We start from the raw sequence: 54,839 nt of genomic DNA on the forward strand, positions 1-54,839 counted from the left end.
GCAGCTGCTCGGCGATCTGGACGGCAAGCGGCGGGAGGACCGCAACTGCATGTGGCTCGCCTTCACCGACCCGCAGTGGCGGGAGTCGGTGGTCGACCTGCCGAGTACGCACCGGCTCATGGCGGCGAGGTTCCGGGCGGCGATGGCCGAGCACTTGGCGGAGCCCGCGTGGACGACGCTGCTGGCCCGGCTGGAGGGGGCGTCGGCGGAGTTCCGGGAGGTGTGGGCCCGCCATGAGGTGGTGGGCGGACAGCTCGCGAAGTCGAAGTACATCCGCAACGCCCACGTGGGCCTGCTGCACCTGGAGCACACCAACCTGTGGCTCGGACCGCGGACCGGGCCGAGGCTCGTGACGTACGTACCACTGGACCAGCAGACGCGGGAGCGCCTGGAGGAGCTGCAACGGCTGGCGGATCGCCGCGTCCGTCCGGATGCGCCGATGGCGGCGGCCGCCGTCTGACGCCGCGCGGCGCGCCGGGGCGCGGCCAGGCCGTCTCTTTCGGATCTTGCCGGTTGAGCCCGCGCCGTCCGGTGCCGTGCATTGCAAGGCGGAGGGGCTCCCGATTACTGGACGTCCTCGGGTGCCTCGACAACGCGGCAAGGTGCGGTGCCGGGCGGCGCGGGTCAGGCAAGATCCGGAAGAGACGGCCTACGCGCGGCGGGCCAGCAGGTGGGCGTCGAGGAAGCCCCGCTCGGAGGCCGGGTCGTGGAGCAGCCGGGCGAACACCGTGAGCCCGGCCCCGGCCAGCAACGTGGCGAACCGGTCCGCCGGCCAGCTGTAGGCGGGCGTCACCTTGTGGTCGAAGCGGACCGGCTCCGGTCCGTCGGTCGCGAAGAACGAGACCAGGAGCAGGCCCCCGCGAGTCAGGACGCGCGCCTGTTCGGCGAGCAGTGCCGGCAGTTCCCCGGGCGGCGTGTGGATCGTCGAGTAGTGGGCGAGCACGCCGCCGAGCGCACGGTCCTCGACCGGCAGGGCCTCCATCCGCGCCTCGTCGAACCGCAGCCCCGGATGGGCCCGCCGGGCGTGGTCGATCATGCCCGGGGAGAGGTCGAGGCCGAAGGCGTCCAGCCCGAGCTCGTTCAGCATGGCCGTCAGGTGCCCGGGGCCGCAGCCGGCGTCGGCGGTCCGCAGGTTCCCCGTGCCGCGCACCAGCTCGGCGAAGGTGGCGACCATGGCCCGCGCGAACGGCCGCGTCTCCAGCCGGTCGGCGAACATCGACGCGTAGAGCTCGACGACCCCGTCGTACGCCGCCCCGGTCCCGTCCTGGTGTTCCGTCACGGGGAAGAACCTAGGCGAAGAACCTAGGCGAAGAAACTAGGCGAAGGGGCCTTCGGCCGTGAAGCGGCGCAGGTGGCGGGCGAAGGTCTCGGCCTCGCCCGGGGGCCAGGAGGACAGGCTCGCCGTGATGTGGTCCGCCAGGCGCGCGCGCAGCTCCGCGACGACGAGCCGCCCCTCCTCGGTCAGGACGAGGAGGTGTGCGCGCCGGTCGGCGGGGTCCGGTTCGCGGCGGACGAGGCCCGCGGCCTCGAGCCGGGAGGCCCGGCGGGTCACGCCCGAGCGGTCGATCCCCACGTCGTGGGCCAGGTCCGCCGCGTTGCGGGGGCCGGTCCGGGCCAGGGCGCTGAGCACGGGGTAGGTCACGTCGTCGACGGCCTCGCCCATGCCCTCCGTGAGCCGCTGGTGCAGGTGCGCGCGGGTCGTGCGCCTGAGCAGGATGCCCAGCGCTTCCGCGATCTCGTATCCGGTCTCGTTGTCCACGACAGAAGAATAGCGTGCGCCGCGCACGCATTCCTGCTACGGTGAGCGAAGAGCGTGCGCCGCGCACGCATCTCGATCCGTTCCGCATCGAAAGGCAGTCCCATGACCCGCACCGGAATCACCGCCGCCCTCACCGACCTGCTCCTCAACCGCGACCTCACCGTCGAGGAAGCCGCCGACCTCCACTTCGCCCCGGAGTACCGCCAGCGCACGGACGGCGAGTGGGCGGACCGGGCCGGCTTCATCGAGCACATCACCCACCTGCGCACCGTCGTCGACCACGGCGTCGTCGAGGTCCACGAGGAGCTGTACGACGGCCTCAAGTACGCCGACCGGCACACCGTCCACGTCACGAAGACGGACGGCTCGACCGTGCGCACCGAGGTCTACCTGTTCGGCGAGTTCGCGCCCGACGGCCGCTTCAGCCGCATCGAGGAGACCACCCTGATGCTCGAGGGGTCCGAGTCCGACCGCGACCTCGGCAGCGCACGCTAGGAAGTGCCCCGGCCCCGGATCAGGGGCGGAAGCGCAGGGGGTGATCGGAGGGGACCTCCACCACGGCGATCCGGACGCCGTCGGGGTCGGCGATCCACATCTCGATGAGGCCCCAGGGTTCGCGCCGGGGAGGTCGCAGCACCTCGGCGCCCCGGTCGCGCAGTTCCTCGTACGCGGCCGTCACGTCCGCGACCTGGAGCCACAGCCCCAGGCCCGGCGCGGGCGGTTCCTCGGCACGACCGGACAGTTCGAGGAAGCCGCCGCCGAGGAAGTACACCGTGCCGCGGTCGGGGCCCGTGCCGAACTCGCGGTGGACGGCGAGCCCGAGGGTGTCGCCGTAGAAGGCGCGCGAGCGTTCGGGGTCCGTGGGGCGCAGCAGGACCCTGCTACCCAGTACGTGCACCATCGCGCCCGCCTTCCCTCACCCACGGTCCCGCCGCGGCCACCGCAGCGGCTTCCAGCGCCGGTGCCGCGAGCGGGTGTGCCGGTCGAGTTCCTCCAGCAGGCGCTGGGAGCGCTTGTCGACGCCCAGCTCGTCCAGGACCCGGTCGATCTCGGTGAGCAGCGCGCCGCTCAGCTGCCAGTGTGCCGGGTCCTCGCGGGCGGAGGCCAGCAGCAGGACCGCGAGTCGGTCGCGGTGGGCCCGGGCGACGGCCAGTTCGCCGGTCAGCCGGGCCTCCGCCTCCTCCGCGTTGGCGCTGACCTGCGCGGTGATCAGCTGGGCGAAGCTTTCCACCGCGATGGCCGTGTGGCGCAGTACCTGCCGCAGCGCGGTCGCGGTCCCGGGGTCGAAGAGCGGACCGTCGGGGCGGGCCCGGGCCAGGTCGGTCAGCGTCCGGCAGGCCACGCGGAGTACGACCGCGCAGATCTCCAGGGTGTCCAGGCCGGTACGCAGCACCAGCCTGAAGAGCAGCCCCTCCTTGACCCGCGGATTGAGCCGGAGGCTGTCCTCGGCCTGCCGGAGGGCGGCGTCGACCTGGGCGATGTCGTTGTCGAGGCGGCGTGCCTCGTGCAGCCGGGCCGCGGCCTGCTCGACCCTGGCCGGTCCGGCGGGTTCCTCGCCGAGGTGGTCGAGCAGCCGGCTCATGCGCCCGGCGAGGTCGGTGATCGCGGCGCCGGCCGTACCGACCCACAGGGGCGGTGCCAGGAGCAGGTTGACCAGCAGCCCGACCACCGCGCCGATGACCGTCTCCAGGACCCGGTCCCAGGCGGTGTCCGTGACCTGGGTGACGCCGAGGACGAGCATGGCGCTGATCGCGACCTCGGGCACGAACTCGTCCACGCGTACCAGGTGACCCACGACCAGCGAGGCGAGGATCAGCAGCCCGAGGCTCCACCAGGTCAGACCCACCAGCGCGCTGAAGCCGATCGCGATCAGCACCCCGACGACCACCGAGTTCACCCGGCGGATACTGGTGGTGAGGGTGGAGTACAAGGTGACCTGGACGACGAGCAGGGCGGTCAGCGGCGCGGTCAGTGGCAACGGCTCACTGCTCAGGCGGAGCGCGACGACATAGCTGATCACGGCGGCGGCGGTGGAACGCAGGGCCTGGACGGCGACCGGTTCACGGCGGCGTCGTGCGACACGGGTGGCGAAGCTGCTGATCGTTTCCGGCATGCGGGGCGCCTTCCCGCTGCTGGGCCGGATGACGCATGGCGTGGCCGCCCGGTCCCGGTCGGCCGAGGATGGTCCGTAGCGGGAGGACGACCCGGCCGTTCGCGGGCAGGCCGTGGGCGTCCGGGGCGGTCCCGGTCGATGGGATCCACGAGCGCGAGGGAGAGAACAGCCATGGAGGGTACGCAGGACAGGCGCGAGAAGTCGGGCGAGGGCCGCGCGGAACAGGCGCAGGAGCATCCCGGTCCGGACCCGGTGCACCCCGAGGCCAGCAAGCGGGTCGAGGGCAAGAGCCCGGAGGAACTGAGGCGGCGGCAGGAGCGCAAGTCGACCCGTACGGGCGACGACGACGCGGAGTAGTGGAGTAACGGCGCCGGTCCGGGCGGACCGGCCACGGGGCGGGGAGCGGCGGCGAGGTCCTACGGGCCCTCGTCGTAGGTCCCTGCCTCGATCTCCAGGGCGAGCTCCTGGAGGACCCCGATCGAGGAGATGTCCGTCCGCCCGCTGTCGTGCACCATCGCGAGGCTGGTGAACGCCAGGCTGAAGCCCGACACCATGGTGTGCAGGGCCGGCCCGAGCGCCTCCGCCACCAGGGCGGCCACCTCCTGCGGAGACGCGTCGGCCGGCACCCTGATCGACGGCAGCATCTCGTTCAGGAGCAGAGTGGCCACACCGGCGGTCGGCGGCGACCCGGCGCCCTCCTCCCCGGCCTCGCCGCCCCCGTCGCTCACCCCGGCTTCGGCGGCCCGGCGGATGTCCTGGGCGTCGGTGAGGATGGCGATCACTCGCTTGAGTACCTCTGCGCGTTCCATCTGCGGAGCGTAGCCCCGAGCCGCGGACCGGCGCCGGAGTTCACCCCACCGGGGTCTGCCCCGGCTCCGCCTCACGGGGGTTCAGACGGATCGGGGGCGGACGCATGACCGCGGCCGAGCCGGGCATGCGCGCCGTGACCACACGGATCGATGGAGGGAGCTGTCACTCATGCCCGAGAACGCCTGGGCCTACCACGGCACCGTTGACCGCATCACGGACGTGGACCTGTCCGGCTACAAGGTGGAGGCGGCCGACGGAAGCATCGGAAGGGTCGACGAGCACTCCGACGAGGCAGGATCGGCCTATCTGGTCGTGGACACCGGCCCGTGGATCTTCGGCAAGGAGGTCCTCCTCCCCGCGGGCACCGTCACCGGTATCGATGTGGAGGAGAAGCGGATCCGCGTCGGGCTGACCAGGGAACAGGTCAAGGACGCCCCGGAGTTCATCCGGGACCAGCACCTGGAGAGCACCGACTACCGGCAGTTGCTGGGCGGCTACTACGGCATGATTCCGCCGCGCTGGCTGTGATCCACGGCCGGAGGGTGTGCGGCGCCACCCGGACCGGGGCTCGGCACATACTGGACATATGACCAGGGCGACGACCGTCCGGAGGATCAGGCGGCAAGCAGGCGAGGCGGTCTTCCTGCGCGTCGCCGGGCCGGACGGGCCCCGGAACAGGGCGCGGATCCACACGACCCCCGGGCCCCGGTGGTTCGCACCGGAACGGCCGGTGCGGCGGGTCCACGGGGACGCGTCGATGTTCGTCGGCGGGCTGGCCGCCCTGCTGCTCCAGTCCCTGCACCCCCTCGCGATGGCCGCCGTGGCGGCCCACTCGGGGTACCGGGGCGACCCGTGGGGGCGGCTGCACCGCACGAGCACCTTCCTGGCCGTCACCACCTTCGGTACGAGCTCCGACGCCGAGGCGGCGGTGGCCCGCGTACGCGAGGTGCACGCGCGCGTCCGGGGGCGGACGGCCGACGGCGTCCCGTACCGGGCCGACGATCCTGAGCTGCTGACCTGGGTGCACATCGCCGAGGTGGACTGCTTCCTGCGGGCCCACCAGCTTTACGGCAGGGAGCCGTTGGACACCGCGGGCCGTGACGCGTACCTGGCCGACACGGCGCGCGTGGCCCGCGCGCTGGGGGCGGACCGGCCACCGGAGAACGCGCACGAACTGGCTCTGCGGATGGCACGGTACCGACCCGGCCTGCGGCCGACGGCGGCCTCCCGGGACACCGCCCGGTTCCTTCTGACGGATCCCCCGCTGCCGGGGGCGGCCCGGCTGCCGTACGCGCTGCTGGCGGCGGCGGCCGTGGACCTGCTGCCGCCCTGGGCCAAGTCGGCCGTGTCCGCCGAGGTGCCCGCGGCCGCACGGATCCCGCCCCTCGTCGCTCGCGCGGGCGGCCGGGCCGTCACCCGCGCGATCCGCTGGGCGCTGCCACCGGCTCCCCCGTCACCCCCGTCCGGGTGACCTCCGCGCGGACGATCGCCCGGGCCGCCCTCAGCCCGTACAGATTGTTCGTCGTTTACCGAAATCATGGGGCATCCTGGACGTATGAACGAGACGCATCCCGGACCGACGGCCACGGGCGGAGCGGCCCCTGCGGCCCTGCTGGCCACCTTCGCCGCAGCCCTGGCCGACGAGACGCGGGCCGCGATCTGCATGACGCTGCTGGAGGGGCGCGCCTGGACCGCGGGCGAGCTGGCCCGGATCACCGCGGTGGCGCCCTCCACCATCAGCGGCCATCTGGCCCGGCTGCTGGAAGCGGGCATCTGCGTGACCGAGCGGCAGGGCCGCCACAGTTACGTGCGCATCGCCGACGGCGCGACCGCCCGGCTGATCGACGAACTCGCCTCGCACGCCGTTCCGGACCGGGACGCGGCGCACGCCGTGCCCGTGGTCGCCGCGCCGGACCCCCTGGCTCGCGCCCGGACCTGCTACGACCACTTCGCCGGACGGCTCGGCATGGCGGTGACCGACGCGATGGAGCGGCGCGGGCTGCTGCGCACGCAGGACGCCTTCGAACTGACGGAGGCCGGCCGGGCCTGGTGCGCCGACGCGGGCATCAGCCTGGCCGGCGAGGGGCGCAGGCCGCTGGCGAGTTCCTGTCTCGACTGGACCGAACGGCGCCGCCACCTGGGTGGCCTCACCGGGGCGCGGCTGCGCGCGCGGGCGTTCGAGGAGGAGTGGGTGGTCCGCCCGGCGGGCGGCGGGCGGGCGCTGGAGGTGACCGATGCCGGGGAGCGGGCCTTCGGGGATCTGCTGGGGCTCGCACCGGAGGCGTGGAGCTGAGCCGCAGCTCCACACACGAAGGGACATTAATTCGGTCGACACCGAAATGTTTCGGTCATAGGGTGGGCGCATGACGTTCCGCTCGCGTTCGATCCCGCCCGGCGTCCTCACGGTCGGCGCCGTCACCTTCACGGTGTTCGCCTGGGCCTCCGCCTTCGTCTCCATCCGCAGTGCCGGGGCCGCGTACTCGCCCGGCGCCCTGGCTCTCGGCCGGCTGCTGGCCGCCTCGCTGGTACTCGTGGTGCTGCTCCTGATCAGCCGCCAGGGTCTGCCGCCGCGCGAGGCCTGGCGCGGGATCCTGGTGTCCGGCGTGGTGTGGTTCTGCGGCTACACGATCGTCCTGAACTGGGGTGAGCGGCTGGTCGACGCGGGCACGGCGTCGCTGCTCGTGAACACCGGGCCCATCCTCATGGCGCTCCTCGCGGCCCGCCTCCTCGGCGAGGCGCTGCCCCCGCGGCTCCTGGTGGGCATGGCCGTCTCCTTCGCCGGAGCGGTGGTCGTGGGCCTGTCCATGTCGTCCGGGAACGGCGGCTCCACCTCGGTGCTCGGGGTCGTGCTCTGCCTGCTCGCGGCGGTGGCCTACGCCTCCGGAGTCATCGCCCAGAAGCCCGCGCTCTCCTACGGCACTCCCCTTCAGGTGACCACCTTCGCCTGCCTGACGGGCACGCTGGCCTGCCTGCCCTTCACGGGCCGGCTCGTCGCGGAGCTGCCCGAGGCGCCGGTGTCCGCGACCCTGAACATGCTCTACCTGGGTGTGGTGCCGACCGCCCTCGCCTTCACCACGTGGACCTACGCCCTGGCCCGCATGCCCGCCGGCAAGCTGGGGGCGACCACGTACGCCGTACCGGCCATCGTCGTGCTGCTGAGCTGGGCCCTCCTGGGTGAGGTGCCTGCCTGGCTGACCCTCCTCGGCGGCGTGCTCTGTCTGGCCGGTGTGGCCGTCTCCCGGTACGTGCCCCGCGCCTCGCGGACTCCCGTCGAGGACAGCCCGCTCGGTGCGGGCCGGACCTGACCCGTCCCTGCCCCCTCCGCCTTCCTCTCCTTCGAATCCCCCGAACTCCTTGAAAGGCACCCTTCATGAGGATCCTCACGGTCGGCGCCGGCGCCGTCGGCGGCTTCTTCGGCGCCCGGCTCGCCACAGCGGGCCAGGACGTCTCCTTCCTGGTCCGGCCGGGCCGCGCGAAGGCCCTGGAAGCTCGCGGCCTGCGCGTGTCGGGTCAGGGGGAGCAACTGCACCTCACGCCAGACCTGGTGACGGCCGACGCCGTGGGCGGACCGTACGATCTGGTCCTGCTCTCGGTGAAGGCGACCGCCCTGCACACGGCGCTGGCCGACATCGAACCCGCCGTCGGCCCGGACACCGCCGTCGTGCCCCTGCTCAACGGGGTCGCCCACCTCGACACGCTCGTCGCGCGCCTGGGAGCCGGAGCGGTCCTGGGCGGCGTCGCGAAGGTCGTCACCACCTTGAACGACGACGGTGACATCCTCCGCATGGCTCCGCCCGCGGTCATCCTGACCGGCGAGCTCGACGCACGCCCGTCGGCCCGGGTGGACGCGATCCGCGGCGTGCTGGCCGAAGCCGGCATCGACTCACCGGCGACCGGGGACATCGTCGAGGCCATGTGGCACAAGTGGGTCTTCATCTCCACGCTCGTCGCCCTGACCTGCCTGATGCGCGGCACGGTCGGAGAGGTGAACGCCGTTCCGGGCGGGGCGGACCTGGCCGCGGCACTGGTCTCCGAAACCGCCGCGGTGGCCAGGGCCGCGGGCCACCCGATGACCGAGGCGGAGCTCGCCTTCACCACGTCGACCGTCACGAGCCCCGGCTCCCCGCTCACCCCGTCCCTGTACCGCGACCTCGTCGCCGGGGCGCCGACGGAGGCCGACCACGTCCTGACGGACCTCACCCTCCGCGCCCGCGCGCTGGGCGTGGCCACTCCCCTGCTGGACCTCGCCGCCCTCCAGCTGAGCGTCCACGAGCACCGGCTCGCCGCGGGGCGCCCCTGAACCCCGCGGACCCGCCGTACGCGCTCACCCGGATGCCCCGCCCATTGGGCATCCGGGCCGCCGGGCCTTTGACTGGGAGGTCCGGAGGTCCGGAACACCCGTGGAGGCTGGAGGCATGGTGGCGGCGGTCGCGTGGATGCGTGGTGCGGCAGGTGCGGTGGTGCTGTCGGTGGTGGCGCTCGGCGCCGCGGGCTGTTCGGACGGTGACGGCAACCCGTCCGGCGCCGTGTCGAGCGCCGCGTCGGCGGTGAAGTCAGCCGGTGAGGCGGTCTCGTCGGCCGCCGCCGAGGCCTCGAAGGCCGCCGAATCGGCGGCCGCCGTCGCGAAGGAGAAGCTCGCCGGGGTGAAGGACGGGGTCGATGCCAAGGACGAGGTGACCCTGGGCGCGGTGACCACCGACGGCGACGGCTACACGACGGTCCCCGTGACGGCACGGAACACAGACGACACGACGAAGTCCTTCGCGGTGCAGGTCGAGTTCAAGGACGAGAGCGGCAATCTCGTCGACACCGTGGTCGTGACGGTCAAGGACGTCGCGGGGAAGGGCACCGGGCAGGGAACGGCCCGCAGTACGCACAAACTGTCGGGCACGGTCAAGGCCGAGACCGGTTCGGCCCTGCGCTACTGAGCCGGAGCCGGACCCGGCCGCACACTTGCAGGATCAGCAGTTGTCGCCCACCGCGTCGATCTTCGAGCCGAAGCGACCGCTGTAGTTGCTCGCGTAGTCGCCGCTGCGGACCGGCCGGCACTCCTTGCCGGTCGCCCAGTCGATGAAGGCGCCGCTCCTGTTGGCCCTGAACGACCCGACATGGTTGACGAACCTGCTGGGGAGGTCCACGTAGCCGCCGCGCCAGACGTAGAGATCCCCGGTCCCGTCCTGGTACCGCCACAGACAGATCGCGTTGGCGGGGCACGTGGGCAGGGCCTGAGCGGGTGGAATGGAAGTGAGCGAGACCAGCGCCGCCGCGCCGGCGACCAACAGGGTGCGTAAGTGACGTGTCCTCATGCGGTCCTCCTGCTCGTACGATTCGTCCCCCATCGTCCTCCCCCGGGCCCCGGCACGCGCGGCAACGACGTGATTCGCCGAGCCTCTTCACCACATCTCCCCGATCGGTGGGGTGATACCGGCGACCACGGGGCTCAGCCGGCTCCGTGCCCCCGGATGGCCCATCGCCGTTACCTCGGTCGGCGCCCCGGGGAGGTATACCTCCCTCGGGGGTGACCCGACGCCTGTGAAGGGAGTGGGTTGGGTTGGAACGGACCACCTGCTGTGTGGTGGGAGGAGGGCCCGCCGGGATGGTGCTGGCCCTGTTGCTGGCCCGGGCCGGGGTGGAGGTGACCGTGCTGGAGAAGCACGGCGACTTCCTGCGCGACTTCCGCGGCGACACCGTGCACCCGTCCACCCTGTCGCTGCTGGACGACATCGGCCTGGCGGAACGCTTCGCCCGGCTGCCGCAGCGACGGGTCAGCACGGTGCAACTGCCCATCGCGCCCGACCGGTCCCTCGTCACGGTCGGGGACATAGGGGCGCTGCGCGGGAAGTACAACTACATCGCGATGGTGCCGCAGTGGGACCTGCTCGACCTGCTCGCCGACGAAGCCGGCCGGGAGCCCTCCTTCCACCTGCGCATGAACACCGAGGCGACGTCCTTCCTGATCGAGGGCGGCAGGGTCACGGGCGTGCGGTACCGCACCTCCGACGGCGGCACGGGTGAGCTCAGGGCCTCGCTGACGGTGGCCTGCGACGGACGCGGCTCGCTGGCCAGAGCCCTGCCCGAACTGGGGCTGGAGGACTTCCCGTGCCCCCTGGACGCCTGGTGGTTCCGGGTGCCGCGCCGCGAGGAGGACCCCAGCGGGCTCGTCGGCGGCCTCGGCGACAGGCTGTTCGTCGCCCTCATCGACCGCGGCGACTACTGGCAGTGTGCGGCACTCATCCCCAAGGGGTCCGACGCCGTGCGCCGCGCCGAGGGACTGGAGTCGTTCATGGCGCAGTTCGCGGAGGCCGTCCCCTGGCTGGCCGACCGGGCCGGCGCCGTCACCTCCTGGGACGAGGTCAAGCTGCTCGACGTACGGCTCGACCGGCTGCGCCGCTGGCACCGCCCCGGGCTGCTGTGCATCGGCGACGCCGCCCATGCCATGTCGCCGGTGTTCGGCATCGGCATCAACCTCGCCGTGCAGGACGCGGTGGCCGCTGCCCGTCACCTGGTGGGCCCGTTGCGCGAGGGCACCGTAGGACTGCGGGACGTACGCCGCGTACAGTTCCGGCGCCTGCCCACCACCGTGGCGACCCAGGGGCTCCAACGCCTCGCGCACGCCAAGGTCGTCGGGCCGCTGCTGGCCGGCCGTGCCGCGTTCGGGAATCCCGGGCGGACGAAGCGGCTGACCGAGCTCCTCACCGGCTCGCGCCGGCTGAACCGGCTGCCGGCCTACTTCCTCGCCTACGGGGCCCTGCGCGAACGGCCACCGCGGGAGTCACTGCGCTGACCGCAGCCCACCGGAGGCCGAGAAACGACGGATCGGGATGGTCAGGTGGACAACCTCACACTCCACAGCGAGGACGACATGCTCCGGGAGGCCTCATGAGCGAGCAGCAGCCGACCCTTCTGCCCTACGCCGACCCCGCCTTCGTCGCGGATCCGTTCCCCCTGTACCGGCAGCTGCGCGAGGACGGTCCCGTGCGCCGCGTCGTCGTCGCGGGCGGCCTGGACGCCTGGCTCGTCACCCGTTACGAGGACGCCCTCGCGGCCCTGTCCGACTCCCGGCTCAGCAGCGACGTACGCGATGCCTCGGACAGCCGGATCCTGCGGCAACTGCCCGAAACGGAACGCGATTCGATGCTGAGCAACATGCTCCGCAGCGACCCGCCCGACCACACCCGGCTGCGCCGCCTGGTGTCCAAGGCGTTCACGGCCCGCCGTGTGGCGCAGATGCGGCCACGGATCCAGGCCGTGACCGATGGTCTGCTGGACGCGGTCGTCCCGGCCGGGCACGCCGATCTGGTGGCGGACTTCGCGCTGCCGCTCCCGGTCACGGTGATCAGCGAACTGCTCGGGGTCCCGGTGGACGAGCGCCGCGACTTCCAGCACTGGACCGACCGGATGCTCAGGCGTGGCGAGGAGCCGCCCGACCCCGCCGTCGTGAACGAGGCGTGGCAGCACATGCGCGCCTACCTGACCGGGCTCGTCCACGCCAAGCGGTCGCACCCCGGCGACGACCTGCTCAGTGACCTCGTCGCCGCCCGCGACGCGCAGCAGCGGCTGAGCGAGGACGAGTTGATCGCCATGCTGTTCCTGCTGCTGGTCGCGGGCTACATCACCACGGTCAACCTGATCGGCACGGGCATCGCCACGCTGCTGGCCCACCCGGACCAGCTCGAGCTGCTGCGCTGCGACCCCGAGCTCCTGCCGGGCGCGATCGAGGAGTTCCTGCGCTACGACGGCCCGGTCAGCCCCGGCATCGCGCGGTTCGCCCGCGAGGACGTCGAGATCGCCGGGGTGGCCGTCCCGCGCGGTGCGACCGTACTGATCGGCTCGGCCGTCGCCGACCGCGACCCGGAGCGGTTCCCCGACCCCGACCGCCTCGACATCACCCGCCAGGACAACGCCCACCTCGCGTTCGGACACGGCATCCACTACTGCCTGGGGGCACCGCTGGCCCGGCTGGAGGGCCAGATCGCCATCGGCACGGCCCTGCGCCGACTCCCCGGGCTCGCCCTCGCCGCGGACCCGGACGGAATCCGGCGGCGCCCCGGTGGACTGCGCGGCCCCGAGAGCCTGCCGGTGACCTTCACCCCGGGCGGCTGAGGCCGGCGGCCGGCGCCGCCGCCCGGTGTCCCCCCGGGCCGTCCCCTTCGGATCCTGCCGGTTCAGCCGCCCTCCTCGGAGAAGTGCTGGTAGTCCGGAGGGCTCCAGCGGCCGCCCCAGTACCAGCCGACCTCCCGGAAGGCCCGGGTCACGACCCCGTCCGGGGTGATCATGCCGGGGCGGACTCGGCCGCGGTCGAGATGGGCGCTCCCGTTCGGGGGATGGCTGGTGCCGCCGACGTCGACGTACGGGTTCTCGACCGGGTTGATGTCGATGGCGTCGCCCCAGGAGTGCCGGGACAGCCGCCCCGGGTCCCCGGTGACCTGGCGGCAGTTGAAGGCGGAGGTGTTGTCGTCGGCCATCGCTGCGGCGTCGCTGCCTCCGTACTCGGCCATCACCCGCATGCGGCGGATCGGGAAGCGCTCGGCGAAGGCCTTCCCGAAGGCCTTCAGGACGGGGGCGACCACGTCCTCGTGGACCACCAGTTCGCCGCTGTGCACCCTGCCGTCGAAGCCCCAGTGGTTCATCCGGACGAGCCGCAGCCGCTCCGGCGGCACGGGGCAGCCGGGGTGGTGGGTGGCGGCCAGCTTCTCCGGGGGGACGGCCATGACGTGCGCGGACAGCGTCTTCACCCCGGGTTCGCGGGCCATCTGCATACGCGGCTCGAAGCGTGCCCCTGTGCATGACAACGCCGACGCGCACAGGGTGCCGGTCAGGGCGACGCAGGCGAGGCGATGGCTCACCGTTCCACCGTAGGTTCGCCCGGCCCTCCGGGCATGCCGGACGCGACGGCTCCGGGTTCCGCGGGCGGGCGGGGACGGGCCCGGGCGGCGAGTACGGCGACGTCGTCCTCCGCGTGCCGGGCGTCGAGGCCCGCCACGACGGCGTCCACCACGGCGTTCACCCCCGCTCCCACCGGGGGACGCACTCCCACCAGCCGGGCCAGCGAGACGTCGATGTCCTCGCCCCGCCGCTCCACCAGCCCGTCGGTGAACATCAGCAGGGTCTCCTGCGGGGTGATGGCGCGCGTGACCGCCTCGTAGCCGCCGATACCGGTGCCCAGGGGCGGGCCGACCGGGACGTCGACCAGTGCGGCCGAGCCGTCGGCACCGAAGACCGCGGGCGGCAGGTGGCCGGCGCCCGCGAACATCGCGACGCCGCGCGCGGGATCGACGCGTACGAGCAGGCAGGTCGCGGGCCGGCGGGCCGCGTCGTCGGCGGCCAGGGCGTCGAGCTGGCGCAGGACGCGGTGCGGGGCGAGGTCCGTCGACGCCACGTCGCGCAGGGTGGAGCGGTAGGCGTTCATGTCCACGGCCGCGTCGAGCCCGTGGCCCATCACGTCCCCGACCACGAGCAGGGTGCGCCCGTAGTGGAGGCGGATCGTCTCGAACCAGTCGCCTCCCACCAGTGTCCGGGGGCCGGCCGGCAGGTAGCGGCTGGCCACCTCCAGGTTGGGGTGCGGGCGGCCCGGCTCGGACACCAGCGCCCGCTGGAGGTTCGAGACGGTGTCCTCGGTGGCGGCCAGCTGCCGCGCGTGCCCCAGGTGCACCGCCGCCAGCCGGGCAGCGAAGTGGACCGTCGCCGCCTCGTGGTCGCCGAATCCGGCCCGGGCGCGGACGGCGGTCACTGTTCCGTGGGTCTGTTCCCCGTCCGGCAGCGGGACGGAGAGGACGTGGACCGGAACGCCGTCGGTGACGGTCGCCCACTCGGAGAGCCGGTGACCGCCGTCCGACGCCCGGACCGAGGGCGCCGCGCCGGTGTCCGCCGTCAGCAGCGCGACGGTTCCCGCCGTCGCCACGCGGCGGGAACCGCCGTCCTCCGCCAGGAGATCGACGGCGACCGCGTCGCACACGTTCCGGGACAGGAATCCGGCCAGTTCCTGGCAGGTGGTCACCGCGTCGAGGGTCGTACCGATCTGCCCGACGGCGGCCTCGGCCGCCCGGACACGGGCCCACAACCCCTCGGGCCCACCCGCGGACCCGGTGGGCCTCCCGCCACGCTCCGGCAACGGACCTCCTCGCCATGGACCGCCGATACGGCCATTCCAGCAGGAGTACCGGCCGCAGGCACGCACGGCGCGCCCCGCGGTCCGTGCGGTCCGGGGCCGCGCGTGGCGCGCCGGGTCCGTCGAACACGTTCCCGAGGTGGCCAACTCCCTTGCCCCGGTCGGCCGATGGTCATCCGGCACGGGTGCCCATCGGGTGTGCCCGAGGGCGTATCGTGCCCGCATGCCCGCCGATCTGATCCGTATCGTCTCCCGCGATTCTCCGATGGCCCTCGCCCAGGTGGCGCGCGTCCGCGCCGAGCTCGCCGCACTCCACCCGGGGATCAGGACCACGGTCCTGCCGGTGAAGACCACCGGCGACAAGTGGATGGGAGACCTCTCGCAGGTCGAGGGCAAGGGCGCGTTCACCAAGGAGGTCGACGCCGCGATCCTCGCCGGTGCCGCCGACCTCGCCGTGCACTGCGTCAAGGACGTCCCGGCCGACCGTCCGCTGCCCGCCGGAACCGTCTTCGCGGCGTTCCTGGAACGCGACGACATCCGCGACGCGCTGATCCACCCGGAGGGCCTCACCCTCGACCGGCTCCCGCCGGGTACCCGGGTCGGTACCTCCTCCGTACGCCGGGTCGCCCAGCTCGCCGCCGCGTACCCGCACGTGGAGTGCGTGCCGATGCGCGGGAACGCCAACAGGCGCCTGGAGAAGCTCGCCGCCGGTGAGGCGGACGCGCTCCTGCTGGCCGTCGCCGGCCTCCACCGCATCGGCCGCGCGGACGTCATCACGGAGATCATCGCGGTGGACACCCTGATGCCGCCGATCGGCGCCGGCGTCCTCGCGCTCCAGTGCCGGGAGGACGACACCGAACTCATCGACACCGTCAGCGCCCTCGGTCACCCGGACACACACCGCGAGACGGTCGCCGAGCGGATGCTCCTCCATGTCCTCCAGGGCCATTGCAACAGCCCGATCGCGGGGTACGCGCGGGCGGAACGCGGAGGGGATCTCTCACTCCGCGCCTGCGTGTTCTCACCGGACGGCAAGGAAGTCCTGAACGCGCACGAGTGGGCCGGCCGCCTCGACCCGGCCACCCTCGGCACGTCCGTCGCCGTCGCCCTCCTCCGGCAGGGCGCCCGGGAGCTGATCGACAGCATTCCGCACTGACCCCACACCCGTGCGGGTCGGTGCGTGCGGACGCACCGACCCGCCTCGGTACCCCGCACTGCCCAGACCCCCGTCCGGGGCAGTGCGTTCACCGGGACCGGCCGTCCTAGGCTGCCGGTACCGACGCGGCCAGGGCGGCCAGGGCGAAATCGTCTCGGGTCAACTCCACGGATACTCCTCGCAGAACGGATCACTGACAGGTCCTCGCGGGCCGAAAACCCCTGCGGACAGCGGTTCTTCGGTGCGCTGTACCAGGCCGACGGACCCGCCGTCCGCACCCCGCGAGAACGATCACCACGCTATGGGGGGCGAGCCGCCGGGCCCAGGGCAGCTCACGCCAGCCAGGGGACCGTCCGCGCCACGGGGGGACGCCACACGCCGAGTTGAGGACGTCCGGCGCCGCACCGGGCGGACGATCCGGCGATTCCCGCTCGTCTATGCTCAGCCCCTGTGATCACGCGAGCCCACCACGGAACCACCTCCTCCGCCATCACGCGGCTGAGTGTCACCGCGGCGCGCCTGTTCGGCATACCCGCTCACGGGTACGCGCACCTGCTGGGCCTGGCGCCCGAACACCTCAACGACGACCTGTGCCGGACACCTGCGACCACGGGCATCCGCATCGCCGAACTGACGACCGTCCGCGTCCCCTGGCCCGAGCTGTCCCTGCTGCTGGCCGAGCAGTCGGGCCTCGGCACCCTCGGCGTCTGGGACTACCTGATCACCTCGGCGCCCACGCCGCTCGAAGGCATCCGGGACGCCGCCGCCTACCTGGCGATCGTCGCCGACCCCGGCACCGACGCCTTGCGGATCACCGAGGACGGCGAGCAGGTCGTCCTCAGCCACGTCAACGACGCGGATCCGGACTACGAGCCCGCCTGCGCCATCCGCGCCTACGCGCTCGGCCTGTACCAACGGCGCCTCAGCGCCGCCGCCCAGCGCTCCCTCGTCCCCCTCCGCGTCACCCTGGCCGCCCGGACACCCCGCCGGCACGACGCCCTGATCGAGCTCTACGGCACCCGCAGCATCGAGTTCGAGGCCCCGAGCAGCTCGCTGACCTTCCTCGCCGCCGACCTGACCGGATCGACTCCGCACGCGCAGCCCGGACTGTCGACCGTGCTGCGAAGACACGCCGACCAGACCCTCGCGACCGCGATCCCGCTGCACAACTGGCTGGACCTCTTCCGTACCGCGCTGGCCTCCGTCCACGACGAGGCCGTTCCGACGCTGCCCGCGGTGGCCCGGCGCATGGCCGTCAGTCCGCGGACCCTCCAGCGCCGACTCGACGAACACGACACCACGTGGAGCAACGAGGTGGAGGCCGCACGCCGCGACCACATCACCCGGCTGCTCCACGGCACCGACCTCAGCATCGACGCGATCGCCGCCCGCAGCGGCTACGCCGACGCGCGCGCCCTGCGCCGGGCGGTACAGCGCTGGTACGGTGCCACACCAGGCGCCCTGCGCCGAACCGGCCGCCCGACCCCGGCCGACCCGTCCGCAGGCCCCGCGCCGCAAAGCCGTGGCCCGGTGGCGCGGTCCGTGACGCCACTCGGGACCGCGACACGCTGATCTGGGGCACCCCGATGCAGAGGAGAACCCCGTGGGCGAGGTGGTCCTGTACGGCTCGGTGTCGGTGGACGGCTTCATCGCGGACGAGAACGACCGGCCCGGACCGCTGTTCGACTGGTTGTCCGGCGGTGACGTCCCGTTGGACGAGAGCGGCGAGGTGAAGGTGTCGCAGACCTCCTACGACTACACCCGGCCGTACTGGGACCGGATCGGGGCGACGATCGTCGGCCGCCACGTCTTCGACATGACGGACGGCTGGGACGGGAAGCCTCCCGGCGGTATCGACCACGTGGTCGTCGTGACGCACCGGCCGGCGCCCGCGGGCTGGGACCCCGAGGCGCCGTTTCACTTCGTCGACGGCGTCGGGGCGGCCGTGGCCAGGGCACAGGAGCTCGCGGGTGACCGCATCGTCGAGGTCGCCGCGGGCGACGTCGGTGGCCAGGTGCTCGCCGCGGGCCTGATCGACGAGGTGCGCATGGACGTCGTACCCGTCGTGTTCGGGTCCGGCAAGCGCTACTTCGGGTCGGCCCGCGCGCAGCACCTGTTGGAGGATCCCGAGGTGGCGATCCAGAGCAACCGGGTGCTCCACCTGCGCTATCGGGTGCGCCGTTGACCGGTCCGCCGGAGGGTGCCGCCGTGTCGTCCGGACGGCGCGCTGCCCGCTCGCCTGCGGGGCGGAGCCGTCGGCCGGCCCTACCGTGGGCGGCATGGCCCCTGACGAGACGCCCCCGGCCGGGTCCCCCGGCGCAGCCGCCTCCGGCGCGGACGACGAGCAGGCCTTCGATCGCGATCCGCGCTTCGCCGCCGCGCGGCTGAAGGAGCGGCTGTACGCGACCATCACCATGATCTCGGTGGTGATCGGGCTCGCGGCCTCCGATCACATCAGCGCCACCGGAGCCGCCGCGACCGTGCTGACCACCGCGCTGGGCCTCTGGCTGGCGGCGCTGGTCGCGGACCAGCAGGCCCACCGTGTCGTCCACGGCCGTCTGGCGACCGGCCACGAGCTGCGCCGCATGCTGTCCGTCAGCAGCCCGCTGCTGCTGTCCGCCGTGGGACCGCTGGTCCTGATCGGTGCGGCGGCGCTCGGGCTGATGGCGGTGGACACCGCGCTGCTGATCTCGGCCGGGGTGAGCGTCGCCGGGCTGTTCACCTGGGGGTGGTACGGCGGCATCCGCATGGGTGACGGCACGGGTCTGGCCCTGCTGGCCGGTGCCCTGGACGCCGCCATCGGCACCGCGGTCGCCCTGGTCAAGGCCGCCGCCGGCCACTGATCGCCGCGACCGGCCCGCCCGGCCGTCCCCGCGCCGTCGCGGGGACGCGAGAATCCCGGACCCGCCGTAGCGTGGAAGCATCAGAGGCACTCCGCGGTGAGGGGCGATGCGCCATGACCTGGGCTTCGTGGACGACGACAGGAGTCTTCGCCGGACGTGGCGGAGTACGCACCGAGGAGGCGGGAGTCCTCACGGGCGACCTGACCGTGCACACCACCTGGTCGAGCCCGGAGGCCCATGTGGCGGTGCAGTACAGCGGCGGGTCGGACTGGTTCACCGTGACCGGCAGTCCGGTGCACTGCGAATCCGAGGAGTTCAGCCGCCTCCTGCACCAGACCGTGGTGGATGCCGTACGCGCCGAGGGGGCCGCCACGGTCCCCCAGGACCTGCCCGAGGACGCCCGCCGGGTCCCGGGCGCGCCGGCCTCCTGATCACTTCGCCTCGGCGAGCCGGACCGCGTCGGCACCGGCCGGGAAGCGCAGCCTGCCGGTCGTGTCGTGGGCTGCCCGCCACACGGTCTCGGCGACGTCGCTCTCCCTCGTGTACAGGTCCTGGCCCATGAACTCCTCCATTGCCTGCTTCGCGAAGGCCGCGTAGGGCGCCGGAACCAGTTCGTCCGGCGCGACGCCGTTCGTCGCCCGGTGCCCGAAGTTCGTGGTCAGGCAGGCGCCCGGCTCGACGGTCCTGGCCCGTACGCCGAAGGGCGCGAGTTCGAGTGCGAGGGATGCGGTGAACCCCTCGACGGCCATCTTGCTCGCCTTGTAGACGGCCGAGAGCGGCATGTGGCCCAGCACCACGCTGGAGGTCACGTTGACCACCACACCGGAGCCGCGCTCGCGGAACTGGGGCAGTACCGCCTGCGTCATCGCCATCACGCCGAACGTGTTGGTCTCGAATACCTCCCGTACCCGGGACATCGGCGTGCCTTCGAACACTCCGATCGAGGGCACGCCCGCGTTGTTGACCAGGACGTCGACGGGCCCCGCCGCTTCGAGCGCGGCGCTGATGCTCCCGGCCTCGGTGACGTCGAGCCCGACGACGCGCAGCCGGTCCGATTCGGGCAGGACGCCCGTACGGGGCGTCCGCATGGTGGCGATGACGTTCCACCCCTGCTCGTGGAAGTAGCGGGCGGTCTCCCGGCCGTAGCCGGAGGAGGTACCGGTGATGAGAACGGTCTTCATGGTGTGCCCCTCGCGATGTGGTGGGATGTGCGGACGAGCAAGCATTTTCCTGCTCCCCGGAAGAACTCCTGATCCCATTGAATCGCTCTGACCTGCACAGACAGTAGAACTATCCTCCCCGCTCCTTGCACGATCCTCTCTGATCGCCCGGTCGCTCAGGGCAGGGCGGCGCCTGCGGGGACCGAGGTGCGTACGGTGTTCCGCAGGCGGGCCGCGTCCCGGCTCGGGGGTGCGCCGAACTGGCGGCGGTACTCGCGGCTGAACTGCGACGGGTTGTCGTAGCCGACGCGGTGGCCGACCCCGGTGACGTCACCCGGGTGCGTGGCGAGCAGCAGCCGGGCCTCCTGGAGCCTGATCTGCTTCTGGAACTGGATCGGGCTCATCGCGGTCACCGCCTGGAAGTGCCGGTAGAACGCGGAGACGCTCATGCCGGACAGCCGTGCCACGTCCTCCACCCGGAAGGGCTCGGCGTAGTGCTCGCGGATCCAGCGCACCGCCCGGGACACGTGGCTGAGACCGCTGTCGGCGACGCCGAGCTGGCGCACCGCCGCCCCCTGCTCGCCGGTGATCAGGCGCCACAGGATCTCCCGCTCGACGAGCGGGGCCAGCACGGCCCGGTCACGGGGTTCGTCGAGCAGGCGCAGCATCCGGACCACCGCGTCGAGCAGGGCGGGCGGGGCGTCGCTGACGGCCATCCCCGACGGCGCGGCGGCCGAGCCGCTACGGGGGGTGCCCGCGGGACCGGCCCGCAGCAGCAGTTCGGCGATGGCGGACGGTTCGAGCACGAGGCCGAAGCCGAGGGCCGGCCGGTCGGGGTCGGCCCGGGTGAACTGCCCGGTGACCGGCAGGTCGACGGATGCCACCAGGTACTGGCCGGCTCCGTACTCGTAGACCCTGTCACCCAGCGCGAGTCGTTTGGCGCCCTGGGCGATGACGGCCAGGACGGTGCCCGACATGGAGGGCGCGGGCGGCTCGGGCCGGTCGACCTTCGAGATCAGGACGCCGTCGATGGCAGTGGTCCAGTCGGGGCGGGCGTGCCGCGCCAACAGCGTGCGGAGCTCTTCGAGGCACATGCCTCCATTGCAGCACTCTTGGTGTTCGGATCGGCTCCCCGCTCTTTCCGCTACGGCTCGATCACGAGGATGCCGTACCCGGCGAAGGCCGCCGCTGCGAGCGCCAGCAGTGCGAGTCGGCCGGCCGAGAGCCACAGAGCGAGGAGCCGGGCTCGACCGGTCCCGGCCCGTGACACCAGGGTCGACGTCACGGCCAGGGAGGCGCCCAGCGCGAGCGCGGCCGCGAAGAGGGCTGGAGCCGTGGGCGAGGTGGGTCCGGTGGCGGGACCGTAGTCCTCCTCGACGCCGGGCAGCAGGAGGGCGAGGACACACAGTCCGAGGGACCCCAGGGCAGTGGCCAGGACGTCGAAGGCGAGGACCAGGGCCCAGCCGACGGGCAGCCGACGGACCGCGGGCCGCCTCTGTTCCACTGCCATGTGCTTCTCCGTGGGGTCGTTCGTTCTCGGCATGTGCGGCCGAAAATAGCCGACCCGCCGACCCGCCTCGGACCCTAGGTCGTGGCCGCCCCGAACCAGGTGGGCAACCGGTCGAGCAGGTCCTGCTGATCGTCGCCGACCCACGCCACGTGGCCGTCCGGGCGCAGCAGCACCGCGGGCACGTCCAGTTCCTCGCCGACATCGACGACGTGGTCGACACGGTCCGCCCAGCCCGCCACCGAGAGCCGGCCGGTCCCGTCCAGCAGGAGTCCGCGGCCGTCGTGCGTCAGCTCGTAGAGGCGCCCCTGCTTCAGTGCGAGGTCCCGCATGCGTCGGCCGAGCAGTTCGTGCCCCTCGCCGAAGTCGTAGCGGATCCCGATCGCGGTGATCTTCTCGATCAGATACCGGTTGACGTTCTCGAACTCGATCAGCTCGGACAGCAGCCGGCGCACCGCCCGGGCGCCGGGCTCCGTGGACATCAGCTCCATCTGCGCGCGGGTGTTGTCCAGTACGTCGGCGGCCACCGGGTGGCGTTCGGCCTCGTAGGTGTCGAGCAGCCCCTCCGGCGCCCAGCCGGCCACCTCGGCGGCGAGTTTCCAGCCGAGGTTGAAGGCGTCCTGGATGCCGAGGTTGAGGCCTTGGCCACCGGTCGGCGGGTGGATGTGCGCCGCGTCGCCGGCCAGCAGCACCCGGCCGACCCGGTACCGCTCGGCCTGCCGGGTGGCGTCGCCGAACCGCGAGAGCCAGCGCGGTGAATGCACGCCGAAGTCGGTGCCGCCGACGGCCCGCAGCCGTTGCTTGAACTCCTCGAGGGTCGGCGGAACGGAACGGTCCGCCGCCACTCCCTCGGCGGGCACGACGACGCGGTACACCCCGTCGCCGAAGGGCGCCGCGCCGAACCGCAGCTGCGTCTTGCGCACTTCGGCCATGACGGCGGCCAGCGTCTCGGGCTCCGCGGTCAACTCCATCTCACCGAGCAGCGTCTCGACCCGGGAGGGCTCGCCGGGGAATCCGACGCCGAGCAGCCCCCGCACCGTACTGCGGCCGCCGTCGCAGCCGACGAGATAGCGCGAGCGCAGCCGAGTACCGTCGGCCAGCTCCACGGTGACCCCGTCCTCGTCCGCTTCCCCGTCCTGGCTCAGCCCGACCAGTTCGCACCCGCGCCGGATCTCGGCGCCGAGTTCGGCGGCTCGCTCGGCCAGCAGGCGATCGGTGGTGGTCTGGGGGATGCCCAGCACGTAGGAGTGGGCGGTGTCCATCCGGTCGGGCCACGACGTGCCGAGGCCGGCGAAGAAGCCGCCCACCTCGTAGCGCCGGCCGTGCGCGAGGAACCGGTCCAGCAGGCCGCGCTGGGCCATCACTTCGATGCTGCGCACGTGGAGGCCGAGCGCGCGGACGTACGGGGCCGGTTCCGGCTCCTTCTCCAGTACGAGCACGTGCACACCGTGCAGCCTCAACTCGCAGGCCAGCATGAGACCGGTCGGTCCGCCGCCGACAACGATCACGTCAATCATCAGGATTCCCCGTTCGACAAGGTCGGTCTCGCCAGTCGCTCCGCATGCCCGCCTCCCTGCGGGCTCGTACACCGGCATAGCGGTACGTACGTCGCGAATCCCTGATTTCGTCAGGTTCTGGCTTCGATCGGAGATTCTGCTCCACGACCCGGGTCTTGCCGCAAGGCCCCTGGTGCGCTATATCTTGAGAGTGGCAAGGAGTCGGTGACTCCCTGCCTTTTCTTTTTGCGGTCCGCTGTCAGTGCCCTGCGGGAACGCGAGAGGGCGGGGGCGACCGCCCTGCGGTCGCCCCCGCCCGTTCATCGCGGCTCAGAAGTCACGCGCCGTTCCCCGGACTCAGAACTGCAGCGCCCACGAGTCGATCTTGCCGGTGTCGACGTTCGCGTTGTCGTTCACACGGAGCTTCCACGTCCCGTTGGCGACCTCGGCGGAGGCGTTGACCGTGAAGGTCTTGATGATGTTGTCCGTGCTGCCGCCGGCCCGGTTGTGCAGGGTGTAGACGGTGCCGTCGGGCGCGACCAGGTCCACCTTCAGGTCACCGATGTAGGTGTGCTTGATGTCGACCGCGACGGCCAGTGACGCCGGGGCGTTGCCCGTGACCCCGGTGACGGAGACGGGCGACTCGACGGTGGCGTTGTCGTTGATCGCGTAGTCGGCGGTGTTCTCGAAGCGCTTGCCGGGCGGGACGGTGCCGCCGTCACCCACGTTGAGCAGCAGGTTCGGGGAACCCGTGCCGGGGCTGGTCACCACGTTCGGGGTCGCGGCGGCCACGAGGCCGTCACGGACCTGGGCGGGGGTGCTCGCCGGGTTCTGCGCCAGGTACAGCGCCGCCGCGCCGACCACGTGCGGGGTGGCCATCGAGGTGCCGGAAATGGTGTTGGTGGCCGTGTCGCCGGTGCCCCACGAGGAGGTGATGGAGGAGCCCGGCGCGAAAAGGTCCAGGACGGTGCCGTAGTTGGAGTAGCTCGCCTTGGCGTCGGTGTTGGTGGTGGCGCCGACCGTGATGGCCTCGGCCACGCGGGCCGGGGACTTCGTCGAGGCGTTCGTGGACTCGTTGCCCGCGGCGACGCCGTAGGTGATGCCGGAGGCGATGGAGTTGCGTACGGCCGTGTCGAGCGCGGAGTCCGCGCCGCCGCCGAGCGACATGTTGGCCACCGCCGGCTTGACCGCGTTGCGGGTCACCCAGTCGATGCCCGCGACGACCTGTGCCGTCGTGCCGCTGCCGTTGTTGTCGAGCACGCGGACACCGACGATCCTGGCCTTCTTGGCCACGCCGTACGCGCCGCCCGCGACGGTGCCGGCGACGTGCGTGCCGTGGCCGTGGCCGTCCTGGGCGGTGTTGTCGTTGTCGATGGCGTCGTAGCCGTAGGAGGCGCGGCCGCCGAAGTCCTGGTGCGTGATGCGGACACCGGTGTCGATGATGTAGGCGGTGACGCCCTCGCCGGCCTTGTCCGGGTAGGTGTAGCTCTGGTTGAGCGGGAGCGCGCGCTGGTCGATGCGGTCCAGGCCCCAGGACGGCGGGTTGGGCTGGGTCGCGTCCACGGTGAAGACGCGGTTCTGCACGACGGACTTGACCGCCGGGTCGGCCGCGAGCTTCTTCGCCTGCGCTTCGGAGACCTCGACGGAGTAGCCGTTGAGGGCGGCGCTGTAGGTCTTGTCGATCTTCGCGCCGTACCGCTTGGCGACGGCCTTGCCGCTGTCGGCGGTGGAGCGTGCGGCGGAGTCCTTCAGGGTCACGATGTAGCTGCCGGAGACGGTTCCGGCGGCACCGGCGTTCTCGATCACGCCCGGCGCGCCGCTGTCGGCAGCCGAGGCGGGTAACGCGGCGGCCGCGCCGAGCGCGAGGGCGGCGACCGCGGTCGCGCTGATGCCGGCGAGCCTCCGGCGGGTGTGACGCATCACGGACATGTGGGGGGTCCTCCTCTGGGTGGGCGCTGCGGGGTGGAGCAGCGACCTGACGGAGCCATGGGTGTAGGCATGACCATGACAATGCGAAGCCCGACGGGCCGTCGCCTACGAAAGGTTGACCCAGCCCCGTCGCACCCACAAGAGGCCCACGGACGCGTAACATCCCTGCCATGTCCCGGTCATGATTGAGCAAAAGTGCTCCGCACATGACGCAGGCACGGCCCGGCAGGGCCGGCGTCGAGGCGCGCTCACGTGCCGCCGCGCGGCGGCACGCCGGCCCGGCCCGGGTGCGCGGCTCCCCCGGGGGCGGCGATTTCCCGCCGGACCCGGCCGCGGTGCCCGCACCGGTCACGGGGGCGAACTCCTCGCCGCCGTACGGGTCCCGGCCACCGCTGCCTGGGATGTTCCCGGTGTCCCTGGAGGAGGCGCCCATCTCCGCCGCGCCACCGGCCGGGCGGGTTCACGCCAAACGGAACCCGCTCTTCCTGAGCCTGCCGGGCGCGGGGCGGGGCGCGCGAACGCACGCGGACCCGGCCCCGCGGCCGCCCCCGGAACAGGGCCGGCGACCGTGCGCGGACGCCCCTGGCCGCGTACCCCGCACGGCCCGCGCCGAGTTGTGAAATTTTCGTGCGCGGGTGATCCGGCCTGATCGACAGGCTCTAGGGCACGAGGTGCCACCACTGGTCGTCGTACTGGTCGCCGCACGACGTCTGCGCCGCGGGCCGGGCCGGCTCGTGGCCCTGGACCGTCAGGCACTTGGTGTTGACGGCATTGCGGAGCACGAACCGGTCGGCCCGGTCACCACTCCCCCACTGCAGTTCCCAGTGCTGCCCGTCGTTGCGGGCGGCGGTGCAGGCGAACTGACGTGCCGGGGCGAAGTTCTCCGAGCCCGCCACGGCCAGACACCGGCCGCTGTGCGCGTTGCGCACGGTGCGGGTGTCGCCGCCGTCCTGCGGGGCGAGCGTCCAGGTCCGGTCGGCGGCGTCGGTGCAGGTGTCCTGTACGGGGACGAGGCCGTCGTCGGTGCCGGGCACCCGCAGGCAGAGCTTGCTGTCCTGGTTGACCAGCCGCCCGGTGAGGACCGACGGATCCGCCGTACCCGGCCCCGGACCCGGTGCCGTGGCCGTGTCCGGGCTCTTGGCGGGCGGGGTGGCCCCGGTGCCCGTGCCCGGGTCGCCGACGCCCACGCGGACGGCTATCACGGTGGCCACGCACACCAGGGCGACCGCGCAGGCCGACACGATGCCGACGCGGTGCTCGTGGAAGTTGACCTGGAGGTTGCCGCTGCCGCGCTGTACCCCGGTCGGGCCGGTGTAGATACCACCGCTGCCGTCGTCGCGCCCGTCGGGCTCCGCCCCGCTCACGGGCGGGAGTCGAACCGGTTGACCTGGACGTTGCCGTCCCCGGACACCACCGCCGTCGGGCCGAGGAACACGTTCCGCGTGAATCCCCCGGCGGCCGGGCGCGCCTGCTCCGCCGCCTCGTCGAGCAGGGCCCGGAGCTCGGCCGCGGCCGCCGCCCGTTCGTCCGGATCCAGTTGCTCCAGCAGGTCCTCGGTACGGGTCCGCCAGGCCGCGCCGTGCCGGGTCCGCCCCTCGCTCCCGTCGCCGTCCTGCCCGGCCGCCGTCAGCTCGGCCGCGGTCCGGTCCAGGCGTTCCAGCTGGACGGTCTCCTGCTGCCGGTCCCCGCGGCCGAACAGCCGGGCCAGTCGGCTCCGCAACGCCGACCAGGCGTCCGTTCCGGCGGCCTGTACGACGCCCGAACCGACCGAGGCCGCCAGCGCGACCATCGCCTCGTCCAGCATGAAGCTCCCCCTTCGCCGTCCCCTGGCAACAGCGTCAACGGTAGCCCCGCCGGGCCGGGGGTCAACAGGGCTGCACGGCTACGCCCCCTGGTCGGTCGGCCGCTGCGGGGGGCTGGCCACGCCCGAGGGGCGGCCGCTGAGTTCGGCGTCCAGGGTCTGCTGGGCCGTACGCATGGATGCGGCGTACTCCGGCTCGGACATGCGCCGCCAGGCCTCGTCCGGCGCGACCTCCTCGACCCGGCTCGTCACCCACCAGATGTTGCCGAACGGATCCCTCACCCGGCCCCCGCGGTCCCCCCACGCACTGTCGGCGGCCTCGGTGACCACACGGGCCCCGTGGGCGACGGCCGCGGCCATGGCGGCGTCCGCGTCGCGCACGTAGATCCGCAGCATGGCGGGCATCACCGGCCAGTCGGACCGCCGGTCGAAGGCCAGCACGACCGTGTCGCCGACCCGGATCTCTCCGTGGCCGATGCTGCCGTCCGCGACCGCGACCCGGGCGATCTCCTCGCCGTCGAAGGCCGCGGTGATGAAGTCGAGCAGCGCTCCCGTGTCGTCGGTGACGACCCATGGCGCGACGCTGGTGTACCCCTCGGGGGCGAAGTGGTCCATCGGCCTCTTCCTCTCTGCCGCTCCTCGTGACGTCACCACCGTAGGCGCGAACGAGGTCAGATCCTGTCCTGCTCGGGGCACCGGTCCGCCACGGCGGTGGGGTCTGCCCGGCCGGGTGTGTCGGTGGTGGCCGGGACGCCTTCCGTCCGGCACGGTGGGCGCGACCGGTGGCCGTCGCGCGCCCGCGCGACGGTCGCGCCGCGCGCGGGAGAGGTTCGCATGACCGAGAACGGCAGTTCCCCGACCAGCCGCCGCGCCCTCCTGCTGGCCGCCGGATCGGCCGGGGTCGCGGCGCTGACGGCGGCCTGCTCCGGCCCGGCCGGGACCCGCGGGGCGGCCGGACAGCCCTCCGCGCCACCGGCCCTCCCGCCGTCGCCCGGTGGCAGCTCCCCGGCCTGCGTCCTGGCCGTCACGGCGGGCGCCGGCCCGTACTACCTGGACCTGGACCGGGTCCGTTCCGACATCACGGAGGGTCGGGAGGGGGTGCCGTTCCGGCTGGACCTGACGGTCGTACGGGCCTCGGCGGGTTGCCGGCCCGTCACCGACGCCGCGGTCGACGTCTGGCACGCCGACGCCGCGGGCGCCTACTCCACCGGCGGATCCACCTTCCTGCGCGGTACGCAGGTCACGGACGGGGCCGGCCGCAGTACGTTCCGCACGATCGTGCCCGGCTGGTACGCGGGCCTGGCCCCGCACATCCACTTCAAGGTGCGTCCCGACCGCCGCACCGAGACGACCTCGCAGTTCTTCTTCCCCGAGGACCTGTTGGTGCGGGTGTACGCCCGCCCGCCCTACACCGGGCGCCGCGCGCCGAAGCACCCCAACGCCCGGGACAGCCGCTACCGGGCCGCCGGGGCCGCGATGACGCTGTCCCTCGTCCCCGACGGGGACGGCTACCGCGCCGCCTGCACCGTGGGAATCGCCTGAGCGTCACACGAGTGCGAGGCCCTCGACGAGTTCCGCCCCAGGGATCTCGGCGAACAGCTTCCCGGGGGCGATCAGCTTGCCGCGCCGGCGTCCACTGCCGACGAGTACGTGCGGCATGTCGACGACCGCCGCGTCCACCAGGAGCGGCCAGTCCCGCGGCAGGCCGAGCGGGGTGATGCCCCCGTACTCCATGCCCGTCAGCTCCACGGCCGTCTCCATCGGCGCGAACGACACCTTGCGCGCGCCCAGGTGGCGCCGGACGGCGCCGTTGACGTCGACCCGGCCGGCGGAGGGCACGAGGCAGGCGGCGAGGGTCACGACGCCACCGCGCTTGGCGGCGACGACCACGCAGTTCGCCGACCGGTGGAGGAGCTCCGGCCCGTAGTGGGCGACGAAGGCGCCGGTGTCGGCGATCGCGGGGTCGGTGTCCACGTAGACGATCTGCTCGGCCGGCACGTCACCGGCCCAGCCCCGGACCGCTTCGGCGACGGGCGGGGTGAGTTCCGTGAGGCAGTCCGGAGCCGGCACCGCATGGTCGAAGGACCCGAGGGGAGCACGCATGCCCGCACGCTAGCACCCGTCCACGTTTCAGCCGACCTGGATTCCGATGACGCAGGTGTCGTCGTCCGTGTCGGACCGGCTCCCGGCGAGCAGGCGGTCCAACTGCCGGTCCAGGTCTCCGGCGCCGGCGGCCGCCGCGTTCATGAGGTGGCCGAGCGAGTCCTGCACCGAGGAGTCCCGCCGCTCCACCAGCCCGTCCGTGTACATCAGCAGGGTGTCGTCCGGTTCGAGCCGCACCTCCCCCTCGGCGTACGTCACTTCGGGGAGCGCGCCGAGGAGCAGACCCCCGATGAGCGGGAAGGCCTCCGCCCCGCCGCCGCGGACGAGTACGGGAGGCAGGTGCCCGGCACGCGCCCAGCGCAGCACCCTGGTGGCGGGGTCGAAGATCCCGCAGACCGCGGTGGCCGTCACCTGCTTGGCGAGATGGTGGGTGACCGTGTTGAGCCAGGACAGCAGTTGGGCGGGGCCCGCTCCGGTCACGGCGAGGCCGCGCAGCGCGTTGCGCAGGACGACCATGCCGGTGGCCGCCTCGATACCGTGTCCGGCGATGTCGCCCACGGAGAGCATGACGAGCCCGGACGGCAGGACCACGGTGTCGTACCAGTCGCCGCCGACGAGCGACTCGGTCTCCGCCGGCCGGTAGCGGACGGCGACGCGCAGGCCGGGGGCCTCGACGGCCGGCGGGGTGGGGGGCATGATCGCGTGCTGGAGCTGCAGGGCGAGGCGGTTGCGTTCGGCGGATTCGGCCTCGGTGTGGGCGAGTCGGTCCTGGGTCGCGGCCAGGGCGACCTCGGTCCAGTGCTGCGCGGAGATGTCCTGGTACGCGCCGCGGACGGCGTGGAGCCGCTGGTCCGCGTCGAGGACGGGCTCGGCGACGACACGGATGTGCCGGGTGATGCCGTCCGGCCTGCGCAGGCGCAGGTTGACGGAGGCCGGGCGGCGGTAGCGCAGCACGGCCCGCAGGAAGCGGTCCAGGGCGGCGGAGTCGTCGGGGTGGGCGTAGCCGGGCAGTTCCCGCAGCCGGACGGGCGGGGCGGTGGCGGGCAGTCCGTGCAGCGCGTACAGCTGCGCGTTCCAGGTGATCCCGCCGGTGACGAGGTTCTCCTCGAAGCCGCCGATCCGGCCCAGGCGCTGGGCGTGCTGGAGGAGGTCGGCCAGTCGTGCCGTCTCGTCCTCGACGCGCCAGATCAGCAGGACGGCGGCGCCGTGCCGGCTGACGCTGATGTCCGCGACCGAGGTGAGAGGGATCTGGTCGACCAGCGCGGTCAGGCTCATGCGTTCGGCGCGGAAGGGCTCGCCGGTCGCGTACACGCGCTCGACGATGCCGAAGAGTCCGCTCTCGCCCCCGGCCGTCGGGTAGGCCTCCAGCAGGAGTGCGCCGTTCACGTCGCCGCGCGGCCGCCCGGCGGGATCGACGAACCGGCTGCTGGCGTGGCGGATGCGGAAGTCGGTCAGCCGGCCATCGTGATCGAGTACGGGGGTGAGGACCACGGCGGGGTCGTGCAGGCCTTCGGAGAGGTCGATCAGCTCCGTGACGTCCGGGAGCACCGCGTCGAGCATGCCCACGTCGCCGGTGGGCGCGGTGTCCATGGTGCGGGCGCACAGTTCGGCGAGGGCCTCGACCTGGCGCTCGATCTGCGGGGGCTGCGGTGCCAGGGGCTGCGGCCAGCAGATTTCGAGGACGCCGTGGATGCGTCCGCCGGTCCCGGCCGGTACGGCCATCCGCCCGCCGCCGGGCCGCTGGAGGTGGCCGATCGAGGGAGGTCCGTCGTGCCGGAGCCGGGTGAGGGTGACCAGTCGGCGCTCGTGCAGTGCGAGGCGGGCGACGGTGGAGACGCCCGGGGGTACGTGGCGCCAGCGCGCGGCTTCCCCGGGCGGGAATCCGGCGTGGCCCGCGAGGGCCAGGGAGCCGTCGGGGGCCGCGCTCCATACGGCGACGGCGTCCGCGCCCAGCGGACCGAGGGCGTTCACCAGGAGGGACTCGGCCACCGCCTGGGTGTCGTCGGCGGCGGCCAGTACCCCGCTCTCGGCCGTGCGCAGCCGCACGGAGACCGTGGGTGACCCCTCGTCCGGTTCGGGCGTGCCGGTGCGCCGGGCGAACGCGGCGGCGACCTCGCTGACGTGGTCGCGGGATGCCTGGTTGACGATGTCGGCGGCGAGTTCGAGCGCGGACAGCCCGGTCTCGCGGGACAGTTCGTCGAGCTGGCGTGCCGCCGCGGCGGGGGTGCAGCTCAGCTGTCCGATCAGGATGCCCTTGGCCAGCTCGATCAGGGCCCTGCCGTCCGCGGCGGCGTGCGCCGCCCGCACCTCGCCGCGGAGCCGTTCGACGGTGGCGACGAGGCGTCCGAGGCGTTCCGGCGCGTGGTGCGGTGCCGTGTCCCGGGACGGCTGGTCGGCGGCCGTCCCCAGGGCTGTCCCGGAGGCCGGTCCCGGCGGGCGGGCGCCGTCGTGCCGCTGTGTGCCCGGGCTCATACGGTGAGCCAGTGGCGGACGCGGGCGATGAGGTCGTCCGCGTCGACCGGTTTGGTCACGTAGTCGCTGGCTCCCGCGGCGAGACTCTTCTCGCGGTCGCCCGGCATCGCCTTGGCGGTGACCGCGATGATGGGCAGCCCCGAGTAGGCGGGCATCCGCCGGATCTCGGCGGTCGCCGCGTAGCCGTCCAGTTCGGGCATCATCACGTCCATCAGGATCAGGTCGACGCCCTCGTCGCGGACGAGGGTGTCGATCCCCTTGCGGCCGTCCTCCGCGTGCAGGACGCGGACACCGTGCAGTTCCAGCACCCCGCTGAGCGCGAACAGGTTGCGCGCGTCGTCGTCGACGACGAGGACGGTGCGTCCGGCGAGGTCGTCGTCGAGCGGATGGGCGGTCTGGCGGTCCTGCGCCTCCTCGTGGACGAGGGGCAGTACGTCCCCCGGCCGCTCGGCGGACAGGTGCAGCACGATGCGTTCCCGCAGCTCGTCCAGGCTCGAGAGCAGTTCCAGCCTGCGCGACGCGGCCCGGTCCCGCAGCACCCGTTCCTGCCCGGTCTTCAGGCGGGGGTTGTTGTGCGCGAGGACCGGGAGGGAGGAGAGCGCCGGGTCTCCGTCGAGCGCATCGAGGAAGCGCAGCGCCTCGCCGCCGGGCATGTCGAGTTCGAGGACGACGCAGTGGAAGGAGTGCGAGGCCAGGGCGGCGGCGGCTTCCCGTGAACTCGTGGCGTTGACCACCTGGACGCCCTCGCGGTGGTACCCCGGCGGCAGGTGGTCGGGGGCGAGGTCCCGGTCGGCGCTCTCGGCGACGAGGGAGAGCAGGCCGCGGGGACGCTCCTCGATCACCAGAAGGCGGCGGGCCCGCCGCTGCGGCGGGACCGCGGCGGCGGCGCTGATGGCGTCGGCCGGCACGGGACGTCGCGGGGCGCCGGCGTGCCGGTCCGTCGCCGCGGGGGCCTCGGGGTGGGGCTCCTCCTCGTAGTCCGCCCGGCTGACCGGCAGGTAGAGGGTGAAGGTGCTGCCCTGTCCCGGTGTGCTCTCCGCGATGACGGCACCGCCGAGGAGCTGGGCGATCTCGCGGCTGATGGAGAGCCCGAGCCCGGTGCCCCCGTACTTGCGGCTGGTGGTGCCGTCGGCCTGCTGGAAGGCGCCGAAGACGGACTCCAGCTGCTGCTCCGGGATGCCGATGCCGGTGTCCCGTACCCGGAAGGCGAGCAGCGGCGCGCGTCCGGGGAGCCCGGCGGGGGCCTCGGCGGGCGCCGCCGGTTCGATCCGCAGCTCGACGCCGCCCCGCTCGGTGAACTTGACCGCGTTGGAGAGCAGGTTGCGCAGGATCTGGCGCAGGCGCGCGTCGTCGGTGAGCAGGTCGGCCGGAGCGTCGGGGGCCGTGGTGACGGTGAAGTCGAGGCTCTTCTGCATGGTCAGCGGGCGGAAGGTGGCCTCGACGTACTCCAGCAGCTGGGGCAGGTCCACCCGCTCGGGGTTGACGTCCATCTTCCCCGCCTCGACCTTCGAGAGGTCGAGGATGTCGTTGATCAGCTGCAGCAGGTCCGAGCCCGCCGAGTGGATGATGCCCGCGTACTCGACCTGCTTCGGGGAGAGGTTGCGGGTCGGGTTCTGGGCGAGCAGCTGGGCGAGGATCAGGAGGCTGTTGAGCGGTGTCCGCAGCTCGTGGCTCATGTTGGCCAGGAACTCCGACTTGTAGGTGGAGGCGCGCGACAACTGCCGGGCCCGGTCCTCGAGTTCCTGCCGGGCCTGTTCGATCTCCAGGTTCTTGGCCTCGATGTCGCTGTTCTGGCTGGCGAGGAGGGCTGCCTTCTCCTCCAGCTCCGCGTTGGAGCGCTGCAGTTCCACCTGCTGGACCTGCAGTTCCTCCGAACGTGCCTGGAGCTCCCCGGTCAGCCGCTGGGACTCCTCGAGGAGTTCGTCGGTACGGGCGTTGGCGACGATGGTGTTGAGGTTGACGCCGACGGTCTCCATCAACTGGCCGAGGAAGTCGCGGTGCACGGGGGTGAAGGCGGAGAAGGAGGCGAGCTCGATCACGCCGAGCACCTGGTCCTCCACGACGATGGGCAGGATGATCAGGCTGCCCGGGATGGTGTGGCCGAGCCCCGAGGAGATGACGTAGCCGCCGGGGACCTGGTCGGTGGCGATGATCCGGCGGCTGCGCGCGGCCTGGCCCACGAGGGACTCCCCGAAGGCGAAGCCGGTGCCCTCGCTCGTGCCGGCGGGGCGGCCGTAGGAGCCGACCAGGATGAGCAGGGGGCCGCCGGGGCCGTCCTCGGCGAGGTAGAAGGCTCCGTACTGGGCGGCGACGAGCGGCGTCAGTTCGTCCATGACGAGTTCCGCGACGGCGGCGAGGTCCCGGTGGCCCTGCATCAGGCCGGTGATCCGGGCCAGGTTGGACTTGAGCCAGTCCTGCTCCTGGTTGGCCCGGGTGCTCTCCCGCAGCGAGCCGACCATGGAGTTGATGTTGTCCTTGAGCTCGGCGACCTCACCCGAGGCGTCGACGGTGATCGAGCGGGTCAGGTCGCCCTCGGCGACCGCGCTGGCGACCTCGGCGATGGCCCGGACCTGGCGGGTGAGGTTGCCCGCCAGCTCGTTGACGTTCTCGGTCAGCCGCTTCCACGTGCCGGAGACGCCCTCGACCTCGGCCTGGCCGCCGAGCCGGCCCTCGCTGCCGACCTCGCGGGCCACGCGCGTGACCTCGGCTGCGAAGGAGGAGAGCTGGTCGACCATCGTGTTGATGGTGGTCTTCAGCTCCAGGATCTCCCCGCGCGCGTCCACGTCGATCTTCTTCGACAGGTCGCCGTTGGCGACGGCCGTCGTGACGAGCGCGATGTTGCGGACCTGGCCGGTGAGGTTGTTCGCCATGGAGTTGACGTTGTCGGTGAGGTCCTTCCAGGTACCCGCGACGTGGGGAACCTGTGCCTGGCCGCCGAGTCTGCCCTCGGTACCGACCTCGCGGGCCACCCGGGTCACCTCGTCGGCGAACGCGGACAGCGTGTCGACCATCGTGTTGATGACGCCGGCCAGCGCAGCGACCTCGCCCTTCGCCTCCACCATGATCTTCTGCGAGAGGTCGCCGCGGGCGACGGCGGTGGCCACCTGGGCGATGGAACGCACCTGGCCCGTCAGGTTGGACGCCATGACGTTGACGTTGTCGGTGAGGTCCTTCCACGTGCCGGAGACCCCGCGGACCGTGGCCTGGCCGCCCAGGTTGCCCTCGGTTCCGACCTCGCGGGCGACGCGGGTCACTTCGTCGGCGAAGGCGGAGAGCTGGTCGACCATCGTGTTGATGGTCTCCTTCAGCTCCAGGATCTCCCCCCGCGCGTCCACCCGGATCTTCTGCGTCAGATCGCCCTGGGCCACCGCGGTGGTGACCTCCGCGATCGAGCGCACCTGGGCGGTCAGGTTGTCGGCCATGACGTTGACCGACTCGGTCAGGTCCTTCCAGGTACCGGACACGTCCTTGACGTCCGCCTGACCGCCGAGCCGGCCTTCGGTGCCGACCTCCCGGGCGACCCGGGTGACCTCTCCGGCGAACGCGGAGAGCTGGTCGACCATCGTGTTGATGGTCTCCTTCAGCTCCAGGATCTCACCGCGCGCGGTGACGTTGATCTTCTGCGAGAGGTCGCCCCTGGCCACGGCCGTGGCGACCTGGGCGATGGAGCGCACCTGGGCCGTGAGGTTTCCGGCCATGAAGTTGACCGAATCCGTGAGGTCCAGCCAGGCGCCCCCGACCCCCGGTACGTCCGCCTGGCCGCCGAGCGTTCCCTCGGTGCCCACCTCGCGGGCCACCCGGGTCACCTCGGACGTGAACAGCGACAGCTGGTCGGCCATCCCGTTGAACACGGTGGCGATCTCGCCGAGCAGCCCGTCCCCCGTATCGGGCAGCCGGGTGCGGAAGTCCCCGTCCCGTACGGCCGTCAGGCCGGCCAGGAGCTGGCGCAGTTCCGATTCGCCGATCCTGTCCTCGCCGGGGAGCGCGGGTGACCTGCCCGGTGCCTCCGTGCCCGTCCGCTCAGCCATGCGCCAACCTCACTCTAGACAACGACCGTGCCGGCGCGGGAGACAGGGCGAGATGGGAACCGCCATCACCGCACGACCGGTGATGAAGGCTATCGTCGACGCAAGCGCATCCGATCACCCGGTCACGAGCCGCCGACGGCGTCCTCGATGCTCGGGTGGAGGGAGAGCACCGTATCGGCGCCCGTCAGGGCGAAGAGACGGCGGAGTTGCTCGCCGGGGGCGGCGATGCGCAGCGTGGTGAGGTGGTGCATCCGCAGCAGCAGGTTCAGGAACGAGGAGTCTCCGAAGGTGATGGAGCCCGCGTCCAGGACCACCAGCCCGTGCCGGTCCGCGGCGGAGGCGAGAGCCTCCTCGAGCGGGGCCAGGGTGTCCTGGTCGAGCTCACCGTGCGCCGCCACCACCCACCCGGCTCCGGCCAGGTAGCCGTCCCCGACGGCGCCTTGGTGGTACGCGTCCCCTGCTCCGGTCATGTCCGCCTCCCCGGATCCTCACCTGTACGGCTTCCGCAAGGGAGTATGCCTGCTCTCCGGCCGGCCGAGGGCGCCGAGCCCCGCGGCACACGCACCCGGAGGCCGGCGCCACCTCATCGGCGGCAGCCGCGCAGAAAAGTTTTTCGTGCGGGGCGTGTAAGGGTGGGAAGTCGGGGCACAAGCGCCCGAGCAGCCGTCAGTCAATCGGGAGGGAACGGCCACCATGTCTCGCTCGGCCACCGTCACAGGCCCCATTCGTGCAACAGACGCCCACCTGACGCCCGCTGTGTCCGGCGCCGTGGAAGTCCCTTGGCAGGACGTGGAACTGCCCGAGGTGAAGAACGCCCGGGAGATGGCGCCCGCCGACGCGCGCGAGCTGTCGAAGCTCTTCTTCCTGCGGCTCGGCGCGCTGGAAGAGGGAACGCACGAGTACCAGTACGCCCGCAACACCCTGATCGAGATGAACCTGTCGCTGGTTCAGTTCGCAGCACGGCGCTTCCGCTCCCGCGTGCTGGGCGGGGGTCTGGACATGGACGACATCATCCAGGTGGGGACCATCGGCCTCATCAAGGCCATCGACCGCTACGAGCCCGAACGCGAGATCGAGTTCTCCACCCTCGCCCTCCCCTACATCACCGGTGAGATCAAGCGCTACTTCCGCGACACCACCTGGGCGGTGCACGTCCCGCGCCGTCTGCAGGAGCGGCGCACGGAGCTCGCCAGGGCCCAGGAGGCCCTGACCGAGCTGCTGGGCCGGTCCCCCACGGTCAAGGAGGTCGCCCAGCACCTCGAACTGACCGAGGAACAGGTCGTCGAAGGGCTGGTCGCCGCGAACGGCTATACGAGCGGCTCCCTGGACACCTGCGCCGAGGGCGACGAGCCGTCGACGACTTCGAGCCGGACGACGCGTCCGCTCGCGGAGCGGCTCGGCGACGTCGATCCCGCCATGGAGCTCTTCGAGGAGTTCCACACCCTCGCTCCCCTGCTGGAGCAGCTGGACGAACGCGACCGGCGGATCCTGCGGCTGCGCTTCGGCGAGGACAGGACGCAGGCGGAGATCGGGGCCGAACTGGGCATCTCGCAGATGCAGGTCTCGCGGTTGCTGTCCCGGACCCTGGCCCAGCTGCGCGCCGGAATGCTCTCGGTGTAGGCAGCGGCCGTGCTCCCACCCCACCGGCACGACGGACCCGTCCCGCCCCTCCCCCTCGTCCCGCCCATCGGCGCGCAGGCGCTCTACGAGGACGGGATGTGGGCGGAGGCGGTCCTGCGGTGCGCGAACGTCGCGACGGGCCCGGCGGCGACGCTGACCGCCCGGCCGTTGCGCGACCGTCCCGGTGCCCGGCTGAGCGGCAGCTGCGACCTCGACACCCGGCCCGTCCTGCGCGCCGCGCTCGGCGTCGTCACCCGGATCCCCGGCCCGGTCGTCCATCTCGACCTCTCCGCCGTGGCCTTCCTCGACACGGCCGCCGTCGCCGCTCTGGTGCAGGCCAACGCCACCGTCACCGGCCAAGGACGTCGCCTGCTGCTCCACCACCCGCCATACTCGCTCCGCAAGCTCGTGGAGATGTTCCCGGACGAATGCGCCGCGCTGGAGGTCGCAGCATGATCCACCTTCCTGCGTCCGGCGCCTCCGGGACCTTCGTCCACCCCGCCCTCTTCTACCGGGGGCAGGCGGACTACCTGGCAGGCGTGGGCGGGTTCGTACGGGCCGCCCTCGCGGCCGACGAGCCGGTGCTCGTGGCCGTGCCCGGCCCGCGGCTCGACTCCCTGCGCGAGGATCTCGGCACCACCGCGACCGGGGTCACCTGGACGGACATGACGCAGCTGGGCCGCAACCCCGGCCGCATCCTGGCCGCGCTGCAGGAATTCGCCGACCGGCACCCTGGCCGGCCCGCCCGGATCGTGGGCGAGCCGATCTGGCCGGGCCGCTCACGGGCCGAGGTGCTGGAGGCCACCCGCCACGAGGCGCTCATCAACACCGCCTTCGCGGGGCGGCCGGCCACCGTTCTGTGCCCGTACGACGTCCTCGGCCTGCCGGCCGCCGTGGTGTCCGATGCCCGGCGTACGCATCCCACGCTGCTGGCGGACGGCGCGGCCCTGGCGAGCCCGGACTACGCGGAAGCCCCGTCGGTCTGCGCCGACTGCGACGAACCCCTGCCCGAACCCGACGGGGGTGCACCCCGGCTCGCCTACACCCACGGGCAGCTGAGCGAGGTACGCGCGCACGCCGAGGCCTTCGCACGCGGCACGGACCTGAGCGCGGCACGGCGCGGCGACCTCGTCCTGGCGGTCGGTGAGGCGGCCGCCAACTCCCTCGCCCACGGGGGCGGGAGGGGCGAGCTACGGCTGTGGAGCACGGCCGGATCGGGTGCGGGTGCGGGTGCCGGGGTCGTGGCGGAGATCCGCGACGGCGGCCGCCTCGCCGACCCGTTGGCGGGGCGCCGGCGCCCGGCGCTGGCTTCGGCCCACGGCGGCCGCGGCCTGTGGATGATCCACCAGCTGTGCGACCTGGTGGAGATCCGCGCCTCGGAAGCCGGCTTCACCTTGAGACTGCACATGACAATCTACTGAGGGGCCGGCGGTCCCCTTAGACTGTCACTCGCGTAGTCGGGTGTCCTCGGCCCCACGGGGCCTGTTCGTTCCCGCGAACGGCGACCAATGTCATCGGTGGGGGTGAGAGACCACAGTGGAAACGATCGGGCCGGAAACCGGCGATCGCAGGCCTGCCGGGCTTTCCGTCGCGGCGCAGCGCCGTCGGCTCGCCCTGGCCGGCGTACGCGGACCCGTGGCCAAGGGCCGCGACTTCACGCGCCAGGCCCTGCTCGACTGGGGGTGGAGCGGGACCGAGACGTCCGAGGACGCGCTGCTCCTGGTGTCCGAGCTGCTGACCAACGCGGCCCTGCATGCGGGGGGTTGCATCGAGCTCGTGCTCTCGGCCGGCGAGGTGCTGCGGATCGAGGTCTTCGACGGCACGACGACGCCGCCCCGCCGCCACCCGTCCCCGCAGCGCGGCCTTCCGGGCGGCCACGGCCTCTACATCGTGGAGCGCGTCTCCGATCGCTGGGGCACGCACACCCACGAGGGCGGCAAGGCCGTCTGGGCCGAGATCGGGGCATCGCGACTGACCTCGGGCAGGTCCACGGGGCTGTGACCCGGCCGGGCCGGGCGGGCCGTCCGTGCCGCCGGGCCGTCCTGCGGCCGCCCGCCCCGCCCACGCCCCCGTACCGGAGCTTCGTTCCGCGCGACGGGGGCAGGCGCGCGGTATGACATCCCACGCGCTCGACTCCCTGGCCCTGACCCCGGCACCCGGCCCCGCCTGGATCCATCTGGCCGTCATCGCGTTCGCCCTCCTCGTCCTGCTCCACAGCCTGGCCCGGCACCGGTAGGCGTCCGCGGAGCGGTGGTCCTCGGAGCGGGGGTCCTCGGAGCGGGGGTCCACGAATTCTTTCCCCGGTCCTGTTTGAGCCCTCGATTCGGGGCCAGACGCGTAGGTGTCGGCGGGTCGCCGTTTCGAGCGGGGCGGCGACCCGCCGGGATCCGCGGCCGCACGCCGGTGTCCCGTCCCCCCGGGCACCGCGTGCGGCCGCGGTCCTGCACGGTCCTGACGGCGGTGACCGCATCGCGGGACGCGGGCGGCGGCGCCGACGACACGGAAGGGGTACGCATGTCGCACGTCGAGGAGTACGTCGAGGTCAACGTTCCGGCGCGGACAGCCTACAACCAGTGGACGCAGTTCGAGGAGTTCCCGGCCTTCATGGAGGGGGTCGAACGCATCGAGCAGCGCACGGACACGCTCACCCACTGGGTGACGAACGTGAACGGCGTGCGGCGTGAGTTCGACGCTCAGATCACCGAGCAGTACCCGGACCGCCGCGTCGCGTGGATGACGGTGGACGGGGAGACCCGCCAGGCCGGGCTGGTGACCTTCCAGCCCATCGACGCGACCACCACCAAGGTCGTCCTGCACATGAACTGGGTGCCCGAGGGGCTGGCCGAGAACGCCGCCGACAAGCTGGGCTTCGTCAAGCGGCAGGTCGCCGGGGACCTGAAGCGGTTCAAGCTGTTCATCGAGTCCCGCGGCGCCGGGACGGGCGCGTGGCGCGGCGAGGTCTGACGGCGAGCGGCAGCGGCCGGGGGCCGGCGTCCGGGGTCAGCGGTGCCACCGGTGCCTGCGGTGCGGATGTACGGCCCGGCCCAGCCGCAGGCCGCTCACCACGCCGCCGCCGGATGTGCCTCCATCCCGTGCGGGCGCGTTTACCCTGTGGACGGCGGTGCACGCCTGCCCCGCTGACGGTCCGCCACGGCGGCCCGGTCGCCGGATCGCCGGGCTGCCCGTGCGGGGGCTCGCGCGCACCTGCGCCACAGCCCCGGCGGACAGGAGGAGGCCTGATGGCGCAGGATGCCCGGAACGGGCGGCGCGAGAGCGTGGAGGAGCGCGCGGACCGGCAGTGGCAGGAGCTCATCCAGGAGATCCGCGTCGCGCAGACGGGCGTGCAGATCCTCTTCGGCTTCCTGCTGACCGTCGCCTTCACCCCGCATTTCCAGAGCCTGCCCCAGACCGACAAGGTGATCTACGTCGTCACCGTGGTGCTGGGCGCGCTGGCGACGGGGGCGCTGATCGGACCCGTCTCCTTCCACCGCATCGTGTCGGGCCGCCGGATCAAACCCGAGGCCGTCGCGTGGGCCTCCCGTCTGACCTTCACGGGACTGATCCTGCTCCTGGCCACCTGCACCTGTGCCCTCCTCCTCGTGCTGCGGGTGGCCATGGACAACGCCGTCGTGCCGTGGCTGGTCGCGGGAGTCCTGGCCTGGTACCTCCTGTGCTGGTTCGTGCTCCCCATCTGGGCCCGCGTCCGCTACACCGCGGCGGACTGAGCAGCCGGGCCGTCTCAGAAGGCGGGTGTGGCCGTCGTCGTGTCGGCGCAGCCCAGGACCACGCCCGCCAGATCGCCCCGCTCGGCCAGCAGCGCGCGTTGGACGCGGGCACCGTTGCCCCGTTCCAGGAGGGTGGCGATCTCCGCGTTCACCCGTTCCTCGTCGCCGTGGTCGACGAGCGCCGGGCGGACGTACTCCTGGAGGGCCCGTACGGCGGCGGCGGGAGGGGTCTCCCGCATCGTCAGGGGGTGCAGCAGCGGTCCGTCCAGCCCCGACCGTCCGGCCCGCCAGCCGGCCAGTCGCAGCAGGCCGGTATCGATCCGGGGCGGCGGTTCCCCGGCCCGCCAGGCCCGGGCGGCCGTTTCCACCAGCGCGCGGACGAGGGCGGCCAGCAGCACCGTGGTCCCCGCCTCCAGACAGACGTCCGCGACCCGGACCTCCACCGTGGGGTAGACGGCCGACAGGCGGGCGTCGAAGTAGATCATCCTCTCGTCGTGCAGCACTCCGGTGTCCACCATCGTGCGGACCTGCTCGTGGTAGCGGTCGGCGGACCCGAAGACGTCCACGGGCCCGGCCGAGGGCAGGCGGTTCCAGACGCGGCTCCGGTAGCTTCCGTACCCGCTGTCCGTGCCCTGCCAGAAGGGTGAGTTCGCGCTCATCGCGATCAGTACGGCGAGCCAGGGGCGGATCCTGTCCAGGACGGCCACGCCCTCCTCGTCCGACTCGACCGCGACGTGGACGTGGCATCCGCAGGTCAGCTGCTCCTGCGCGGTCAGACCGAACTGCTCGGCGATCCACTCGTACCGCTGCCCGGTGCTGCGCGAGGGCCGAACGGGCAGGGGCGAGGTGCCCAGGGCCGCCACGAGGGCTCCGGCGGACGCCGCGTGCCGTGCCGCCTCCGTGCGCCAGCGGACGATCTCCTCCTGGAGCTCGCCCATCTCCGTCACAGGCCTGGTGCCGAACTCCACCTGCTCCCTCTGGAGCTCCTTCTCGAAGACGTGCTCCTTCGCTCCCCCGCCCCTGGAACACTCCCCCGTGCAGTGGTCGGCCGCCGCCAGGACCGCGCCCGACACGGCCAGCGGCTCACCGGTGGCAGCGTCCACCAGCAACAGCTCTTCTTCCACGCCCACGCTTCGCATCCGCCGCCGCCCATCGCTCCCGGGTTCAGATCGATACAGGTGGCCGCGTTCGAGGTGAGCGCCCCGATGCCGCACGCACCCGCGGAAACCTTGCCGTCTCACGTTCACACGTATCGCGGCTCCATGCATCCGCCGTCACGGACGGTACCGCCGTGAACATGCCGAGGTCCCGCACCCGGAACGGGTGCGGGACCTCGGCACGGAGGCTGGTGCGCGGTCAGCGCTTGAAGACGTCCTTCATCTTCTCCTTGGCCTGACGGGCGTCGCCCTTGGCCTTTTCCGCCCTGCCTTCCGTGGTCAGGCGTTCATTGCCGACCGCGCGTCCTGCGGTCTCCTTGAGCTTTCCCTTGGCCTGTTCGGCCTTGGCGCGGCTCTTCTCCTTGTCCGACACAGTTGATCACTCCCTGGTCAATCGGAACGAAAATGGGGACTGCGTACGTCTTTCATCCGACCGGAATTCCGGTGGTCGAATTCCGAGCCTCGGCGTCCCTCTTGCGGCGCAGGGCCGACCGGTCAGTCAGTAGTAGTGGCGGCGGCCGCCGACCGCGTGCCCGACCGAGCCCAGGATCCACAGCACCGCACCGACCACGAGCAGGATGATCCCGATGGTCCACAGGATGGAGATCCCGGTGAGAAATCCGACGAGCAGCAGAATAAGCCCGACAACAATCATGATTTCCTCGTTCCCGCTTCGGAATTCGACGGACCATTGGGATCCGCCGGGGCGTCTGGTAGGGCGTCTACCCTCGAAATCCATCTCTACCGTCCAGGCCCGATGTTTTTCGGCAACGGAGAAAACATGCACGCCGCGGCCCTGCTCCTCAGCCGCGGTGGCTGCCGACCGGGCCTTCGCCGGGCAGCCAGGTGATGCCGTAGTAGCTGCCGACCTCCTCCCGGTAGCCGGAGTCCCGCAGGTGCTTGTCCCGGTGGAACTCGGGGGCGTTCTTGATCCGCTCCTTGTCGGCGTTCACGTAGACGGTCTCCTGTTCCAGGTCTATCCGGGACACGGTGCTCGCCGGGAGGAGGACCTCCTTGCCGAAGATCCACACACCGGTGTCGACGACCAGGTAGGCGTCGCCCACGTCATAGGAGTGCTTGTCGACCTTCCCGATGTGACCGTCGGTCGCCTCGACCCTGTACCCGGTGAGATCGGCCCAGGTCAGGTGGCCCGATGCCGGCCGGAAGCTCCACACATGCTCAGTCACGCGAAACAACTCCTCCCGGTAGGGGTGACCCGCCGCGCGCGTTCCCGGCCGACCGAACGGCCACGGACCGCTTCGCGACACGCCGGACCGCCGTCGCGGGGCCCCGCGTGTTGACGCGGCTGCCCGCCCTGCCGCCGGCCAAACACCGGCACGGGCCGCGCGAGGACCACCGCACGGCCGAAGGGGGACATCGCCCGGTTCGAACCGCGCCTCGCGGCCCAGCGCCGCCGCCCGGTCTACGGTGGAAGGGTCCCGCCCCCGTCAACGGCAGATGAGGCTGACAGCTGTGTCGACTTCGAGCCACGAGATCTTCGGTTCCCCGTGCTGGGTGAGTCTGCTGGCCCGGGATCTCGAAGCCACACAGCGGTTCTACGCCGGGGTGCTCGGCTGGGACTTCCGCCCCACCCACCTCGGCGGCGGCATCATGGTCGCCTTCCGCGACGGAGCCCCCGTGGCGGGCATCGGCGCACTGGCCGGGAGCACGGGCGCGCCGGTGCTGTGGACGCCGTACTTCGCCGTCGAGGATGCCGACGTGACCGCTGCCCGGGTCGTGGAACGGGGCGCCACGATGGCGGTCGGCCCCGTGGCCTTCGGCACCGGCCGCATCGCCCTGGCGGCGGATCCCGCCGGGGCGGTCTTCGGCTTCTGGCAGGGCGAGGTGCTCCCCGACTGGTCGGTCGGCCGTGGCAGTGCACCGGCCTGGCTGGAACTGCGGACGCGGGACGCGTTCGCGGCCGCCATCTTCTACGGGGAGGTCCTCGACTGGGCCGGCTCCCGCCCCGGCTGCTGCGCCGTCTCCTACGAGCACGCCCATGTCGTCCTGCGCCACGGGCGCGACACCGTGGCCCGCATCAGCGGCGGCGCGCTCGAAGAGGCACCGGACCCCGAGGTCCGGCCGCGATGGCACGTCCACTTCCGCGTGCCCGACCTGGAGACGGTGGTCGAGGCCGCGATCCGGCTGGGCGGCAGGACCGCATCGCCCGTGCAGACGTCCAGCACGAGCCGGTGGGTCGTCCTCGCCGATCCCGAGGGAGCGCTCTTCACCGTGGTGACACCCCGGGATCAGCTGTCCTGAACCGGCCGGCAGGGCCGGAGGCCGCGCCAATGGATTCGCCGACGCGAGAGCCCTATCGTGGGAGCGACACCTGGAGCGGCCATGCTAGTCACCTCCTCCCCGGCCCCTCGCTCCCGGTCACGGAACAGCCTCGACGACTCTTCCGAGCGTGACCCGGCGAAATGATCGGATCGGGTGGATCCGGTCGGCTGTCGCCCGTCGGACGGATACGCAGCGCGATACGCCGCGCGCGGGCCGGACGCCACTGGGGGCGCGTCCGGGACGTCGAGCTGTGGCAGCGCTCGCTCGGATTCTCCGCGCTGGGGTTCCTGACGCTGGTGCCGCTGCTGATCGTCGTGTCCGCGGCGGACACCGCCACCGGGCAGGGGTTCGCGCAATGGCTGGGAGACGGGCTCGGCGTGTCGCCGGCCGCCAGGGCGGAGATCGACCGGCTCTTCGCCCTGCCCGGCCAGGCATGGCGGACCACGACTGCCTTCGGCCTCGCCGTGCTCACCGTGTTCGGCCTGTCCTTCGGAACCATGCTGCAGAGCGGCTACGAAAGGATCTGGGACCTGCCCCCGGCTCGCTGGTGGGCCAGGTGGCGCCATGTGGTCTGGCTCGGCGTGCTGATCGGGGTCCTGTACCTGTCGGCCATCACACCGCCCTGGCGTGATTCACCGGCCCGCGGTTTCGTGACGGTGGCGATCGGCACCCTGTTCTTCTGGTGGTCCCAGCGGCTGCTGCTCGGCGGCCGGGTGGCGTGGACCGCTCTGCTTCCCGGGGCGGTCGCCACCATGATCGCGCTGCTCGGGCTGCGGATCTTCTCCCGGCTGGTCTTCTCACCGCTGATCGCTTCCAGTGCTGTCACGTACGGGCCTTTCGGGACCGTCCTCGTCATCCAGACCTGGCTCGTCGGCATCGGTGTCGTCGTCTTCGGCGGCGCACTGGCCGGCCGCCTGCTCCACGACGAACTGCCCCGCCGGTCCGGCCCTCCTCGGCCCGGGTAGGCGAGTGCGCGGGACGGGTGCCGACGGCCATGAGATCCGCCTGTACGACTGCAACGGGTTCGCGGGGCAGTGTCGGCCCCTGATTGCCAAGAGGCTTGCCACCGGGGCGACTTCGGCGAACGCGCTCGGCTCGACCGGTGGCGCGAGTGCCGACGGCTTTGTCGTACCGCCCTGTTACGGTGCACACGAACGAGCGCCGGACCCTGGCCGCACCCAAGTAATTGCAGCCCACACCTACATGACGGGCCGTGCAGGGCCGTGTACGGGACACGCGGCACGAGGGTGGGCAGAGGGTCGCGCATCCGCTGTTAGGGTGTCATGCGCCCATCAAATAGGGCCTCTCGCACACTGATATTTCAACGGGGTTGACGTGAAGCTTCGCCATGTCCGCGCGGTAGCCGTATTCGGTATCGCAATCTTCGCACTCACCGGAGCCCGTGGTTCCCACGGCGGCAGCTGCGGTGGCAGCAGCCACAGTTCCGGTTCGGGTTCCAGTGGTTCCAGCAGCTCCGGCGGCAGCCACGGCAGCGACACCACGAGCGGCAGCACCGGCAGCAGCCCGGGCGGTTCCTCGGTCACCGGTGGATCCAGCAACAACAAGGCCGAGCGCGACATCAGGATCGACGCGTGCAAGATGGACGCGTCGGGCAAGAACCTCGTCGCCAAGATCACCGTCACCAACAGCGGCTCGGTGGACTACACCTACAACATCACCATGAAGTTCCGCGGGAGCGCCGCCTCGGCGGCGACCCCCGCCCAGGCCAAGGTCGCCGCACTCACGGTCAAGGCGGGTGCGTCGAAGCAGGCCGAGGCGACCGCGCCGTACACCGGCAAGGGTGACGGCAGCGAGTACAAGGAGTGCGTCGTCGACAGCGCGTCGAAGAGCGTGCTCTGAGTCGAATCCGATCGAGCGGAGCCCCCTCTCCCGGTCAGGTGGAGCGGGGGCTCCGTCATGTCCGGACGCAGCCGGTCCGGCGGGCGGCGCGCATCACGGACTGACCCGGGCCCCGGCCCGGCCCCGGGCCCGGGCCCGCCGGGCACCCGCGCGGGTTCCGGTGGACGTCGCGGTCGGGCCGGAGTCGGCACGCACCCGGGCGGTCGCGCCGCGCCGCCGGTGGAGCAGCGCGTCGAGGGACAGCGCCGGCGCGCCGGCGAGGATCAGGGGGGTCCAGGCCAGCAGGTAGATCACGTCCGCGCCGAAGTAGTACGGGGTGGTCGACCAGCTCATGGTCAGCCACAGGCTGAGCGAGATCAGCGCCCCGCCGAGAGCCGCGATCCTGGTCAGCAGGCCGACCAGGGCGCCCAGTCCGACGGCCAGCTCGCCGAGGGCGATCGCGATGCCGAAGGCGACCGGCCGGGTCAGGGAGAGGTCGATCAGCGCGGGCACGCCCGCGGCGTCCCGCACCGCCTCCATCTGCTGGCCGATCGAACCGTCTCCGGTGGCGGACAGGAATGCCGGATCGGTCAGCTTGTCCAGACCGGCGTAGACGAAGGTGACGCCGAGAAAGAGGCGCAGCGGCAGGAGTGCGTACTCGGAGGCTCTCGCGCGGAGGCCGGCGGAAGGCGTGTTCATGCCCCTCACACGAGGGCTCCCGCCATCCGGTTCGACCCGGGAGCCCCCTCTTCACGGCCACGGGACACCTCCTTGCGCGTCCGGATCACGAGGGGTGTCGGATGAAGTGGATGGTGCTAGCGTTATTGGCACCATGTTGCTGAGGCTGAACATCGCGGACAACCGCCCCCTGCACGAGCAGGTGGCCGGGGCCGTTCGGCGTGCGATCGCCGAGGGGGAATGCGGGCCGGGTGACCGGTTGCCGTCGGCGCGGGAGTTGTCGCAGGCGCTGGGCGTCAACGTCAACACCGTCCTACGGGGGCTGCGCGCGCTGCGCGACGAGGGGCTGCTGGAGTTCCGGCGCGGCCGCGGGGTGACCGTGGCCGGCGGGGCGGACGGGCGGTCGGCGTTGCTGGAGCGGGTGCGGGAACTGGTGGCCGACGGCGCGCGCCTGGGATACGGCAGGGCCGATCTCATAGAAATGATCAAGGAGGCGCAGTGAGTGGGTACGAGGACCGCGGGGACCGTGGGCCGAATGGCTTAGCGGGGTCGAGGAGCGGGCCCGTGTGGGGGATGGCCGCCTGGGCGGCCGGGATCCTCGCGCTGCTGGCGCTGGTGCCGCTGGCGGCGCGCAGGGGGTTCGAGGACCTGCTGGCGACGCACTGGAACGCGTCCGGGGAGCCGGACGGTGCGCATCCGCTCTGGGCGGTCGTACTGGTACCGGCCGCGATCTGGGCCGTGCTCGTCACGGGTGCGGTGTTCTGGCGGGCGGCCCGCCGGTGGCGCGGGGCGGTGCTGGTGTCGTGCGGGGTGCTGCTGGCCGGGGCGCAGGTCTCGATCGTGCGGGCGAACCTCTCCCATGCGGACTGGCACGAAGCGGACCCGGTCACCGTCGGGGCCGTGAGCACGGTCGTGGCGGCGGGCGCGGCCGGGCTGGTGGGGGTGCTGGCGAGCGGTCGCCGCGCGTCCACCGCCTCCCGCGGGCAGGGCCCTCGGATGGACATTCCCGCAGGTGAGCGCCGCGTGTGGCTCGCCTCCGCGGAGAACCGGTGGCTGTACCTCCTCGCGGCCGTCCCCGGGGTGGGCGCGCCGGCCGCACAGCTTGTGGAGTTCGGCGACCGGACGGCGCCGATGTGGCTGCTGACCGTGCCGTTCGTGTTCGCCTCGGTGTCGGTGCTGGCCTGCGCCTCGGTACGGGTACGGGTCACGGAGCGCGGCATGGACGTGGCGTTCGGGCCCCTCGGGTGGCCGGTGCGGCGCTGGGACGCGGCGGACATCGAGTGGGCGCGGGCCGAGAACCGCAGGCCGGCGCAGGTCGGCGGCTGGGGCTACCGGCTCAGCGGGCTGGGCACGACGGTGATGCTGCGCAGCGGCGCGTGCCTGGTGATCCGGGCCAGGGGCAAGAACTTCGCGGTCAGCGTGGACGACGCCGAGCGGGGGGCGGCCCTGCTGAACTCCCTGGCCGGGGCGCACACCGAGCAGCCCTGAACCCGGCCGCTCAACTCCGGCGCCCGGTCGGCCCGTACAGCCTGAGCTCGGCCCGCTCCTCCGCCGGCAGATCCGCGACGACGGCCTCCAGCTCCTCCCGCAGGCCGGGAAGCAGCGCCCAGGCGGACTCGGCTCGGCCCAGAACGGCGTGCAACAGGTCCCCCGGGGAGGTCGGGGAGACGGGGGCCGGGCGGACCGGATCCTTCCGCCCGGCCTCACCCGGCCACGGCCGGGCTGCGGCCGGGCTGCGGCCGGGCTGCGGCCGGGCTGTGGGTCAGTGGAACAGCATCGACGCGTCCCCGGCCGGGGTGGTGACCGATCCCGGGCACAGGAAGCTGCCCGAGGTCTTGGTGGCCGTGAAGGCCCGGTTGATGTACTTCCGGCTCGTCGCGTCGCGGTCCCACACGATGCCGGTCGCCTTGTAACGGCAGGAGATGAAGCTCTGCTTGCCGGTGATGTCGATCAGATCGGTGCGCGCCGTGTCGGCGGCGTCGTCGAAGGTGAAGGCGGGGTTGTTGTTGAGCGTGGCGGCGATGCCCCCGCCGCAGGCCAGGTTTCCGCCCGGTGCGTTGATCGTCGTGCGGTCGACGGTGAGGGCGTTCGGGGGAACGGCGCCGGTGCTCGCATTGGTCCAGCTGCAGCTGTTGCCGGCGACCACCATCACGCCGTCGACCTTCTGGTCCGCGGCCGAGGCGCCGGTGCTGTGCGCGAGGGCTGTGCCGGTGCCGGTGAACGCCGCCGCGACGACCAGCGTCGCGATGCCGGCGAGACGGGAGATACGGATGCCGTGCGTGATGTGCCTCATGGTTCGCTCCTCCATGCCACGTACTGGTGGGGGTGGGCGAGGCGTGGGGCCTCACAGAGTGTGCGGAGTGCGTGCCGGGAGAGTCCCACAGGGACCTTCAATTGTCAGGAGCATGCCACTCCCCCGTCCGGAAATGGCCGAAAGCGGCGACCCGGCGACCGCGCCGAGGCGGACCAGGTGGACGAGAGCACCATCGGCAACGTGCAACGGCACGGCTGGCACGTGGGGCAATCAGCGGCTACAACGCCACGCGGCCGGCCCCGGGCCCGGACAACCTCTTCCGGGCCGCGGCCCGGGAAGCGGCCCTGCGGGGGATGCTGGTCTCCAGCCACTTCGACCTGTTCCCCGAGTGGATCGGCAAGGCCGCCGGGTGGCTGGCCGACGGGATCGAGCGGGCGGCCGACGCCTCCTCGGCGTGCTGAGCGGCGCCAACACCGGGAAGATGCTGGTCCGGCTGGGCACGGACCGCTGAGCGCCGCCGCCCGGGGCGTACCGGAGGCGGTTCAGACGCGGTGCGCGACCGTGGAGGGGACTCGGCCCTCGGTGCGCACCAGCAGGAGGGCGATGTCGTCGGGGCGGGGGCCGTCGCGGTGGGCGTGGTCGATGAGTTCGTCCGCCAGCTTCCCGAGCGGGTGGTGCTCGGGGGCCTCCCCGATCAGGCCCGCGACCGCTCCGATGGCGTCCTCGATGTCCCGGCCGGGGGCTTCGACCAGCCCGTCGGTGTAGAGGGCGAGGAGGGCTCCGGGCCCGAAGGGGATCTCGACGGCGGTGTACGGGGCCCCGGGCTCGATGCCCAGGAGGAGGCCGGCCGGCAGGTTCAGCATCTCGGTCTTCCCGCCTGGGTGGCGCAGCAGGGGCGGCGGGTGGCCGGCGGAGGCCAGGCGGACCGTGTGGCGGGCGAGGTCGATATGGGCGTACAGGCAGCTGGTGAACAGTCCGGGTTCGAGGTCGGTCAGGAGCCGGTTGGTGCGGGCGAGGACCTCTTCCGGGGGTGCGCCGGCGCCCGCGTGGACGGCGGTGCGGACCTGTCCCATGAGGGCGGCGGCGTTCACGTTGTGCCCTTGGACGTCGCCGATGGCGGCCGCGACGGTGGTGTCGTCGATGCGGATGAGGTCGTAGAAGTCGCCACCGATCTCGAGGCCGTAAGCGGCCGGGAGGTAGCGGGCGGCCACGTCGAGGCGGGGGACGCGGGGCAGGTTGTGGGGCAGGAGGCCGGTCTGCAGGCTGCGGGCGAGCTGGTGGGTGGCGTCGTAGAGGCGGGCGCGGTCCAGGGCCTGCGCGATGAGCCCGGCGATCGAAGTCAGGACGGCGCGCTCGCCGGGAGCGAAGACCCGGGGGTGCCGGTAGGCGAGGACGAGGGAGCCGATGGGGCGGTTGGAGGCGATCAGGGGCAGGAACGCCCAGGCGGCCATGCCCTCCTCGACCACCGCGTCGGGGTGCGCGGCCAGGAGCTCGCCCACGTCGCCGAAGAACAGCGGGGTGGAGGTGTGCAGGATGTGGGTGATGGCGGTGTCGGCCGAGACGGGGGTGCCGTCGAGCTCCGCCAGGTGATCGGCGGAGTATCCGCGGTGGCCGACGATCCGCACCCGGCCGTCCTGCTCGGCCAGCAGGGCCAGGGCGTGGGCTCCCATCGAGGGAACGATCTGGTCGGCGGCCTTCTCGACGACGTCCTGCGCGTGGGCGGCCTCGGTGAGGGTGGCTGCCAGCAGCATGAGCGGGTAGAGCGCGGCGGCCCGGCTGGGTGCGGACTGCTCGGGGTCCGGCTGCGGAAGGGGAGCCGGTGGGCCGGCCCGGTCACCGACCGTGGTGATGCGGACACTGATGCCCGTGTTGTCCGGGTAGAGGTCGAAGCACAGCTGCTGCCCGGTGGGGCGCTCGGCGGTGAAGCTCCGGGGCAGCCTGCTCATCGCGGTGGCCCGGTAGTGGTTCTCGATGGCGGGCGTGTCCATCCACGGAAGGGCCTCCCAGGGCAGGGCTCCGAGCAGGCCGGACACGGGCGCGCCGAGCAGGTCGGCCGCCTCCTGGGTGATGAAGGTGATGGTGCCGTTCAGGTCGAGCGCGCAGTTTCCTCCGGGGAGGCGCCGGACGAAGGCCATGATGGCCGCGGCCTCGGCGGGCCCCGGCGTGGGCGAGGGGAGCGGTCGCAGGATGACCGGATGCGGGGCCGGCCGCAGCGGCACGCCCTCGTCGGCGGCCGCCAGCAGGATGCGCGCCAGGAGGCCGCGGGCCGAATCCAGGGCCTTGCGCTCCCGCTCGTCGAGCTCGGGCCCGTGCGAGCCCGGCCACAGGAACACCAGGCCGGCCCCGGTGAGCTCGGGGGCCCGGCCGCCGGCTTCCCCCGCCAGGGGGACGGCGGCAAGGGCGAAGTCGTACGGGAGGACGAGACCGAGGCGCGGATAGCGCCGGGCCGTGTCCTCCTGGCCGCCGAGCCAGACGAGCCGGCCCTCACGGACCGCGTCCGCCACCGGAATGGGGTCGTCCAGGGCGACGCGGGACCAGGGCGCCGCGAACTCCCGGGAGAGCCCGTAGGTCAGCATCAGGTGCAGTACGCGCCGGGTGGGGTCGGGGTCGGGCAGGTAGAGCATGCCGATGGACGCTCCCGCGTCGGCACAGGCCCCGACCAGTGCCTCTCTCAGCGCACGCCGGCCGGCCCGCTGATCACGCCCCGGAACCTTTCGCACCTGACCATGGTCTCTCCATATCCCCCCTCCCGTCGGACCCGCCCGTCCCGGCGAGCCCGTACCGGCCGGCCGCGGCCCCGGCCGGGGCCTCAGGGCGGTCCCGGGGGCCCCAGGTCGGGGTGGTCCCTGAGCAGGCCGGGCGGAGCGGCCTGGCGCCAGGAATCGACGACGATGGCACGGAGCTCGTCGGTGTCGTCGAGGGCCGCGAGGCGCGCCCGTACCCAGGCGAAGGACGCCTCGTGGTCCGCGACCCAGAACTTCTCCGGCTCGGCGCGGACCAGCTCGTCGCGTTCCTCCTTGGGACAGCGGACGGCCAGCGACGTCTCGTCGTCGGGCAGGGTCAGGAACATCTTCCCGGCGACCCGGAAGGTGGGCATGGCCCAGGCTTCCTTCTCGGTCGTCTCCGGGAGGGCGAGGGCGATTTCACGGACTTCGTCGGACGTGCTCACACCCCGACCGTACGACAGGCCACTGACATCGGGGTTCGGCACGGACGCACGGACCGCGCGGGCGTAGGCTTCGGTCGGCACGGACGCATCGGGGGGCGGGGTATGACGGCGGAGACGGCACAGCGGTGGGTTTCGACCCTCGATTCGGTCGTGGTGTACGCGCAGGGCGCGCTCTGCCGCCGGCTGGTCCGGGGCAGCGTGCCGGCGGACGGCCGGGTACGGGTGACGGGGCTGCCCCGCTCGCTCGACCCGGGCTCGCTGCGGGCGGGTGTGCTGGGCGTCCCCGGGGTGCGCGTGACCGAGGCCCGGGTGGAGGTCGAGGCCGCCCCGCGCGGCGCCGGCGCGCCCGATGCCCTGCGGCTCGAGGTCGAACGGCTGCGCGAGGAGTACGCGGCGGCGCAGGGCCGCCGGGACCGGCAACGGGTGCTGATCGACGAGGTCGCGGCCCTGCGACCGGTACCCCCGGCCCCTGACCCCGAGGCCCCGCACCGCCGCACCCCGGTCGGCGCGTGGCTGGAGCTCGCCGACTTCACCGAAGGGCGGCTGACGGAGCTGCACGCCCGTCTCGTCGAGCTGGAGGACGCACTGCGCGTCGTCGGGCACGAGCTCGGTGTCGCCGCGGACCAGCTCGCTCGGGCCTCCACCGACGTTCCGCAGGCGCACGTGGACACGACGGTCTCCGCGCTCCTGACCCTCGACACCGCGGGTGCCTCGGAGGGCGGTGCCGGGGAGGTCGAGCTGGAGCTGGAGTACGGGGTTCCGGGAGCCGTCTGGGTGCCTGCGTACCGGCTCACGCACCGTCAGGGCGACGGCGACGGCCGTCTGGTGCTGCGCGCCTCGGTCGCGCAGCGCACCGGCGAGGACTGGACCGGTGTGCGCATCGCGCTGGCCACCGCCGACCTCCGGCGCCGCACCGACCTGCCGAAGCTCCGTTCGGTCCGGATCGGGCGCCGGCAGCCCGCCCCCGCGCCGTCCGGCTGGCGCGAGCCTCCGGCGGGTCTCGCCGACCTGTTCACCGGCTACGAGGCGGCCGGCCCGCGCCGCCCGGCCCCGGCCGTGCTGCCCCCTGGCGTGCTGCCACCGGCCGTCAGGGTCGGCGCCGCGTCCGGTCCCGTGCCGCCGCCCCCTCCGCCGCCACCCGCCCCGGCAGCCGCGGCCCCGCCCGCGCCGCAGGGCTACGGCGCGCTCCCGGTGCCCGGTGGCGCGTACGACGCCTCCTCGGACGGCTTCGCCGCTGCGATGCCCGCTCTCGCCCAGCCGCCGGCCCGCCCGCGGCCGGCCGGCAGGCCGCGGGGCGGCGGCGGCACGGCCTTCGGCGGGGCTCCCGCCCCCGCGGCTCCCGCGGCCCCCGGGCGGGCCGCTCCCCCGGCGCCCGCGCCGGTCCCGGCGCCGGAACCGGTGGCCGGTCCGCCGCGGCCGAGCGGCGCCGAGCTCGACTACGCCGCCCTCGTCCTGTGCGGCCCCGACGAGCCGGGCGGTCGCCGGGGCCGGCTGTTCGCCGACTCCCCCGCCGACCCGGTGGCGGCCGAACACCGCCGCCGCGCCGAGGCGGTGGGCGGGCTGCCGCTGCCCGGGCACGCCGTGCGGCCCCGTGAGTCGGCGGGTTCCTTCGACCACCGCTTCGACGCCGCCGCCCGCGCCGACATTCCGTCGGACGGCACCTGGCACACCGTCACCGTCGGCGAGATCCCTGTCGGTCTGCGCACCGAGTACGTGTGCGTGCCGTCCGTGGAGCAGACCGTGTACGCCACGCTGGTGCTCTCCAACGCCACCGACCAGGCGCTGCTGGCCGGCCCGGTGGAGGTCACCGTCGGTGAGGACTTCCTGCTGACCGCCGCCCTGCCCACGCTCGCCCCCGGTGGGGTCCGCCGGGTGGGCCTCGGACCCGCCGAGGGCGTCCGGGTCACCCGCCGTACGAACCTGCGCGAGTCGACCGCGGGCCTGCGCAACAACATCACGGTGCTCGACCACCAGGTCCACGTGGAACTGGCCAACCGGCTCGCCGGTCCGGTCACCGTCGAGGTCCACGAGCGGGTGCCCGTCACCTCCGATCCGGACGTCCGGATCGAGGAGCGCGCCGACTGGACGGCGCCCGAGGCCGGCGCCGGGCCGGAACACCACGCCCCGGGCACCCGCGTCTGGCGGGTGGACCTGCCCGCCGGGGGGACCACCGCCCTCGACGGCGGCTACGAGATCCGCATCCCGGCCGGCAAGGCCCTGGTCGGCGGCAACCGCAGGAGCTGACACCCATCATGTCCACGGCCCCGAAGCCGATCGCCCTTCCCGTCACCGCCGTCACCTGCCTGGAGGACCGCGCCCACGTCGAGCGCGCCGCCGTACTGGACCTGGAGACGGGGGTCCAGCGGCTGCGGCTCGGTCCGGTCAGCGCGCTGGCCGTCGACCGCACCCTGCACGCCGAGCTGGCCGCCGAACACCGGGCCACCGTGCTCGACGTGCGGATCGTCCGTAGCTGGGAGCCGCGCGGACCGCTGCCGTCCGCCGACGAGGACTCCGCGCTGCGCCTGCGCGTACACGTCCTCGAAGAGGAGCAGCTCGCCCTGGGGCAGCGGCGTGACCGGCTGCACGCCCGTCTCGACCTGCTCGGCCGCCTCGCCGCCGATCTGCTGCGGGAGATCGGGGAGGGCGCCGGCTCCGGGGAGACCGACGGGCCCCGCTGGGCCCTGGAGATGGACCGGGTGGACGGCGAGCGCGATACGTACGGTGAGCAACTGCGTTCCGTCGACGCCCGGTTGACCGCCCTCGCCGTCGAGCTCGCAGAGACCCGGCAGGCCCTGGACCGCTCCGAGACCGAGCCCGCCGAGCTGGTGG

The 54,839-nt window shown here is 72.8% G+C and carries 59 protein-coding genes and 1 pseudogene (2 of these 60 running past the window's edge); 31 read left to right on the forward strand and 29 right to left on the reverse strand.

Going from position 1 to position 54,839, the window contains the following annotated elements:
• A protein-coding gene (locus ACXNSR_RS01095) for a helix-turn-helix transcriptional regulator (RefSeq protein WP_458640232.1) crosses the window boundary here: on the forward strand, positions 1–460 show its 3' portion. The gene continues 431 nt to the left of window position 1, outside the view; 460 of the gene's 891 nt are visible here — the last part of the coding sequence; its start codon lies beyond the left edge, outside the window; its stop codon occupies positions 458–460.
• Positions 461–649: 189 nt separating this feature from the next.
• On the opposite strand, the gene ACXNSR_RS01100 is transcribed toward ACXNSR_RS01095, so the two are convergent.
• Entirely contained in the window at positions 650–1,279 is a 630-nt protein-coding gene (locus ACXNSR_RS01100; protein ID WP_458640233.1) for a class I SAM-dependent methyltransferase, read from the reverse strand.
• A gap of 36 nt (positions 1,280–1,315) precedes the next feature.
• Complete coding sequence (locus tag ACXNSR_RS01105; RefSeq protein ID WP_458640234.1) at positions 1,316–1,759, reverse strand: MarR family winged helix-turn-helix transcriptional regulator; 444 nt, start codon at positions 1,757–1,759, stop codon at positions 1,316–1,318.
• A 102-nt stretch (positions 1,760–1,861) separates the two neighbouring features.
• Between ACXNSR_RS01105 and ACXNSR_RS01110 the strand changes: the two genes are divergently transcribed.
• A complete protein-coding gene (locus ACXNSR_RS01110) occupies positions 1,862–2,254 on the forward strand; it encodes a nuclear transport factor 2 family protein (protein ID WP_458640235.1) in 393 nt (130 codons plus the stop codon).
• Positions 2,255–2,273: 19 nt separating this feature from the next.
• On the opposite strand, the gene ACXNSR_RS01115 is transcribed toward ACXNSR_RS01110, so the two are convergent.
• Both ACXNSR_RS01115 and ACXNSR_RS01120 read right to left on the reverse strand, forming a co-directional pair.
• Positions 2,274–2,660, reverse strand: coding sequence for a VOC family protein (locus ACXNSR_RS01115; RefSeq protein ID WP_458640236.1), 387 nt, complete (start codon positions 2,658–2,660; stop codon positions 2,274–2,276).
• A gap of 15 nt (positions 2,661–2,675) precedes the next feature.
• Complete coding sequence (locus tag ACXNSR_RS01120) at positions 2,676–3,872, reverse strand: FUSC family protein (RefSeq protein WP_458640237.1); 1,197 nt, start codon at positions 3,870–3,872, stop codon at positions 2,676–2,678.
• A gap of 171 nt (positions 3,873–4,043) precedes the next feature.
• Here ACXNSR_RS01120 and ACXNSR_RS01125 point away from each other — a divergent pair, with 171 nt between their 5' ends.
• A complete protein-coding gene (locus ACXNSR_RS01125; RefSeq protein ID WP_458640238.1) occupies positions 4,044–4,229 on the forward strand; it encodes a hypothetical protein in 186 nt (61 codons plus the stop codon).
• Between the two features lie 59 nt (positions 4,230–4,288).
• Here ACXNSR_RS01125 and ACXNSR_RS01130 read toward each other — a convergent pair whose 3' ends face one another.
• On the reverse strand, positions 4,289–4,681 hold the full coding sequence (locus ACXNSR_RS01130; protein ID WP_458640239.1) for a hypothetical protein: 393 nt from the start codon (positions 4,679–4,681) through the stop codon (positions 4,289–4,291).
• Between the two features lie 169 nt (positions 4,682–4,850).
• Between ACXNSR_RS01130 and ACXNSR_RS01135 the strand changes: the two genes are divergently transcribed.
• From ACXNSR_RS01135 to ACXNSR_RS01160, 6 genes are all read left to right on the forward strand, one after another.
• Positions 4,851–5,210, forward strand: a complete 360-nt coding sequence (locus ACXNSR_RS01135; RefSeq protein ID WP_458640240.1) for a PRC-barrel domain-containing protein — start codon at positions 4,851–4,853, stop codon at positions 5,208–5,210.
• A gap of 58 nt (positions 5,211–5,268) precedes the next feature.
• Positions 5,269–6,153, forward strand: coding sequence for an oxygenase MpaB family protein (locus ACXNSR_RS01140; protein WP_458640241.1), 885 nt, complete (start codon positions 5,269–5,271; stop codon positions 6,151–6,153).
• Between the two features lie 84 nt (positions 6,154–6,237).
• A complete protein-coding gene (locus tag ACXNSR_RS01145; protein WP_458640242.1) occupies positions 6,238–6,975 on the forward strand; it encodes an ArsR/SmtB family transcription factor in 738 nt (245 codons plus the stop codon).
• A 70-nt stretch (positions 6,976–7,045) separates the two neighbouring features.
• Complete coding sequence (locus ACXNSR_RS01150) at positions 7,046–7,987, forward strand: DMT family transporter (RefSeq protein WP_458640243.1); 942 nt, start codon at positions 7,046–7,048, stop codon at positions 7,985–7,987.
• 65 nt (positions 7,988–8,052) lie between these two features.
• The gene (locus tag ACXNSR_RS01155) at positions 8,053–8,982 is read left to right on the forward strand and encodes a 2-dehydropantoate 2-reductase (RefSeq protein WP_458640244.1); all 930 of its coding nucleotides are present in this window, start codon (positions 8,053–8,055) and stop codon (positions 8,980–8,982) included.
• Between the two features lie 115 nt (positions 8,983–9,097).
• Complete coding sequence (locus ACXNSR_RS01160) at positions 9,098–9,610, forward strand: hypothetical protein (protein WP_458640245.1); 513 nt, start codon at positions 9,098–9,100, stop codon at positions 9,608–9,610.
• Positions 9,611–9,643: 33 nt separating this feature from the next.
• Here ACXNSR_RS01160 and ACXNSR_RS01165 read toward each other — a convergent pair whose 3' ends face one another.
• Positions 9,644–9,988 (reverse strand): peptidase inhibitor family I36 protein, encoded by a 345-nt coding sequence (locus ACXNSR_RS01165; protein ID WP_458640246.1) that lies wholly within the window; start codon positions 9,986–9,988, stop codon positions 9,644–9,646.
• A gap of 245 nt (positions 9,989–10,233) precedes the next feature.
• On the opposite strand from ACXNSR_RS01165, the gene ACXNSR_RS01170 reads away from it, so the two are divergent.
• Both ACXNSR_RS01170 and ACXNSR_RS01175 read left to right on the forward strand, forming a co-directional pair.
• On the forward strand, positions 10,234–11,466 hold the full coding sequence (locus ACXNSR_RS01170; RefSeq protein ID WP_458640247.1) for an FAD-dependent oxidoreductase: 1,233 nt from the start codon (positions 10,234–10,236) through the stop codon (positions 11,464–11,466).
• A 95-nt stretch (positions 11,467–11,561) separates the two neighbouring features.
• Entirely contained in the window at positions 11,562–12,785 is a 1,224-nt protein-coding gene (locus ACXNSR_RS01175) for a cytochrome P450 family protein (protein ID WP_458640248.1), read from the forward strand.
• Positions 12,786–12,847: 62 nt separating this feature from the next.
• Here the strand turns inward: ACXNSR_RS01175 and ACXNSR_RS01180 are convergent, their stop codons facing one another.
• Positions 12,848–13,528, reverse strand: a complete 681-nt coding sequence (locus ACXNSR_RS01180; RefSeq protein ID WP_458640249.1) for a M15 family metallopeptidase — start codon at positions 13,526–13,528, stop codon at positions 12,848–12,850.
• Positions 13,525–14,793, reverse strand: coding sequence for a PP2C family protein-serine/threonine phosphatase (locus tag ACXNSR_RS01185; protein ID WP_458640250.1), 1,269 nt, complete (start codon positions 14,791–14,793; stop codon positions 13,525–13,527). Before ACXNSR_RS01185 ends, ACXNSR_RS01180 begins: the two co-directional genes overlap by 4 nt.
• Before the next feature lie 220 nt (positions 14,794–15,013).
• On the opposite strand from ACXNSR_RS01185, the gene hemC reads away from it, so the two are divergent.
• The 5 genes from hemC (at position 15,014) to ACXNSR_RS01210 (ending at position 19,220) form a co-directional block, all read left to right on the forward strand.
• Entirely contained in the window at positions 15,014–15,946 is a 933-nt protein-coding gene (hemC, locus tag ACXNSR_RS01190; RefSeq protein WP_458640251.1) for a hydroxymethylbilane synthase, read from the forward strand.
• A 450-nt stretch (positions 15,947–16,396) separates the two neighbouring features.
• On the forward strand, positions 16,397–17,518 hold the full coding sequence (locus ACXNSR_RS01195; protein WP_458640252.1) for a helix-turn-helix domain-containing protein: 1,122 nt from the start codon (positions 16,397–16,399) through the stop codon (positions 17,516–17,518).
• A gap of 31 nt (positions 17,519–17,549) precedes the next feature.
• On the forward strand, positions 17,550–18,131 hold the full coding sequence (locus tag ACXNSR_RS01200; protein WP_458640253.1) for a dihydrofolate reductase family protein: 582 nt from the start codon (positions 17,550–17,552) through the stop codon (positions 18,129–18,131).
• A gap of 94 nt (positions 18,132–18,225) precedes the next feature.
• On the forward strand, positions 18,226–18,789 hold the full coding sequence (locus ACXNSR_RS01205; protein ID WP_458640254.1) for a hypothetical protein: 564 nt from the start codon (positions 18,226–18,228) through the stop codon (positions 18,787–18,789).
• A gap of 113 nt (positions 18,790–18,902) precedes the next feature.
• The gene (locus ACXNSR_RS01210; protein ID WP_458640255.1) at positions 18,903–19,220 is read left to right on the forward strand and encodes a hypothetical protein; all 318 of its coding nucleotides are present in this window, start codon (positions 18,903–18,905) and stop codon (positions 19,218–19,220) included.
• On the opposite strand, the gene ACXNSR_RS01215 is transcribed toward ACXNSR_RS01210, so the two are convergent.
• From ACXNSR_RS01215 to ACXNSR_RS01250, 8 genes are all read right to left on the reverse strand, one after another.
• Positions 19,221–19,970 (reverse strand): SDR family oxidoreductase, encoded by a 750-nt coding sequence (locus ACXNSR_RS01215; RefSeq protein WP_458640256.1) that lies wholly within the window; start codon positions 19,968–19,970, stop codon positions 19,221–19,223.
• 155 nt (positions 19,971–20,125) lie between these two features.
• Entirely contained in the window at positions 20,126–21,043 is a 918-nt protein-coding gene (locus ACXNSR_RS01220) for an AraC family transcriptional regulator (RefSeq protein ID WP_458640257.1), read from the reverse strand.
• Positions 21,044–21,093: 50 nt separating this feature from the next.
• A complete protein-coding gene (locus tag ACXNSR_RS01225) occupies positions 21,094–21,459 on the reverse strand; it encodes a hypothetical protein (protein WP_458640258.1) in 366 nt (121 codons plus the stop codon).
• Between the two features lie 74 nt (positions 21,460–21,533).
• Positions 21,534–22,973: a rifampin monooxygenase gene (gene rox / locus ACXNSR_RS01230; RefSeq protein WP_458640259.1), complete on the reverse strand. Its 1,440-nt coding sequence runs from the start codon at positions 22,971–22,973 to the stop codon at positions 21,534–21,536.
• Between the two features lie 336 nt (positions 22,974–23,309).
• Positions 23,310–24,881: a S8 family peptidase gene (locus ACXNSR_RS01235; RefSeq protein ID WP_458640260.1), complete on the reverse strand. Its 1,572-nt coding sequence runs from the start codon at positions 24,879–24,881 to the stop codon at positions 23,310–23,312.
• 659 nt (positions 24,882–25,540) lie between these two features.
• Entirely contained in the window at positions 25,541–26,245 is a 705-nt protein-coding gene (locus tag ACXNSR_RS01240) for an RICIN domain-containing protein (RefSeq protein WP_458640261.1), read from the reverse strand.
• Positions 26,242–26,685 carry a hypothetical protein gene (locus tag ACXNSR_RS01245; protein WP_458640262.1) on the reverse strand — a complete coding sequence of 148 codons (444 nt, stop codon included), beginning with the start codon at positions 26,683–26,685 and terminating at the stop codon, positions 26,242–26,244. The genes ACXNSR_RS01240 and ACXNSR_RS01245 overlap by 4 nt, the downstream gene beginning before the upstream one ends.
• Positions 26,686–26,763: 78 nt before the next feature.
• Entirely contained in the window at positions 26,764–27,297 is a 534-nt protein-coding gene (locus ACXNSR_RS01250; protein WP_458640263.1) for a VOC family protein, read from the reverse strand.
• A 219-nt stretch (positions 27,298–27,516) separates the two neighbouring features.
• Here ACXNSR_RS01250 and ACXNSR_RS01255 point away from each other — a divergent pair, with 219 nt between their 5' ends.
• Positions 27,517–28,224 (forward strand): dioxygenase family protein, encoded by a 708-nt coding sequence (locus ACXNSR_RS01255; RefSeq protein ID WP_458640264.1) that lies wholly within the window; start codon positions 27,517–27,519, stop codon positions 28,222–28,224.
• 3 nt (positions 28,225–28,227) lie between these two features.
• On the opposite strand, the gene ACXNSR_RS01260 is transcribed toward ACXNSR_RS01255, so the two are convergent.
• From ACXNSR_RS01260 to ACXNSR_RS01275, 4 genes are all read right to left on the reverse strand, one after another.
• Positions 28,228–28,785, reverse strand: a complete 558-nt coding sequence (locus ACXNSR_RS01260) for a YbaK/EbsC family protein (RefSeq protein ID WP_458640265.1) — start codon at positions 28,783–28,785, stop codon at positions 28,228–28,230.
• 27 nt (positions 28,786–28,812) lie between these two features.
• Complete coding sequence (locus ACXNSR_RS01265) at positions 28,813–31,257, reverse strand: SpoIIE family protein phosphatase (protein WP_458640266.1); 2,445 nt, start codon at positions 31,255–31,257, stop codon at positions 28,813–28,815.
• Complete coding sequence (locus ACXNSR_RS01270) at positions 31,254–35,285, reverse strand: HAMP domain-containing protein (protein ID WP_458640267.1); 4,032 nt, start codon at positions 35,283–35,285, stop codon at positions 31,254–31,256. Before ACXNSR_RS01270 ends, ACXNSR_RS01265 begins: the two co-directional genes overlap by 4 nt.
• Before the next feature lie 122 nt (positions 35,286–35,407).
• Entirely contained in the window at positions 35,408–35,755 is a 348-nt protein-coding gene (locus tag ACXNSR_RS01275) for an STAS domain-containing protein (RefSeq protein WP_458640268.1), read from the reverse strand.
• A gap of 223 nt (positions 35,756–35,978) precedes the next feature.
• Here ACXNSR_RS01275 and ACXNSR_RS01280 point away from each other — a divergent pair, with 223 nt between their 5' ends.
• The 7 genes from ACXNSR_RS01280 to ACXNSR_RS01310 all read left to right on the forward strand — a co-directional run bounded on the left by ACXNSR_RS01280 (position 35,979) and on the right by ACXNSR_RS01310 (position 40,630).
• Positions 35,979–36,905 (forward strand): SigB/SigF/SigG family RNA polymerase sigma factor, encoded by a 927-nt coding sequence (locus tag ACXNSR_RS01280; RefSeq protein ID WP_458640269.1) that lies wholly within the window; start codon positions 35,979–35,981, stop codon positions 36,903–36,905.
• A 9-nt stretch (positions 36,906–36,914) separates the two neighbouring features.
• Entirely contained in the window at positions 36,915–37,361 is a 447-nt protein-coding gene (locus ACXNSR_RS01285) for an STAS domain-containing protein (RefSeq protein ID WP_458640270.1), read from the forward strand.
• Complete coding sequence (locus ACXNSR_RS01290) at positions 37,358–38,326, forward strand: anti-sigma factor RsbA family regulatory protein (RefSeq protein ID WP_458640271.1); 969 nt, start codon at positions 37,358–37,360, stop codon at positions 38,324–38,326. The genes ACXNSR_RS01285 and ACXNSR_RS01290 overlap by 4 nt, the downstream gene beginning before the upstream one ends.
• A 115-nt stretch (positions 38,327–38,441) precedes the next feature.
• Complete coding sequence (locus tag ACXNSR_RS01295; protein WP_458640272.1) at positions 38,442–38,906, forward strand: ATP-binding protein; 465 nt, start codon at positions 38,442–38,444, stop codon at positions 38,904–38,906.
• 112 nt (positions 38,907–39,018) lie between these two features.
• A complete protein-coding gene (locus tag ACXNSR_RS01300; protein WP_266446983.1) occupies positions 39,019–39,141 on the forward strand; it encodes a hypothetical protein in 123 nt (40 codons plus the stop codon).
• A 278-nt stretch (positions 39,142–39,419) separates the two neighbouring features.
• Positions 39,420–39,869 (forward strand): SRPBCC family protein, encoded by a 450-nt coding sequence (locus tag ACXNSR_RS01305; protein ID WP_458643523.1) that lies wholly within the window; start codon positions 39,420–39,422, stop codon positions 39,867–39,869.
• 275 nt (positions 39,870–40,144) lie between these two features.
• Complete coding sequence (locus ACXNSR_RS01310) at positions 40,145–40,630, forward strand: DUF6328 family protein (RefSeq protein WP_458640273.1); 486 nt, start codon at positions 40,145–40,147, stop codon at positions 40,628–40,630.
• Positions 40,631–40,644: 14 nt separating this feature from the next.
• Here the strand turns inward: ACXNSR_RS01310 and ACXNSR_RS01315 are convergent, their stop codons facing one another.
• From ACXNSR_RS01315 to ACXNSR_RS01330, 4 genes are all read right to left on the reverse strand, one after another.
• Positions 40,645–41,769, reverse strand: coding sequence for a glutamate--cysteine ligase (locus tag ACXNSR_RS01315; RefSeq protein ID WP_458640274.1), 1,125 nt, complete (start codon positions 41,767–41,769; stop codon positions 40,645–40,647).
• Between the two features lie 217 nt (positions 41,770–41,986).
• On the reverse strand, positions 41,987–42,160 hold the full coding sequence (locus ACXNSR_RS01320; protein ID WP_078909548.1) for a CsbD family protein: 174 nt from the start codon (positions 42,158–42,160) through the stop codon (positions 41,987–41,989).
• Between the two features lie 126 nt (positions 42,161–42,286).
• Positions 42,287–42,442 (reverse strand): DUF6131 family protein, encoded by a 156-nt coding sequence (locus ACXNSR_RS01325; protein WP_266601219.1) that lies wholly within the window; start codon positions 42,440–42,442, stop codon positions 42,287–42,289.
• Between the two features lie 148 nt (positions 42,443–42,590).
• Positions 42,591–42,974, reverse strand: a complete 384-nt coding sequence (locus ACXNSR_RS01330) for a PRC-barrel domain-containing protein (RefSeq protein ID WP_458640275.1) — start codon at positions 42,972–42,974, stop codon at positions 42,591–42,593.
• 337 nt (positions 42,975–43,311) lie between these two features.
• Between ACXNSR_RS01330 and ACXNSR_RS01335 the strand changes: the two genes are divergently transcribed.
• From ACXNSR_RS01335 to ACXNSR_RS01345, 3 genes are all read left to right on the forward strand, one after another.
• Entirely contained in the window at positions 43,312–44,049 is a 738-nt protein-coding gene (locus ACXNSR_RS01335) for a VOC family protein (protein WP_458643524.1), read from the forward strand.
• A gap of 161 nt (positions 44,050–44,210) precedes the next feature.
• Positions 44,211–45,035 carry a ribonuclease BN gene (locus tag ACXNSR_RS01340; protein ID WP_458640276.1) on the forward strand — a complete coding sequence of 275 codons (825 nt, stop codon included), beginning with the start codon at positions 44,211–44,213 and terminating at the stop codon, positions 45,033–45,035.
• Positions 45,036–45,405: 370 nt separating this feature from the next.
• Positions 45,406–45,930, forward strand: a complete 525-nt coding sequence (locus tag ACXNSR_RS01345; RefSeq protein ID WP_458640277.1) for a hypothetical protein — start codon at positions 45,406–45,408, stop codon at positions 45,928–45,930.
• 210 nt (positions 45,931–46,140) lie between these two features.
• Here ACXNSR_RS01345 and ACXNSR_RS01350 read toward each other — a convergent pair.
• Positions 46,141–46,608: pseudogene (locus ACXNSR_RS01350) on the reverse strand (DoxX family protein); the annotation flags it as partial.
• Between the two features lie 133 nt (positions 46,609–46,741).
• Here ACXNSR_RS01350 and ACXNSR_RS01355 point away from each other — a divergent pair.
• Both ACXNSR_RS01355 and ACXNSR_RS01360 read left to right on the forward strand, forming a co-directional pair.
• On the forward strand, positions 46,742–47,089 hold the full coding sequence (locus tag ACXNSR_RS01355; protein ID WP_458640278.1) for a GntR family transcriptional regulator: 348 nt from the start codon (positions 46,742–46,744) through the stop codon (positions 47,087–47,089).
• Positions 47,090–47,160: 71 nt separating this feature from the next.
• Positions 47,161–48,075 (forward strand): DUF1648 domain-containing protein, encoded by a 915-nt coding sequence (locus ACXNSR_RS01360; protein ID WP_458643525.1) that lies wholly within the window; start codon positions 47,161–47,163, stop codon positions 48,073–48,075.
• A gap of 10 nt (positions 48,076–48,085) precedes the next feature.
• Here the strand turns inward: ACXNSR_RS01360 and ACXNSR_RS01365 are convergent, their stop codons facing one another.
• From ACXNSR_RS01365 to ACXNSR_RS01380, 4 genes are all read right to left on the reverse strand, one after another.
• A complete protein-coding gene (locus ACXNSR_RS01365) occupies positions 48,086–48,229 on the reverse strand; it encodes a hypothetical protein (protein ID WP_458640279.1) in 144 nt (47 codons plus the stop codon).
• 120 nt (positions 48,230–48,349) lie between these two features.
• The gene (locus tag ACXNSR_RS01370) at positions 48,350–48,880 is read right to left on the reverse strand and encodes a hypothetical protein (RefSeq protein ID WP_458640280.1); all 531 of its coding nucleotides are present in this window, start codon (positions 48,878–48,880) and stop codon (positions 48,350–48,352) included.
• Positions 48,881–49,383: 503 nt separating this feature from the next.
• Positions 49,384–51,561, reverse strand: coding sequence for a SpoIIE family protein phosphatase (locus ACXNSR_RS01375; RefSeq protein ID WP_458640281.1), 2,178 nt, complete (start codon positions 51,559–51,561; stop codon positions 49,384–49,386).
• Between the two features lie 89 nt (positions 51,562–51,650).
• A complete protein-coding gene (locus ACXNSR_RS01380) occupies positions 51,651–52,010 on the reverse strand; it encodes an MmcQ/YjbR family DNA-binding protein (protein WP_458640282.1) in 360 nt (119 codons plus the stop codon).
• A gap of 102 nt (positions 52,011–52,112) precedes the next feature.
• Between ACXNSR_RS01380 and ACXNSR_RS01385 the strand changes: the two genes are divergently transcribed.
• Together ACXNSR_RS01385 and ACXNSR_RS01390 are read left to right on the forward strand one after the other, a co-directional pair.
• Positions 52,113–54,254: a DUF4139 domain-containing protein gene (locus ACXNSR_RS01385; RefSeq protein ID WP_458640283.1), complete on the forward strand. Its 2,142-nt coding sequence runs from the start codon at positions 52,113–52,115 to the stop codon at positions 54,252–54,254.
• 8 nt (positions 54,255–54,262) lie between these two features.
• Positions 54,263–54,839: the 5' end (the start) of a mucoidy inhibitor MuiA family protein gene (locus ACXNSR_RS01390; protein WP_458640284.1), read on the forward strand. Its footprint extends 989 nt past the window's final position; the window shows 577 of its 1,566 coding nt (coding positions 1–577); it begins with the start codon at positions 54,263–54,265; the stop codon falls past the right edge of the window.

It is taken from the genome of Streptomyces sp. NC-S4 (assembly GCF_054353315.1).

What these genes read in the sequence shown, in the direction of transcription:
- ACXNSR_RS01110 (WP_458640235.1), top strand. Translation starts at nt 1,862, where the DNA reads ATGACCCGCACCGGAATCACCGCCGCCCTCACCGACCTGCTCCTCAAC.
- ACXNSR_RS01115 (WP_458640236.1), bottom strand. Translation starts at nt 2,660, where the DNA reads ATGGTGCACGTACTGGGTAGCAGGGTCCTGCTGCGCCCCACGGACCCC.
- ACXNSR_RS01120 (WP_458640237.1), bottom strand. Translation starts at nt 3,872, where the DNA reads ATGCCGGAAACGATCAGCAGCTTCGCCACCCGTGTCGCACGACGCCGC.
- ACXNSR_RS01125 (WP_458640238.1), top strand. Translation starts at nt 4,044, where the DNA reads ATGGAGGGTACGCAGGACAGGCGCGAGAAGTCGGGCGAGGGCCGCGCG.
- ACXNSR_RS01130 (WP_458640239.1), bottom strand. Translation starts at nt 4,681, where the DNA reads ATGGAACGCGCAGAGGTACTCAAGCGAGTGATCGCCATCCTCACCGAC.
- ACXNSR_RS01135 (WP_458640240.1), top strand. Translation starts at nt 4,851, where the DNA reads ATGCCCGAGAACGCCTGGGCCTACCACGGCACCGTTGACCGCATCACG.
- ACXNSR_RS01140 (WP_458640241.1), top strand. Translation starts at nt 5,269, where the DNA reads ATGACCAGGGCGACGACCGTCCGGAGGATCAGGCGGCAAGCAGGCGAG.
- ACXNSR_RS01145 (WP_458640242.1), top strand. Translation starts at nt 6,238, where the DNA reads ATGAACGAGACGCATCCCGGACCGACGGCCACGGGCGGAGCGGCCCCT.
- ACXNSR_RS01150 (WP_458640243.1), top strand. Translation starts at nt 7,046, where the DNA reads ATGACGTTCCGCTCGCGTTCGATCCCGCCCGGCGTCCTCACGGTCGGC.
- ACXNSR_RS01155 (WP_458640244.1), top strand. Translation starts at nt 8,053, where the DNA reads ATGAGGATCCTCACGGTCGGCGCCGGCGCCGTCGGCGGCTTCTTCGGC.
- ACXNSR_RS01160 (WP_458640245.1), top strand. Translation starts at nt 9,098, where the DNA reads ATGGTGGCGGCGGTCGCGTGGATGCGTGGTGCGGCAGGTGCGGTGGTG.
- ACXNSR_RS01165 (WP_458640246.1), bottom strand. Translation starts at nt 9,988, where the DNA reads ATGAGGACACGTCACTTACGCACCCTGTTGGTCGCCGGCGCGGCGGCG.
- ACXNSR_RS01175 (WP_458640248.1), top strand. Translation starts at nt 11,562, where the DNA reads ATGAGCGAGCAGCAGCCGACCCTTCTGCCCTACGCCGACCCCGCCTTC.
- hemC (WP_458640251.1), top strand. Translation starts at nt 15,014, where the DNA reads ATGCCCGCCGATCTGATCCGTATCGTCTCCCGCGATTCTCCGATGGCC.
- ACXNSR_RS01205 (WP_458640254.1), top strand. Translation starts at nt 18,226, where the DNA reads ATGGCCCCTGACGAGACGCCCCCGGCCGGGTCCCCCGGCGCAGCCGCC.
- ACXNSR_RS01210 (WP_458640255.1), top strand. Translation starts at nt 18,903, where the DNA reads ATGACCTGGGCTTCGTGGACGACGACAGGAGTCTTCGCCGGACGTGGC.
- ACXNSR_RS01215 (WP_458640256.1), bottom strand. Translation starts at nt 19,970, where the DNA reads ATGAAGACCGTTCTCATCACCGGTACCTCCTCCGGCTACGGCCGGGAG.
- ACXNSR_RS01220 (WP_458640257.1), bottom strand. Translation starts at nt 21,043, where the DNA reads ATGTGCCTCGAAGAGCTCCGCACGCTGTTGGCGCGGCACGCCCGCCCC.
- ACXNSR_RS01225 (WP_458640258.1), bottom strand. Translation starts at nt 21,459, where the DNA reads ATGGCAGTGGAACAGAGGCGGCCCGCGGTCCGTCGGCTGCCCGTCGGC.
- rox (WP_458640259.1), bottom strand. Translation starts at nt 22,973, where the DNA reads ATGATTGACGTGATCGTTGTCGGCGGCGGACCGACCGGTCTCATGCTG.
- ACXNSR_RS01235 (WP_458640260.1), bottom strand. Translation starts at nt 24,881, where the DNA reads ATGTCCGTGATGCGTCACACCCGCCGGAGGCTCGCCGGCATCAGCGCG.
- ACXNSR_RS01245 (WP_458640262.1), bottom strand. Translation starts at nt 26,685, where the DNA reads ATGCTGGACGAGGCGATGGTCGCGCTGGCGGCCTCGGTCGGTTCGGGC.
- ACXNSR_RS01250 (WP_458640263.1), bottom strand. Translation starts at nt 27,297, where the DNA reads ATGGACCACTTCGCCCCCGAGGGGTACACCAGCGTCGCGCCATGGGTC.
- ACXNSR_RS01255 (WP_458640264.1), top strand. Translation starts at nt 27,517, where the DNA reads ATGACCGAGAACGGCAGTTCCCCGACCAGCCGCCGCGCCCTCCTGCTG.
- ACXNSR_RS01260 (WP_458640265.1), bottom strand. Translation starts at nt 28,785, where the DNA reads ATGCGTGCTCCCCTCGGGTCCTTCGACCATGCGGTGCCGGCTCCGGAC.
- ACXNSR_RS01265 (WP_458640266.1), bottom strand. Translation starts at nt 31,257, where the DNA reads ATGAGCCCGGGCACACAGCGGCACGACGGCGCCCGCCCGCCGGGACCG.
- ACXNSR_RS01270 (WP_458640267.1), bottom strand. Translation starts at nt 35,285, where the DNA reads ATGGCTGAGCGGACGGGCACGGAGGCACCGGGCAGGTCACCCGCGCTC.
- ACXNSR_RS01275 (WP_458640268.1), bottom strand. Translation starts at nt 35,755, where the DNA reads ATGACCGGAGCAGGGGACGCGTACCACCAAGGCGCCGTCGGGGACGGC.
- ACXNSR_RS01280 (WP_458640269.1), top strand. Translation starts at nt 35,979, where the DNA reads ATGTCTCGCTCGGCCACCGTCACAGGCCCCATTCGTGCAACAGACGCC.
- ACXNSR_RS01290 (WP_458640271.1), top strand. Translation starts at nt 37,358, where the DNA reads ATGATCCACCTTCCTGCGTCCGGCGCCTCCGGGACCTTCGTCCACCCC.
- ACXNSR_RS01300 (WP_266446983.1), top strand. Translation starts at nt 39,019, where the DNA reads ATGACATCCCACGCGCTCGACTCCCTGGCCCTGACCCCGGCACCCGGC.
- ACXNSR_RS01305 (WP_458643523.1), top strand. Translation starts at nt 39,420, where the DNA reads ATGTCGCACGTCGAGGAGTACGTCGAGGTCAACGTTCCGGCGCGGACA.
- ACXNSR_RS01310 (WP_458640273.1), top strand. Translation starts at nt 40,145, where the DNA reads ATGGCGCAGGATGCCCGGAACGGGCGGCGCGAGAGCGTGGAGGAGCGC.
- ACXNSR_RS01315 (WP_458640274.1), bottom strand. Translation starts at nt 41,769, where the DNA reads ATGCGAAGCGTGGGCGTGGAAGAAGAGCTGTTGCTGGTGGACGCTGCC.
- ACXNSR_RS01325 (WP_266601219.1), bottom strand. Translation starts at nt 42,442, where the DNA reads ATGATTGTTGTCGGGCTTATTCTGCTGCTCGTCGGATTTCTCACCGGG.
- ACXNSR_RS01340 (WP_458640276.1), top strand. Translation starts at nt 44,211, where the DNA reads ATGATCGGATCGGGTGGATCCGGTCGGCTGTCGCCCGTCGGACGGATA.
- ACXNSR_RS01355 (WP_458640278.1), top strand. Translation starts at nt 46,742, where the DNA reads ATGTTGCTGAGGCTGAACATCGCGGACAACCGCCCCCTGCACGAGCAG.
- ACXNSR_RS01360 (WP_458643525.1), top strand. Translation starts at nt 47,161, where the DNA reads ATGGCCGCCTGGGCGGCCGGGATCCTCGCGCTGCTGGCGCTGGTGCCG.
- ACXNSR_RS01370 (WP_458640280.1), bottom strand. Translation starts at nt 48,880, where the DNA reads ATGAGGCACATCACGCACGGCATCCGTATCTCCCGTCTCGCCGGCATC.
- ACXNSR_RS01385 (WP_458640283.1), top strand. Translation starts at nt 52,113, where the DNA reads ATGACGGCGGAGACGGCACAGCGGTGGGTTTCGACCCTCGATTCGGTC.